This is a genomic window from Streptomyces sp. DSM 110735, from assembly GCF_016482685.1.
Lineage (GTDB): Bacteria > Actinomycetota > Actinomycetes > Streptomycetales > Streptomycetaceae > Streptomyces.
In genome coordinates this window covers 1-56,031 of sequence record NZ_JACYHF010000026.1, presented here as the reverse complement: position 1 = coordinate 56,031, position 56,031 = coordinate 1, and the positions used below count along the sequence as shown (strand labels likewise).

The 56,031-nt window shown below is 72.2% G+C and carries 53 protein-coding genes; 27 read left to right on the top strand and 26 right to left on the bottom strand.

The features are described 5' to 3' along the window. The first annotated feature begins 71 nt into the window (after positions 1–71). Positions 72–470, top strand: coding sequence for a hypothetical protein (locus tag IF655_RS27850; RefSeq protein ID WP_199587897.1), 399 nt, complete (start codon positions 72–74; stop codon positions 468–470). Between the two features lie 18 nt (positions 471–488). Here IF655_RS27850 and IF655_RS27845 read toward each other — a convergent pair whose 3' ends face one another. Further along, positions 489–1,643, bottom strand: coding sequence for a hypothetical protein (locus IF655_RS27845; protein ID WP_199587896.1), 1,155 nt, complete (start codon positions 1,641–1,643; stop codon positions 489–491). Between the two features lie 693 nt (positions 1,644–2,336). Here IF655_RS27845 and IF655_RS27840 point away from each other — a divergent pair. Both IF655_RS27840 and IF655_RS27835 read left to right on the top strand, forming a co-directional pair. After that, entirely contained in the window at positions 2,337–2,999 is a 663-nt protein-coding gene (locus tag IF655_RS27840) for an RNA polymerase sigma factor (protein WP_199587895.1), read from the top strand. Further along, positions 2,999–4,138 carry a hypothetical protein gene (locus tag IF655_RS27835; RefSeq protein ID WP_199587894.1) on the top strand — a complete coding sequence of 380 codons (1,140 nt, stop codon included), beginning with the start codon at positions 2,999–3,001 and terminating at the stop codon, positions 4,136–4,138. The genes IF655_RS27840 and IF655_RS27835 overlap by 1 nt, the downstream gene beginning before the upstream one ends. 195 nt (positions 4,139–4,333) lie before the next feature. Here IF655_RS27835 and IF655_RS27830 read toward each other — a convergent pair whose 3' ends face one another. After that, positions 4,334–5,158 (bottom strand): L,D-transpeptidase family protein, encoded by an 825-nt coding sequence (locus IF655_RS27830; RefSeq protein WP_199587893.1) that lies wholly within the window; start codon positions 5,156–5,158, stop codon positions 4,334–4,336. Positions 5,159–5,235: 77 nt separating this feature from the next. On the opposite strand from IF655_RS27830, the gene IF655_RS27825 reads away from it, so the two are divergent. Then, complete coding sequence (locus tag IF655_RS27825; protein ID WP_199587892.1) at positions 5,236–6,834, top strand: methylmalonyl-CoA mutase; 1,599 nt, start codon at positions 5,236–5,238, stop codon at positions 6,832–6,834. 115 nt (positions 6,835–6,949) lie between these two features. Continuing rightward, positions 6,950–7,603 carry a leucine efflux protein LeuE gene (gene leuE / locus IF655_RS27820; protein ID WP_199587891.1) on the top strand — a complete coding sequence of 218 codons (654 nt, stop codon included), beginning with the start codon at positions 6,950–6,952 and terminating at the stop codon, positions 7,601–7,603. Between the two features lie 21 nt (positions 7,604–7,624). Here leuE and IF655_RS27815 read toward each other — a convergent pair whose 3' ends face one another. After that, positions 7,625–9,016 carry an FAD-dependent monooxygenase gene (locus IF655_RS27815; protein WP_199587890.1) on the bottom strand — a complete coding sequence of 464 codons (1,392 nt, stop codon included), beginning with the start codon at positions 9,014–9,016 and terminating at the stop codon, positions 7,625–7,627. A gap of 79 nt (positions 9,017–9,095) precedes the next feature. Between IF655_RS27815 and IF655_RS27810 the strand changes: the two genes are divergently transcribed. Further along, positions 9,096–9,746, top strand: coding sequence for a TetR/AcrR family transcriptional regulator C-terminal domain-containing protein (locus IF655_RS27810; RefSeq protein ID WP_199587889.1), 651 nt, complete (start codon positions 9,096–9,098; stop codon positions 9,744–9,746). Between the two features lie 2 nt (positions 9,747–9,748). Here IF655_RS27810 and IF655_RS27805 read toward each other — a convergent pair whose 3' ends face one another. The 3 genes from IF655_RS27805 to IF655_RS27795 form a co-directional block, all read right to left on the bottom strand. Continuing rightward, positions 9,749–10,861 carry an acyltransferase gene (locus IF655_RS27805; protein ID WP_242488964.1) on the bottom strand — a complete coding sequence of 371 codons (1,113 nt, stop codon included), beginning with the start codon at positions 10,859–10,861 and terminating at the stop codon, positions 9,749–9,751. 68 nt (positions 10,862–10,929) lie between these two features. Then, positions 10,930–12,264, bottom strand: a complete 1,335-nt coding sequence (locus IF655_RS27800) for an alpha-2,8-polysialyltransferase family protein (protein ID WP_199587888.1) — start codon at positions 12,262–12,264, stop codon at positions 10,930–10,932. After that, positions 12,261–13,238: a glycosyltransferase family 2 protein gene (locus tag IF655_RS27795; RefSeq protein WP_199587887.1), complete on the bottom strand. Its 978-nt coding sequence runs from the start codon at positions 13,236–13,238 to the stop codon at positions 12,261–12,263. The genes IF655_RS27800 and IF655_RS27795 overlap by 4 nt, the downstream gene beginning before the upstream one ends. A 198-nt stretch (positions 13,239–13,436) precedes the next feature. Between IF655_RS27795 and IF655_RS27790 the strand changes: the two genes are divergently transcribed. The 5 genes from IF655_RS27790 to IF655_RS27770 are packed head-to-tail and all read left to right on the top strand — an operon-like array spanning position 13,437 to position 18,711. Further along, a complete protein-coding gene (locus tag IF655_RS27790) occupies positions 13,437–14,750 on the top strand; it encodes a DUF6716 putative glycosyltransferase (RefSeq protein ID WP_199587886.1) in 1,314 nt (437 codons plus the stop codon). Positions 14,751–14,788: 38 nt separating this feature from the next. Then, positions 14,789–16,075, top strand: a complete 1,287-nt coding sequence (locus IF655_RS27785) for an acylneuraminate cytidylyltransferase (RefSeq protein ID WP_199587885.1) — start codon at positions 14,789–14,791, stop codon at positions 16,073–16,075. Between the two features lie 14 nt (positions 16,076–16,089). Then, positions 16,090–17,028: an N-acetylneuraminate synthase family protein gene (locus IF655_RS27780; protein ID WP_199587884.1), complete on the top strand. Its 939-nt coding sequence runs from the start codon at positions 16,090–16,092 to the stop codon at positions 17,026–17,028. 40 nt (positions 17,029–17,068) lie between these two features. Continuing rightward, positions 17,069–18,268 (top strand): hypothetical protein, encoded by a 1,200-nt coding sequence (locus IF655_RS27775; RefSeq protein WP_199587883.1) that lies wholly within the window; start codon positions 17,069–17,071, stop codon positions 18,266–18,268. 44 nt (positions 18,269–18,312) lie between these two features. Continuing rightward, the gene (locus IF655_RS27770) at positions 18,313–18,711 is read left to right on the top strand and encodes a hypothetical protein (RefSeq protein WP_199587882.1); all 399 of its coding nucleotides are present in this window, start codon (positions 18,313–18,315) and stop codon (positions 18,709–18,711) included. Positions 18,712–18,724: 13 nt separating this feature from the next. Here IF655_RS27770 and IF655_RS27765 read toward each other — a convergent pair whose 3' ends face one another. Beyond that, positions 18,725–19,375: a class I SAM-dependent methyltransferase gene (locus IF655_RS27765; RefSeq protein ID WP_199587881.1), complete on the bottom strand. Its 651-nt coding sequence runs from the start codon at positions 19,373–19,375 to the stop codon at positions 18,725–18,727. Between the two features lie 253 nt (positions 19,376–19,628). Between IF655_RS27765 and IF655_RS27760 the strand changes: the two genes are divergently transcribed. The 9 genes from IF655_RS27760 (at position 19,629) to IF655_RS27720 (ending at position 30,537) form a co-directional block, all read left to right on the top strand. Then, complete coding sequence (locus IF655_RS27760) at positions 19,629–20,882, top strand: M20 family metallopeptidase (protein ID WP_199587880.1); 1,254 nt, start codon at positions 19,629–19,631, stop codon at positions 20,880–20,882. A gap of 1,130 nt (positions 20,883–22,012) precedes the next feature. Further along, positions 22,013–23,068: a BMP family protein gene (locus IF655_RS27755; RefSeq protein ID WP_199587879.1), complete on the top strand. Its 1,056-nt coding sequence runs from the start codon at positions 22,013–22,015 to the stop codon at positions 23,066–23,068. 207 nt (positions 23,069–23,275) lie between these two features. Continuing rightward, a complete protein-coding gene (locus IF655_RS27750; protein WP_242488966.1) occupies positions 23,276–24,802 on the top strand; it encodes an ABC transporter ATP-binding protein in 1,527 nt (508 codons plus the stop codon). Further along, on the top strand, positions 24,799–25,926 hold the full coding sequence (locus tag IF655_RS27745; RefSeq protein WP_199587878.1) for an ABC transporter permease: 1,128 nt from the start codon (positions 24,799–24,801) through the stop codon (positions 25,924–25,926). The genes IF655_RS27750 and IF655_RS27745 overlap by 4 nt, the downstream gene beginning before the upstream one ends. Further along, on the top strand, positions 25,926–27,215 hold the full coding sequence (locus IF655_RS27740; RefSeq protein WP_199587877.1) for an ABC transporter permease: 1,290 nt from the start codon (positions 25,926–25,928) through the stop codon (positions 27,213–27,215). The genes IF655_RS27745 and IF655_RS27740 overlap by 1 nt, the downstream gene beginning before the upstream one ends. Continuing rightward, complete coding sequence (locus IF655_RS27735; protein ID WP_161178717.1) at positions 27,212–27,613, top strand: cytidine deaminase; 402 nt, start codon at positions 27,212–27,214, stop codon at positions 27,611–27,613. The genes IF655_RS27740 and IF655_RS27735 overlap by 4 nt, the downstream gene beginning before the upstream one ends. A 70-nt stretch (positions 27,614–27,683) precedes the next feature. Then, a complete protein-coding gene (locus tag IF655_RS27730) occupies positions 27,684–28,967 on the top strand; it encodes a thymidine phosphorylase (protein ID WP_199587925.1) in 1,284 nt (427 codons plus the stop codon). Positions 28,968–29,063: 96 nt separating this feature from the next. Continuing rightward, positions 29,064–29,648, top strand: coding sequence for a Uma2 family endonuclease (locus IF655_RS27725; RefSeq protein ID WP_199587876.1), 585 nt, complete (start codon positions 29,064–29,066; stop codon positions 29,646–29,648). Positions 29,649–29,697: 49 nt separating this feature from the next. Then, positions 29,698–30,537, top strand: coding sequence for a GNAT family N-acetyltransferase (locus tag IF655_RS27720; protein ID WP_206776526.1), 840 nt, complete (start codon positions 29,698–29,700; stop codon positions 30,535–30,537). Between the two features lie 4 nt (positions 30,538–30,541). Here the strand turns inward: IF655_RS27720 and IF655_RS27715 are convergent, their stop codons facing one another. Next, complete coding sequence (locus IF655_RS27715; RefSeq protein ID WP_199587875.1) at positions 30,542–31,462, bottom strand: AEC family transporter; 921 nt, start codon at positions 31,460–31,462, stop codon at positions 30,542–30,544. A gap of 92 nt (positions 31,463–31,554) precedes the next feature. Between IF655_RS27715 and IF655_RS27710 the strand changes: the two genes are divergently transcribed. Further along, positions 31,555–31,953, top strand: a complete 399-nt coding sequence (locus IF655_RS27710) for an STAS domain-containing protein (RefSeq protein ID WP_199587874.1) — start codon at positions 31,555–31,557, stop codon at positions 31,951–31,953. Here the strand turns inward: IF655_RS27710 and IF655_RS27705 are convergent. Together IF655_RS27705 and IF655_RS27700 are read right to left on the bottom strand one after the other, a co-directional pair. Further along, complete coding sequence (locus tag IF655_RS27705) at positions 31,837–32,850, bottom strand: sigma-70 family RNA polymerase sigma factor (protein ID WP_199587873.1); 1,014 nt, start codon at positions 32,848–32,850, stop codon at positions 31,837–31,839. The genes IF655_RS27710 and IF655_RS27705 overlap by 117 nt on opposite strands. A gap of 157 nt (positions 32,851–33,007) precedes the next feature. Further along, positions 33,008–34,354 carry an MFS transporter gene (locus IF655_RS27700; RefSeq protein WP_199587872.1) on the bottom strand — a complete coding sequence of 449 codons (1,347 nt, stop codon included), beginning with the start codon at positions 34,352–34,354 and terminating at the stop codon, positions 33,008–33,010. Between the two features lie 63 nt (positions 34,355–34,417). Between IF655_RS27700 and IF655_RS27695 the strand changes: the two genes are divergently transcribed. Continuing rightward, positions 34,418–35,371, top strand: a complete 954-nt coding sequence (locus tag IF655_RS27695) for a LysR family transcriptional regulator (protein ID WP_199587871.1) — start codon at positions 34,418–34,420, stop codon at positions 35,369–35,371. A gap of 13 nt (positions 35,372–35,384) precedes the next feature. On the opposite strand, the gene IF655_RS27690 is transcribed toward IF655_RS27695, so the two are convergent. Continuing rightward, the gene (locus tag IF655_RS27690; protein WP_199587870.1) at positions 35,385–36,143 is read right to left on the bottom strand and encodes an alpha/beta hydrolase; all 759 of its coding nucleotides are present in this window, start codon (positions 36,141–36,143) and stop codon (positions 35,385–35,387) included. 455 nt (positions 36,144–36,598) lie between these two features. Between IF655_RS27690 and IF655_RS27685 the strand changes: the two genes are divergently transcribed. Beyond that, on the top strand, positions 36,599–36,916 hold the full coding sequence (locus IF655_RS27685; protein ID WP_199587869.1) for an ATP-binding protein: 318 nt from the start codon (positions 36,599–36,601) through the stop codon (positions 36,914–36,916). Between the two features lie 70 nt (positions 36,917–36,986). Here the strand turns inward: IF655_RS27685 and IF655_RS27680 are convergent, their stop codons facing one another. The 4 genes from IF655_RS27680 to IF655_RS27665 all read right to left on the bottom strand — a co-directional run bounded on the left by IF655_RS27680 (position 36,987) and on the right by IF655_RS27665 (position 40,071). Further along, positions 36,987–37,190: a PspC domain-containing protein gene (locus IF655_RS27680; protein WP_199587868.1), complete on the bottom strand. Its 204-nt coding sequence runs from the start codon at positions 37,188–37,190 to the stop codon at positions 36,987–36,989. Between the two features lie 187 nt (positions 37,191–37,377). Beyond that, positions 37,378–38,595: a PP2C family protein-serine/threonine phosphatase gene (locus tag IF655_RS27675; RefSeq protein ID WP_199587867.1), complete on the bottom strand. Its 1,218-nt coding sequence runs from the start codon at positions 38,593–38,595 to the stop codon at positions 37,378–37,380. A gap of 46 nt (positions 38,596–38,641) precedes the next feature. Then, positions 38,642–39,469, bottom strand: a complete 828-nt coding sequence (locus IF655_RS27670; RefSeq protein ID WP_199587866.1) for an SDR family oxidoreductase — start codon at positions 39,467–39,469, stop codon at positions 38,642–38,644. A gap of 167 nt (positions 39,470–39,636) precedes the next feature. Continuing rightward, positions 39,637–40,071 carry a nuclear transport factor 2 family protein gene (locus IF655_RS27665; protein ID WP_199587865.1) on the bottom strand — a complete coding sequence of 145 codons (435 nt, stop codon included), beginning with the start codon at positions 40,069–40,071 and terminating at the stop codon, positions 39,637–39,639. A gap of 136 nt (positions 40,072–40,207) precedes the next feature. Here IF655_RS27665 and IF655_RS27660 point away from each other — a divergent pair, with 136 nt between their 5' ends. Next, on the top strand, positions 40,208–41,107 hold the full coding sequence (locus IF655_RS27660) for a helix-turn-helix domain-containing protein (protein WP_199587864.1): 900 nt from the start codon (positions 40,208–40,210) through the stop codon (positions 41,105–41,107). Between the two features lie 12 nt (positions 41,108–41,119). On the opposite strand, the gene IF655_RS27655 is transcribed toward IF655_RS27660, so the two are convergent. The 4 genes from IF655_RS27655 to afsQ1 form a co-directional block, all read right to left on the bottom strand. Continuing rightward, the gene (locus IF655_RS27655; protein ID WP_199587863.1) at positions 41,120–41,674 is read right to left on the bottom strand and encodes a VanZ family protein; all 555 of its coding nucleotides are present in this window, start codon (positions 41,672–41,674) and stop codon (positions 41,120–41,122) included. 171 nt (positions 41,675–41,845) lie between these two features. Beyond that, positions 41,846–42,457 (bottom strand): hypothetical protein, encoded by a 612-nt coding sequence (locus IF655_RS27650; protein WP_199587862.1) that lies wholly within the window; start codon positions 42,455–42,457, stop codon positions 41,846–41,848. Then, on the bottom strand, positions 42,454–44,085 hold the full coding sequence (locus IF655_RS27645; protein ID WP_199587861.1) for a HAMP domain-containing sensor histidine kinase: 1,632 nt from the start codon (positions 44,083–44,085) through the stop codon (positions 42,454–42,456). The genes IF655_RS27650 and IF655_RS27645 overlap by 4 nt, the downstream gene beginning before the upstream one ends. Then, a complete protein-coding gene (gene afsQ1 / locus IF655_RS27640; protein WP_026248263.1) occupies positions 44,082–44,759 on the bottom strand; it encodes a two-component system response regulator AfsQ1 in 678 nt (225 codons plus the stop codon). The genes IF655_RS27645 and afsQ1 overlap by 4 nt, the downstream gene beginning before the upstream one ends. A 270-nt stretch (positions 44,760–45,029) precedes the next feature. On the opposite strand from afsQ1, the gene IF655_RS27635 reads away from it, so the two are divergent. After that, positions 45,030–45,806, top strand: coding sequence for a SigE family RNA polymerase sigma factor (locus IF655_RS27635; protein ID WP_199587860.1), 777 nt, complete (start codon positions 45,030–45,032; stop codon positions 45,804–45,806). A gap of 479 nt (positions 45,807–46,285) precedes the next feature. Here IF655_RS27635 and IF655_RS27630 read toward each other — a convergent pair whose 3' ends face one another. Next, complete coding sequence (locus IF655_RS27630) at positions 46,286–46,888, bottom strand: uridine kinase (RefSeq protein ID WP_199587923.1); 603 nt, start codon at positions 46,886–46,888, stop codon at positions 46,286–46,288. 160 nt (positions 46,889–47,048) lie between these two features. On the opposite strand from IF655_RS27630, the gene IF655_RS27625 reads away from it, so the two are divergent. Continuing rightward, the gene (locus IF655_RS27625; RefSeq protein ID WP_199587859.1) at positions 47,049–47,474 is read left to right on the top strand and encodes a hypothetical protein; all 426 of its coding nucleotides are present in this window, start codon (positions 47,049–47,051) and stop codon (positions 47,472–47,474) included. Between the two features lie 103 nt (positions 47,475–47,577). On the opposite strand, the gene IF655_RS27620 is transcribed toward IF655_RS27625, so the two are convergent. Genes IF655_RS27620 through deoC form a run of 3 tightly spaced genes read right to left on the bottom strand, consistent with a single transcriptional unit; the run spans position 47,578 to position 50,877 of the window. Beyond that, positions 47,578–48,483 carry an aldehyde dehydrogenase family protein gene (locus IF655_RS27620; RefSeq protein ID WP_199587858.1) on the bottom strand — a complete coding sequence of 302 codons (906 nt, stop codon included), beginning with the start codon at positions 48,481–48,483 and terminating at the stop codon, positions 47,578–47,580. Then, entirely contained in the window at positions 48,476–49,912 is a 1,437-nt protein-coding gene (locus IF655_RS27615) for an aldehyde dehydrogenase family protein (protein ID WP_199587857.1), read from the bottom strand. The genes IF655_RS27620 and IF655_RS27615 overlap by 8 nt, the downstream gene beginning before the upstream one ends. A 5-nt stretch (positions 49,913–49,917) precedes the next feature. After that, entirely contained in the window at positions 49,918–50,877 is a 960-nt protein-coding gene (gene deoC / locus IF655_RS27610; protein WP_206776523.1) for a deoxyribose-phosphate aldolase, read from the bottom strand. A 142-nt stretch (positions 50,878–51,019) separates the two neighbouring features. On the opposite strand from deoC, the gene IF655_RS27605 reads away from it, so the two are divergent. Further along, positions 51,020–51,691: a PH domain-containing protein gene (locus tag IF655_RS27605; protein ID WP_199587855.1), complete on the top strand. Its 672-nt coding sequence runs from the start codon at positions 51,020–51,022 to the stop codon at positions 51,689–51,691. Between the two features lie 149 nt (positions 51,692–51,840). Here the strand turns inward: IF655_RS27605 and IF655_RS27600 are convergent, their stop codons facing one another. From IF655_RS27600 to IF655_RS27590, 3 genes are all read right to left on the bottom strand, one after another. Beyond that, positions 51,841–52,980 carry a hypothetical protein gene (locus IF655_RS27600; protein WP_199587854.1) on the bottom strand — a complete coding sequence of 380 codons (1,140 nt, stop codon included), beginning with the start codon at positions 52,978–52,980 and terminating at the stop codon, positions 51,841–51,843. 159 nt (positions 52,981–53,139) lie between these two features. After that, a complete protein-coding gene (locus IF655_RS27595; protein ID WP_199587922.1) occupies positions 53,140–54,783 on the bottom strand; it encodes a phospho-sugar mutase in 1,644 nt (547 codons plus the stop codon). A 63-nt stretch (positions 54,784–54,846) separates the two neighbouring features. Continuing rightward, complete coding sequence (locus tag IF655_RS27590; RefSeq protein ID WP_199587853.1) at positions 54,847–55,659, bottom strand: purine-nucleoside phosphorylase; 813 nt, start codon at positions 55,657–55,659, stop codon at positions 54,847–54,849. Between the last annotated feature and the right edge of the window lie 372 nt (positions 55,660–56,031).

Below are 56,031 nucleotides of genomic sequence, written 5' to 3'. Positions count from 1 at the left end.
GGTCCTGCGCCGGTTCCCGGAACGGCCCGGATTCCTGTTACGGCGGGGGCTCCGGGACCGCTGTCCCCTGTGTGACAGCCCCGTACCCCACCCCCGCGTACCCGCCCGCCCCCCTGGACACCCGTCCCGCCCGCTGGGCCGCCGACACCGTCGCCGCGCTCCGCGAGGGCGCCCGGCTCCGGCTCGACTACACCGCGCGCAGCATGTGGCGCGTCGACCGCGTGATCGACGAGATACGCCGCGACGGCCCGCCCTACGAAGCCGTGCGCCGCGTGCTGCGCGGCTTCGGCGCCTACGCGGGCGAGGTCATCGCCCGCCAGACCGGCGCCGAATGGTGGGCCACCGACGGCGACCCCTGCCTGCGCACCCCCGACGGCCGCCTCTGGACCCCGATGGACGAAGCCCGCCGCGCCTACGAGGGCGACGGCTCGCTCGGACTGCTGTGCCGGGAGGCGATCACGGGGCGGTGAGCCGCTGACGAATGTGCCCTAGCGGGCGGCGCCGACCGGGCGGAGGTGGTTCCCGGCGAGGTCGCGCAGTTCCTCGCGGGTGCGGGCGGGGTCGGCGGTGGCTTCGGTGGCGCGGGCGGCGGGGAGGTAGCGGACGCCGTCTATCTCGCAGACGAGCGGTCCCGCGCCGGTGTCGCGCACCAGCGCCTCGCCGACCGGGGCGGGACCGCCGACGGTACGGCGACCGGTGCCCCGGGACCGGGAGAGCGGCTGGAGGAACCGGGGCGCCGTCACGTCCCCGCCCTCCGGCCGGAACAGGACCAGCACCATCTCGCCGGGCTCGCGGCACAGACGGACGTACCGCATGGGCTGCCAGGCGTCCTTGCCGCCACCCTGCCGCGCCGCCCGCAGCACCGGTCCGCACAGCGGGACGCGGTCGGTCACGACCCAGCCGATCCGGGCGAGGCACACGATGCCGACCGTGCCGAACAGCGGGAAGCGCCAGTGCCCCAGGTGGAAGTGGTCGTCGAGGACGGCGCCGCCGGAGAACGCCAGCGGGTACCAGGCGGCGGTGCCGAGGACGGTGACCGCCACCCACGCCCACGGCGACAGGGACGTACGACCGGGGCCACGGCGCGGCGGCGTCACCCGGGGTTCCGGCCGATGGCGATCGGCGTGCCGTGCCGCGGCGGCGAGGCTCGCGTACCGCAGGTCGTCCCCGAGAGCGGGCCACTCCTCCTCGTCCGCCCCACTGTCCGCGACCGCTTGAGGCAGGGCAACCGTCCCCGCCCGGCGCACCAGCCGGACGCGCCGGGCGTACAGCAGCGGGTTGACCACCAGCGCCCCGCCCAGACCGAGCAGTCCGGGCACCCCGCCGAGCACGGCGACCACCCGCGGAGTGACCCCCGTGTCCACGGCATCACCCAGCAACGGCCAGGGAAGCGCGACGACCGGTATGCGCTCACCCGCGCGCACGGTCGCCGCGTCGCAGTCCACACTCGCCCGCTCCACCCCGCCGTCCCAGGCGACGGTGCAGTCCTCCTCGTCCCGGTCCACCCGCACGACCTCGGCAGCCGTGTGCTTCCCGAACACCGCGACGTCCGCGGCGACCAGCCCCACGAACAGCCCCACGGCAAGCGCGAACACGGCCCACGCGGGCGCAGCGGGCAGCAACGTCCGCCGCGTGACGGGCACAGTCCGTGGCTCTTCCCCCAGCCATTCACCCAGGGTCCGCGCGTCATGCGTGGCCAACCCCAGCCGCACCACCGCCCCTTGAGGGGTCCGGTACCGCAGGCTGACCTTCTCCAGAGCGGACCGTCCGACGGCGGAGACCGTCGCCCCCAGCGCCTCGCCCCCGCGCGGCAGCGCAACGGCGCTCCCGTCCCGACCCAGAAAAACGGGCCCGTCGAGCCGCGGATCGACCAGCAACCACCCCGTGCGCCCCTCCATCCGCCCCCGGAAGTGCACAGCCCGCCCCACCCCCAACGCCCGCCGCCTCCGCCCCGCCGCCCACCGAGCCAGCCCGGCGACAACCAGGGGCAACACCACGAGCCCCACAAAGGTGCCCACCATCGAATCCCGTCGTCTCTGTCGTTGTTACGTGAACGGAGAAGCGTACGGGGGCTGCCGGACAGGGCATCGCCGCGGGAGGGAGGGGGGAGAAGTCGAAGCGACGGCCGGGGCCGCCACCCCCCACAGGAGAGGCCCCGGCCGTCGCGGGTGGCGGGTCTGGGTGCGGCCCGCATCTCGTACAGCGTCGGGAGTGCGGCTTGTGTCACACCCAATGGATCACGAGTCAGTTGCATCTTCTACAGACATGGACGGGGCACTGTTTCAGGCCGTAACGTGCCTTTCGCGCCGACCACCAGACAGGCGTAAGGGAGTGCGGTGCAGGGGGACGACGCGGAGCTGACCGCCGCGGTGCGCGCGGCCCAGGGCGGTGACGAGGAAGCCTTCCGCACGGTGTACCGCGCGGTGCATCCACGGCTGCTCGGCTATGTGCGCACGCTGGTGGGGGAGCCGGACGCCGAGGACGTCACGTCCGAGGCATGGCTCCAGATCGCCCGCGACCTCGACCGGTTCAGCGGAGACGCCGACCGGTTCCGGGGGTGGGCGGCGCGGATAGCCCGCAACCGCGCCCTGGACCACATACGGATGCGCGGACGCCGCCCGCTGATAGGCGGCGACGAGACCGAACTGACCGGCCGCGCCGCCGAGTCGGACACCGCCGGTGAGGCGATGGAGGCACTGGCCACCGACGGCACCCTCTCGCTCATCGCGCGTCTGCCGCAGGACCAGGCCGAGGCGGTGGTGCTGCGCGTGGTGGTCGGTCTGGACGCCAAGTCCGCCGCCGAGACGCTCGGCAAGCGCGCGGGAGCGGTCCGCACCGCCGCGCACCGGGGTCTGAAGCGCCTCGCCGAACTCCTCGGTCCCGACCCGGAGTCGACCGGTGGACTCGACGCCCTGCCGCCCCAGCGAGGACCCCGCGCCCGTACCGTCGCGCCCGCGAGTGTGACGCCTGCGCGTGCGCGGACGCAGAGGGACATGTGATGGCCGACGAGCACGACGAGTGGCTGGACCTCGAGACGTCGGAACGTCTGCTGAACGGCGAGCCGCCGCGATCCTCCGACGACCGGGTCCCCGACGAGGGTGCCCGGTTGGCGTCCCTGCTGGCGGTCCTTGCCGACTCCGCGGTTCCGGCCAAGGACGAACTCCCGGGCGAGGAAGCGGCGTTGGCCGCGTTCCGGACGGCGAGGGCGGGGCGTGGGGTCGACGTTCCCCTGGTGGCCGAGGTGTCGGTGGGCGCCGTTCGTGACGTCTCCGTTTCTCAACCCGACTCCTCCGTGGGCGAGTTCCACCGTCTCGACCTCGACGCCGGCGTCGTCCACATCGGTGCCCAGCCGCGGCGCCCCGTGCGTGCGCGCCGCGTGCGGTGGGGTCGGCCCGTGCGGATGGCGCTGGCCGCCGCCGTGGCTGTCGGGACGCTCGGCGGGGTGGCCGTGGCGGCCGGGAGCGGGGTGCTGCCCGGACCGTTCCGGCAGGAGCGGCCCGACCCCGGCGCGTCCGTGTCCGCCGCCGTGACGCCGGGGCGCTCCCGGCTGCCGTCGTCGCCGGGACCGTCCGGCGACACCGGACCCACCCCCAGCGCGAGCGGGTCCGCCGACCCCGGTGACGCCCCGCCCGAGGCGGCGGGCGGTGCCGACCAGGACACCGGCAGGGCGACAGAGCCCGGCACCGGTTCCCGCAGGCCCGGCACCCGGTGGCGGGCAGCCGTCGCCGCTTGCCGTGATCTGCGCGCCGGGCGGGAGCCCGAGGCGGGGCGCCGCCGTGCGCTGGAGGGCGTCGCGGGCGGCTCGGCGCGGGTGAAGACGTACTGCGCGGCCGTGCTGTCGAGCCGCCGGGACGGTCTGCCGGTCGTGCCCGTGCCCGGTGGCGTCGACACCGAGGGTCCCCTCGGCCGCTTCGGCGACGGCCACCGGTCCGACAGCCCGGGCGGATCGGACGACGGTGACGGCGACTCCGGCTCCGGCTCCGGTGACGGCCACCCCCGCAAGGACCGCGACCGCACCCTCCACCACCACCGCAACGGTCTCGCCACCCCCGTCCCCTCCGCCTACGTCCTCCCCGTCGCCCCCAGCCCGGCGGACCTCCCGACCGGCACCCCCAGCCCCACCTTCAGCACCCTCTGACCTGCGGTTTTACCCGGCGCGGAAATTTCTTCGGCAAAGGTGTGACGTTTCTGGAGCCGGTGACGCAGTACAGAGTGAGCCGACTGGTCATCGGCCGTCGCACTGAGCCGGGGTTCCCCCCGTACCCACGGCTCGTGCACCCCGGCGCGGGCGGGACATGTTCCCCCGGTCCCGCCCGCGCCCCGCTTCACCGCTTCACCAGGAGACGACAACCTTGTCGCCCACCCTCACCTGCGCGAACAGCGAGGCGATCGCCTGCTCGTCCCGCACGTTGACACAGCCGTGCGAGCCGCCCGCGTAACCCCGCGCCGCGAAGTCGTACGAGTAGTGCACAGCCTGTCCGCCGCTGAAGAACAGGGCGTACGGCATCGGGGAGTCGTAGAGCGTCGACACATGGTGCCGGGATTTCCAGTAGACGTGGAACACACCTTCGCGGGTGGGGGAGTACTGCGAGCCGAAGCGGACGGACATCGTGGAGAGGGTCCGCCCGTTCGTCATCCAGCGCAGCGTCCGGCTGGTCTTGTCGATGCACAGCACCCGGCCGGTCAGACAGCGCGGATCGGGCGCGGCGGCGGGCTGACCGCCCATCAGGTACAGCTCCCACGTGCCCGGTCGGTGCGTCATCGCCACCAGCCGCTGCCAGGTGACCGTGTCCGTGCGGCCCGTCCTCGGCAGCCCGCGCTTGCCCTGGAAACCGCTGACCGCCTTCTCGGTCAGATCGTCGTAACTCCCCGTCGGCCCGTCGAAGAGCCAGTCGAGCTGCCGCAGCCGCGCCTGCAGCTCGCGCACCCCCGAACCGCTGTCGCCGCGCGACCACAGCACCCGGGCACCGGCGACGGGCGTCGAGGTGCCGGGCGCGGCGGACGTGCCCGTACGCGGCGCGCCCGACGGCAGCTCCACGCGCAGCGGCGAGCGGTGCTTGCCGTCGGCGCCGTCCGGAGGCGTCACCGTGCAGCCGCAGAGCGCGGCGAGAGCGGCGACCGAGGCGAGCACGACGGCGGTTCTCCCCGGATTCCTCATGCCCGGGATGCTTCCCCGCGCGCCCCGCGTTGAACTACACGACGGGGGGAACGCGCGCGCACCTCCCGGAGGCGGCCATGGCACGGCACACGGAGTCCGCACGGCACACGGAGTCGGGGCAGCCCATCGAGCCGGTGTACGGTCCCGGCGACCTCGCGGACTGGGACCCGGCGGAGCGGCTGGGCGAGCCCGGCGCGTACCCGTACACCCGGGGCGTGTACCCGACCATGTACACCGGTCGCCCCTGGACGATGCGCCAGTACGCCGGTTTCGGCACCGCCGCCGAGTCCAACGCCCGCTACCGCGAGCTGATCGCCCACGGCACCACCGGTCTGTCCGTCGCCTTCGACCTGCCCACCCAGATGGGCTACGACTCCGACGCGCCCCTCGCGCACGGCGAGGTCGGCCGGGTCGGCGTGGCGGTGGACTCGGTCGAGGACATGCGGGAGCTGTTCGACGGCATCCCGCTGGACCGCGTCTCCACGTCCATGACGATCAACGCCCCGGCGGCGGCGCTGCTCCTCCTCTACCAACTGGTGGGCGAGGAGCGGGGCATCCCCGGCGACCGGCTGACCGGCACGGTCCAGAACGACGTGCTGAAGGAGTACATCGCGCGCGGCACCTACATCTTCCCGCCCCGCCCCTCGCTCCGGCTGACCGCCGAGCTGTTCGCGTACTGCGCCGCCGGACTCCCGCGCTGGAACACCATCTCCATCTCCGGCTACCACATGGCGGAGGCGGGTGCCTCGCCCGCGCAGGAGGTCGCGTTCACGCTGGCGGACGGCATCGCGTACGTCCGCACCGCGCTCGCGGCGGGCATGGACGTGGACGCGTTCGCGCCCCGGCTGTCCTTCTTCTTCGTGGCGCGCTCCACGCTCCTGGAGGAGGTCGCCAAGTTCCGTGCGGCGCGGCGCATTTGGGCGCGGGTGATGCGCGAGGAGTTCGGCGCGCGCGATCCGAAGTCGTGGATGCTGCGCTTCCACACCCAGACCGCCGGGGTCCAACTGACCGCGCAGCAGCCGGAGGTGAACCTCGTCCGGGTCGCCGTACAGGCGCTCGCGGCGGTGCTCGGCGGCACCCAGTCGCTGCACACCAACGCCTTCGACGAAGCGATCGCCCTGCCCACCGACAAGAGCGCCCGCCTCGCCCTGCGCACCCAGCAGGTCCTGGCGTACGAGACGGATGTGCCCGCGACGGTCGACCCCTTCGCCGGCTCCTACGCCGTCGAGTCGCTGACCGACGACGTGGAGGCGGCCGCGCTGGAGCTGATGGACCGCGTGGCGGAACGGGGCGGCGCGGTCGCCGCCGTCGAACAGGGCTTCCAGAAAGGGGAGATCGAGCGCAACGCCTACCGGATCGCCCGCGAGACGGAGGAGGGCGAGCGCGTGGTCGTCGGCGTCAACCGCTTCCGCCTGGACGAGGAGGAACCGTACGTCCCGCACCGCCTCGACCCCGGCATCGAGACCCGGCAACGGGCGCGCCTTGCCCGGCTGCGGGCGGAGCGGGACACGGGGGCGGTGGAGTCCGCGCTGAGCGCGCTGCGGGAGGCGGCGCGGGGCACGGAGAACGTCCTGCCGCCGATGAAGCGGGCGCTGCGGGAGCGGGCGACGGTGGGGGAGGTGTGCGAGGTGCTGCGGGGGGTGTGGGGGACGTACGTCCCGGCGGACGGTTTCTGAGGACGAGGGGACCTGACCCGGGGGCGGACCGGAGCCGGGGCGGCACCGGGGACCGCCCTGGTCTGCTGAGACCCGCGCCATAGGCACTGTCGGTGCCCCGTGCGACACTCCCTGCATGTTCGGCGTCATCGATCTCCCCACCTACCTGGCAGGGCTCGTCCTGATCGTGCTGCTGCCCGGTCCCAACTCGCTCTACGTGCTGTCCGTGGCCGCCCGCAAGGGTGTGCGCGCGGGCTATACGGCAGCCGCCGGTGTGTGGTGCGGCGACACCGTGCTGATGACGCTGTCGGCGGCGGGTGTGGCCTCGCTGCTCCAGGCGAACGCGGTGCTGTTCGGGATCGTGAAGTACGCCGGTGCCGGGTATCTGACCTGGCTGGCGATCGGCATGATGCGGGCCGCGTGGCAGCTCTGGCGCACCCGGCGCGAGGCTGCCCCGGCGGAGACGGGCGAGCAGCCCGCGGCGGACGAACGGCCGTTCCGGCGGGCGCTGGTGGTGAGCCTGTTCAACCCGAAGGCGATCCTGTTCTTCGTCGCCTTCTTCGTCCAGTTCGTCGACCCCGGCTACGCCTACCCGGCGCTGTCCTTCGTCGTCCTCGGCGCCTTCGCCCAGGCGTTCAGCTTCCTCTACCTCACCGCGCTGATATTCGGCGGCACCCGCCTGTCGGCCGCCTTCCGCCGCCGCAAGCGGCTGTCGGCGACGGCCACTTCGGCGGCGGGGGTGCTGTTCCTCGGCTTCGCGGTGAAGCTGTCGCTGGCGTCCGCCGTCTAGAGCCTGTCCGGCGGACAGGCTCTAGGAAGCGGTCCGTCCGACGCGGGTGAGGTAGCCCCCGATCCCGTCGGCCGAGTCGCCCGCCCAGCCCACGTATCCGTCGGGACGGACGAGGAAGACGCCGGAGCCGTAGGAGGCGGGAGCCGCCGGGAGGGCGCGGATGCCGTCGTGCGGGGCGGGGGCGCCGAGCAGGGTCCAGTGCGGGCCGCGGAAGGCGTCGAAGAGGCGTACGCCGTCCACCGTGCCGTCCGGCGCGCGGTCGCCCGCGCGGATGCCGGAGGGGGTCCGGCGGGTGTCCTCGCTCAGGGCGGAGTCCGGGTAGCCGACGCCGAGCTGCACGGTCGCCTTCCCGCGCCGGACCTCGCCCCGGTGGACGCCGGTGGAGAGGTCGAGCATCGCGGCGGCGTTGGCGCGGCGCTCGGACTCGTAGGTGCCGAGCAGCGCCTCCGGGGCGCCGTCGCGGAGCACCGCGCCCAGCTTCCAGCCGAGGTTGTAGGCGTCCTGGACGCTGGTGTTCAGCCCCTGTCCGCCCGCCGGTGAGTGCACATGGGCGGCGTCCCCGGCGAGGAAGACCCGGCCCGCGCGGAAGCGGTCCGCGAGGGCTGCCCTCGGGCGGAAGTCGGACGCCCAGCGCAGCTCGGTGACGTCCTCGGGGTCGAGGTGGGTGAAGGCGCCGACCAGTTGGCGGATGCCCTCCAGGGTCAGGTCGGGCGCGGTGTCCTCGGGGAGCCGCGCCGCGAGCTGGAAGTCGTCCGTACCCGCGAGCGGGCAGAGCATCAGACCGGTGCCGCCCTCGCCGGGGAAGGTGTGCCAGTGCTCCCGGCCGAGCCCGCGCACCCGCACGTCGGCGACGAGGAACGGGCTCGGGTCCACGCTCTCGCCGGTCATCCCGATGCCGACCGCGCGCCGTACCGCCGAGCGACCGCCGTCCGCCGCGACCAGATAGCGCGCGCGGATCTGCGTACCGTCCGCGAAGGACGCCGTGACGCCCTCCGCGTCCTGCGCGAGGTCCGTCAGCTCGCGTCCGAAGGCGACCGTGCCGCCCAGCTCGGTCAGGCGCGCGGCGAGGATCTCCTGCGTGCGCCACTGGGGCACCATCCAGGGCTCGGAGTAGGGCGCGCCCTCGTCCGGCTCCACGGGGTCGAACATGGGCGCCGCGCCGACCTGTTCGCCGTTCTTCCAGATCACGCGCGCCGGGTACGGACCGCCGCTCGCGCGGATCGCGTCCAGCACGCCGAGGTCGTCGAAGACCTCCATGGTGCGCGGCTGGAGTCCTTTGCCGCGCGAGCCGGGGAAGAGCGTCTCCGCCCGCTCCACGACCAGCGCGTCCACCCCGCGCCGGGCCAGGTCGGCGCCGAGGGTGAGCCCGGTCGGACCCGCCCCCACGATCAGTACGTCCACCAGGGCATTCATGGCATATCTCCTTAACGCTGTTAAGTGCCGCCGCTCACGAGGATGCCCTTAACGGCGTTAAGGTGTCAAGCTGTTCCCCGTGAGTACGGAACGACGCGCCCCCCTCGACCGCCGACGGGTCGCGGACACGGCACTCAGGCTCCTGAACGAGACCGGTCTGGACGGTCTGACCCTGCGCGCCATCGCCCGGGAGCTGGACGTCAAGGCGCCCGCGCTCTACTGGCACTTCAAGGACAAACAGGCGCTGCTCGACGAGATGGCGACCGAGATGTACCGCCGCATGATGGCAGGCGTGTCACTCGACCCCGCCGACACCTGGCAGGAGCGCCTGTACCGGACCAACCGCGGACTGCGCGCCGCCCTGCTCACCTACCGCGACGGCGCCAAGGTCTTCAGCGGCACCCGCTTCACCGGCACCGAGCACGGCAGCGCGATGGAGTCCCACCTGCGCGTCTTCACCGCCGCCGGTTTCACCCTCGCCCAGGCGGTCAATGCCGCCCGCACCGCGAACATGTACACGATCGGTTTCGTCACCGAGGAACAGGGCGTACGCCCCCTGTCCGGCGAACTCCGCGAGGGCTACGACCTCGCCGAACGCACCCGCCGCCTGGCGGAGTTCCCCCTCGCCGCCGAGGCGGGACCGTTCCTCTTCGAGAATTACGACGAGCAGTTCGAGGAGGGGCTGGCGCTGATCGTGGCCGGGATCGGGGCGCGGTACAAGATCGGCTGAGGTCAGCCCTTGAGAGCCCGGCGCAGGCGCGGACCGAACGGCTTCTCCACGAAGCGGTGCAGCAGCCACGCCAGCGCCAGCATCGCCGTCACCGTCAGAGCGAGCGTCGGCCAGGGCGCGAGCCCGAGACCGCGGTGCAGTATCCGTACGGCGAACCAGCCCAGGTGCTCGTGCACCAGATAGAACGGGTACGTCAGCGCGCCCGCCGTGACCAGCCAGGGCCAGGACGCCCACCGGGTCCAGCCCAGCGCGACGACCGCCACCGAGGCGAAGGCGAGCGTGACCACCAGGACGATCACCACCGGGTGCCGGGTGAAGTCACCGTGCGCGCCCGGATGCCACAGGTCGCGCACGGCAGCGCTCTGCCCGAGCAGCCAGGACATCACGACGATGCCCCAGGGCAGCGGGCTGCTCCCGAAGCGGTGGATCAGATAGAGCGCGAGACCGCCGATGAAGAACGGCGCGTACTCCGGCATGACCACCGCGTCGGTGAGGGCGTTGCCGGAGGTGGTGGAGATCGCGGCGGCCAGCGTCCACACGCAGGCGAACAGCACCACCCGCCGGTAGGTCGCCCCGCGCACGACCACGAACAGGGCGAACAGCACGTAGAAGCGCACCTCCGCCCACAGGGTCCAGCACACCCCGAGGATCCGGGTGGCGCCCATCGGCTGCTGGAGCATCGTCAGGTTCACCAGGAACTCGTCGGCGCGCACCGGCTTCACCACGACCGGCAGCACGAACGCCGCCGCGGTGACCAGCACCAGCGCCACCCAGTACGCCGGGTAGAGCCGGGCCACCCGTGAGCGGAAGAAGTCGCCGAGGCTGCGACCCCACCCGCTCATGCAGATCACGAAACCGCTGATCACGAAGAAGAACTGCACCCCCAGGCAGCCGTAGGGAGCCACCTGGGAGAGCCGGGGGAAGACCTCGGACGGGCTCTGGTGCCAGGACTCGGAGATCGTGCCGCCGCGCCCGGTGTAGTGGTACAGGCACACCATCAGCGCCGCCACCAGCCGCAGCCCGTCCAGGGCGAGCAGCCGCGTCCGCGGACGGGAGACGGCGGACTCCGGCGGACTGACGAGGGGAGCCGTGTCGAGCTGCGGTGTGGCGGTCATGAGCCGGGTCCTAGGGGGTTGTCGTGCGGATCGGGGCGGCGGAGCGCCGGTGCCGGGCGGGGTCCGCGTCAGCGGCGCACCACCCGGCGCAGCACACGCGCCCGGCGTGCCACCCGGCGGACGGTGGCGTTGCGCGGGATGAACGCCAGTTGGGCGGGCACCCCGCCGGGCAGCGCCAGCGTGGCGAGCCGACGGCGCTTGAAGTAGCGCAGCGTCCCGGCGTCCTGGTGCGCGGCGAGGAAGCGCTCGGCGTCGGGGCGCGACCGCGGCAGGATCTTCGGCTGCATGGCGAAGGCCACCGCGCCCACCAGCTCCGCCAGTTCCCCGACCGTCGTGCCTCGCCGTCCCTCGATCACGGCCGCCCGGTCGGCGAGGTCCGGCAGCAGCGCGTCGACCACGGTGACCGGCACCCGGTTGCTGTTCTCGTACGGCACCAGCCGCTCCAGCAGGGTCCCGGTGCCGGTCCGCGCCACCGGCAGTCCGTAGAGCGTGGCGGCGGTCAGCAGGGCGGTGGAGAAGCAGCCGACGACAAGCGCGGGACGTATCCGCTGGTAGAGCACCTCCGCCAGCACCGGGGTGTCCAGCACCGTGAGGTCAGCGCCGAGTTCCTCCGCCTCCCGCTCCAGGGTGCGGGCGTAGCGGGCCGGGGCGGTGGGGTGCGGCTTGAACACCACGCTGGTGTGCCCGAGCCCGACCACGCCGCGCAACATGCGGACGTGCAGCTCCTCCTCCTCGTCCGGGGTGAGGATGTCCAGCGCGGACAGGTACTGCCCGAGCAGCAGCGCGGGTTCGTCCGGCGCGGGCAACTCGTCGTCGGTGGCGGCGAGTTCGGCCAGCACCTTGGTGAAGGCTGCCGACGGCACCAGCTCGGCGGGGACGCCGAACTCGGTGAGCAGCAGCGGCTTCAGACCCGGCACCAGGTCGAGGTGGAGCAGCCGGTCCACCCGGGTGCCGACCAGCGGGTCGATCTTGTTGCGGGTGGGACCGTAACTCATCAGACCGTCCGCGTACACGGTGACCGGGGCGCCGGTGAAGATCTGGGCGAGCGCGAGCGAGGGGTTGACCTGGATCGACTCGACCGCCAGCTCCACCTGCTCGTCGCCGAGCCGCCACTCGTGGCGCACGTACCGCTCCCACAGGGGCATGTCGTCCACGCGGGGCGCCCAGCCGCCGGGGTGGAACGGGGCGATCGTCTCGTTGTACGACAGCACGTCGTCGAAGCGGTCGCGCAGCCGCTCGAAGCCCGGCATCCGGTCCAGGGCGGGCGTGGTCTCCGGGGTCGCCGCGTTGTTGCAGACGAGCAGGACGCGCCGGTCGGCCGGGGCGAAGCAGCCGGAGTCCAGGGCGGCGGCCAGCGTGGCCACGCCGTACAGCGTGGACGCCTGGAAGATCTGAGTGGTCATGCGGCGGTCCCCGCGGGTGCCGGGCGACGGCGCAGCCGACGCAGCTTGGTGGCGCGTTCCAGATCCATCGAATCCAGCGCCTCGGTCAGCACGTCCTGCGGCATACGCCGAAGGGCGGCTCCGCTCAGGGATTTCAGTTTCCTCGCCACCGGGGGCTCGAACCTTTCGATGCTTCCCAGATGGTGGGAAATGATCGCGCAATACGTGCGCACGGCTTTGGGCAGCAGTTCCGCGGCATCACGGTCGGCGGCGGTTTCCGCTATGACCTGGTCGAATGCGCGCAGGAAATCGAGCTGGCGCACATCGCCGATCTGGGTGAGCGAGGAGGCGACCCCGCGCCGGTAGAAGACCCCCAGCAGCCCGGTCACGGCGAACGACTCCGCCTCCCGGTGCAGCCGCCAGATCCACGGGCGGTCCTCCGCCGTGCGCAGCCCGTCCGTGAAGTGCAGCAGACCCCGCTCGGCCAGCCGCCGGTGGTAGATGCCCGCCCAGGCGTACGCGTAGTCCACCGACGTCGACCGGTCCGCGGGCAGGATCGCCGCCCTCGGGTCGAGCACCACGTCGCGCCGCCCGTGCGGCACCCGGTGCACCGCCCGCGCCCGCCCGGTGCACTGCACATGGTCGGTCCGCAGGAAGTCGCAGCCCAGCCCCTCGATGGCGGCCACCAGCCGCTCGTAGTAGCCGGGGGCGAGCCAGTCGTCGCCGTCGAGGAACGTCAGATACTCGCCGCGCGCCCGGTCGATACCGGTGTTGCGGGCGGTGGCGAGTCCGCCGTTCTTCTCGTGCCGCACCAGGACGGCACCGGGCAACTCGCGCTCGGCACGCCGGAGCACCTCCGGCGTCCCGTCGCGGGAACAGTCGTCCACGAGAATGAACTCGAAATCGTCACGCGCGTTCGCACCGAGGCTCCTCAGGGTGTCCGGCGCGTATTGCTGCACGTTGTAGAACGGCACGATGACCGAGAGCTTGACCACGCCGAGGACATTAGGGCGGAGCCCGGCATTCGTTCTGACGCTCGCCTTGATGACGGGTGAACGACGCGTGGCGAAGCCGTGAACCGGGTTTTCCCAAGCCCCGATCCGGCGCCGAATCCCCATTCGTCGATGTGCTGTTAACCCTTTGTTGCGTTCAGGTTGGGCGGAACCTCCGAATGCCTTCCTAGCGTCTGCGGCGTGCCAGCAACCACCACCGAACCCCTGAGGATCGCCGTCCTCGCGGATTCCGACACCCGATGGAAATGGGGCGCGCTCACCGCGCGACGCCTCGCTCCCGAGGGCGCGGAGATCCGGCTCGACGGCTTCCTCCTGCGCGGACGGTCCACACCGACCGCCCGTCAGCTCCAGGAGACCGGCGCCCGCGCGGACAGCCTGCGCGAGGTGACGGCCGTGGAGTTCGTGCGGGCGATGGGCGAGGAGCCCTGCGACGTGCTCGTGCTCGCGCTGGTCGGCGGCGGGGTGCAGGCGATGCTGCACGGGCTGCGGCACGCGTGGGGGAGCGGACCCCGTCCCGTGGTCGTCACCGGGTACGTCGGAGTCGTCTACGAGAAGCTCGCCGACGGGCTGCTGCTGCGGCACGGCGCCGATCTGGTGCTGGCCAACTCGGCGCACGACGCGCAGCGGTTCCGGGACGTGTACGAGGGGGTCGGCGCGGACGCCGGCGCGGTGACCGAGGTCGCGCTGCCCTTCCTCGGCGGGGCGCCGTACACCGGTCAACACGAGCCGTTCACCGTGGTGTTCGCGGTCCAGCCGTCCGTGCCCGACAGCCGCGAGGACCGCGCCTATCTGCTCGGGCGGCTCATCGGGCACGCCCGCCGCCACCCCGACCGCGAGGTGCTGCTCAAGCTGCGCTCCAAGCCCGGCGAACACACCACGCACATCGAGGAACTGCCGTACCAGAAGCTGGTCCGGGGACTGAACCCGCCCGCCAACTTCCGTCTGGTGTACGGGCACATGGGCGAGGTGCTCGACCGCACCGACCTGCTGGTCACGGTCAGCTCCACCGCCGCCCTGGAGTCCCTGCACCGGCGCATCCCGACCGCCGTCCTGACCGACCTCGGGGTGCGCGAGGCGCTCGGCAACCACCACTTCCTCGGGTCCGGGTGCCTGACCTCCTGGGACCGGCTCGACGCGGGGGAGCTGCCGACGGCGGACCCCGCCTGGGTGGCGCGGCAGGGGGTTGCCTCTGGGGGAGGCTCCTACGAGGGCGCCTTCGACGCCGCCCGCGCGCGCATCGCCGCCCTGCTGGCCAGTTCCGGCGGACTGCCGCCGCTGGACCCGTACTACACGGCGGAGACCGCCCCCGGCTATCTGCCCGGCATCCTCGCCCGCCACCACCTCGGACCCGACGGCGCCCCGCTGCCCGGCGCGCCCGCCGCCGACCAGGCGCCCGGACCGGTGCGCCAGATCGTCCGCCGTGCGGCGCGCGGCGCGTACCGGCACGGCGTCCAGCGCGTCGCCCCGGTGATCCGCCGGATGGGGGAGCTGTGACGGACCCGGCACCCACGACCACTTCCCAAGGAGACTCCATGTCCGACCCGGAAGCACAGGACGGCACGTCGCCGCGCCGGGTGCTCGCGGTGATCCCCGCGCGCGGCGGCTCCAAGGGGGTGCCCGCGAAGAACCTCGCGCCCGTCGGCGGGGTGCCCCTGGTGGCCCGCGCCGTCCGGGAATGCCTCGCGGCGGCGCACGTCACCGACGTGGTCGTCTCCACCGACGACCCCGCCATCGCCGCCGCCGCCCGCGCCGCCGGTGCCGACGTGGTGCTCCGCCCCGCCGCCATCGCGGGCGACACGGCCACCTCCGAAGCCGCCGTGCTGCACGCCCTGGACGCGCACGAGGAACGGCACGGCACGACCGTGGACGTGGTGCTGCTCGTGCAGTGCACCAGCCCGTTCGTCGCCCGCGAGGACGTCGACGGGGTGGCCGCGGCGGTCGCGTCCGGCGCCGCCGACACGGCCGTCACCGTCGCCTCCTTCCACGGGTTCATCTGGCGCGACGGCGACGAGACCGGCGACGGCGGCGAGGTGGCGTCCGGCGGCGACGAGACGGCGGGCGACGAGGCGGCGGGCGACGGCGGGTTCGGCGTCAACCACGACAAGTCCGTCCGCCCCCGCCGCCAGGACCGCCCCCAGGACCTCCTGGAGACCGGCGCCGCCTACGCGATGGACGTGACCGGCTTCCGCACCCACCGCCACCGCTTCTTCGGCAGGACCGAACTCGTCCGCACCGACCCGGCCCGCGTCCTGGAGATCGACGACCCGCACGATCTCGCCCGCGCCCGCGCCCTCGCGCCGCTCCTCGACGCCGAGCGGCCCGGCGCCCTGCCCACCCACCACGACATCGACGCCGTGGTCCTCGACTTCGACGGCACCCAGACCGACGACCGGGTGCTGATCGACTCCGACGGACGGGAGTTCGTCTCCGTGCACCGCGGGGACGGACTCGGCATCGCGGCCCTGCGCGACAGCGGCCTGAAGATGCTGATCCTGTCCACGGAACGCAATCCGGTGGTCGCCGCCCGCGCCCGCAAGCTCCGGCTTCCCGTGCTGCACGGCATCGACCGCAAGGACCTCGCCCTCAAGCAGTGGTGCGAGGAACAGGGCATCGCGCCCGAGCGCGTGCTCTACGTCGGCAACGACGTCAACGACCTCCCGTGCTTCGCCCTCGTCGGCTGGCCCGTGGCGGTCGCGGGCGCCCATGACGCCGTACGCGGCGCCGCGCGCGCCGTCACCACCGTGCGCGGCGGCGACGGCGCGATCCGGGAGGTCGCCGGCTGGCTTCTCGGACCCTCGCTCGAATCCCTCCCCAGGTAAGGAAACACCCTCACATGAGCATCAACTCCCGTATCCGCCGGCTCGGTTCGCGCGAGGTCGGTCCCGGCCGCCCGGTCTACGTCACCGGTGAGATCGGCATCAACCACAACGGCGACCTGCAGAACGCGTTCAAGCTCATCGACGCCGCCGCCGAGGCGGGCTGCGACGCCGTCAAGTTCCAGAAGCGCACGCCGGAGATCTGCACCCCGCGCGACCAGTGGGACATCGAGCGCGACACGCCCTGGGGGCGGATGACCTACATCGACTACCGCCACCGCGTGGAGTTCGGCGAGGACGAGTACCGGCAGATCGACGCGTACTGCACCGAGAAGGGCATCGACTGGTTCGCCTCCCCGTGGGACACCGAGGCCGTCGCCTTCCTGGAGAAGTTCGACGTGCCCGCCCACAAGGTGGCCTCCGCCTCCCTCACCGACGACGAGCTGCTGCGCTCGCTGCGCGCCACCGGCCGCACGGTCATCCTCTCCACCGGCATGTCCACCCCCAAGCAGATCCGCCACGCGGTCGAGGTGCTCGGCAGCGACAACATCCTGATGTGCCACGCCACCTCGACCTATCCCGCGCAGTCCGAGGAGCTGAACCTCCGCGTGATCAACACGCTGGAGAAGGAGTACCCGAACGTCCCGATCGGCTACTCCGGCCACGAGACCGGTCTGCAGACCACGCTGGCCGCCGTCGCCCTCGGCGCCGTCTTCGTCGAGCGCCACATCACCCTCGACCGCGCGATGTGGGGCTCCGACCAGGCCGCCTCCGTCGAGCCGCAGGGTCTCACGCGCCTGGTCCGCGACATCCGCGCCGTCGAGGCGTCCCTCGGCGACGGCGTCAAGAAGGTCTACGACTCCGAGCTGGGCCCCATGAAGAAGCTGCGCCGCGTCACCGGCGTCGTCGCCGAGGCGGACATCGCCGCGGCGGCGGGCGAGCCGGTCACGGTCTGATCCCTCAGCCCGACACCCCTCCCGGGACGGTCCTCCACCGATGAGCCCCCAACACGCCCACACCCTCGCGTTCGTCGAGAGCCCCGTGCAACTGCTGAACGTACTGGAGTGGGCCCACGTACAGGGCCTACGACCGGCGGAGGACCGCGCCCCGGGCTCCCGCCCGGACCCGTCACCCACCGCCGGGACCCCCGAGACCGGCCGTCCGCCTCTGTCCACGCCGTTCCAGCCGTCCCCGGCCGGGCGGAGGCGGCGGTCTTCGGGGGACGAGGAGGTCATGGTCGGTATGACGCTCGTCGTGCTCGCGCCCACCGACCCCATGACCCGGGGGCAGTTGCGCCGGATGGCGGATCTGGCGCGGGACGAGGGGTACCAGGTGCGCTGGGAGGAGGCGCGCGGCGGGGCGAGCGCGCCGTTGCAGACGGTCGGGGCGCTGGCGGGACCGCTGAGACGGGCGGAGCGGATCGTCATGGGCGACCCGTTCTCCCGGTACGTGCAGCTCCTGCTGACCATCACCCGCGCCCGCGACCTGGTCGTGGTGGACGACGGTACGGCGACGATGGAGTTCGTCGCCCAACTCGCCCGGGGCGAACGGCTGGTGCGCTGGCACCGCAAGGGCGGTCGCCCCGGTCCCCGCGACCTCCTCTTCGCCCCCGTGTCCGCCACCGCCCGGCGCCGCCTCATGCCCGTACCGGGCCGTCGCGTCGAGGTCTTCTCCGCCATGCCGGTGACCGAGACCCCCGAGGGCGTGACGGTCACCGCGAACGACTTCGCCTGGACCCGCGCCCGCTTCGGCCCGCCCCGCATCACCAAGGGCGCCGACCTGGTGGGCACGTCCCTGGTGGAGACCGGGGTGGTGGACGTCGACCGCTATGTGGAAGCCGTACACACCCTGGCCAAGACCCATGGCGCCACCCGCTACTTCGCGCACCGCCGCGAAAGCACCGCCAAGCTGCACCGCCTGGCCGGTGAGACCGGTCTGGAGATCGTCCGCCCCGACCTGCCCCTGGAGCTGATCGCCCGCCGGGGTCCCATCGGCCGGACGATCCTCAGCTTCCCCTCCACCGTCGTCCACACCCTCCCCCTCGCCCTCAAGGGCACCGGCGTGCGCGTCGCCGTCTGCGACGTGGACCCCGACTGGCTCACCGAGAACGCCTCACCACGCGCCCAGGGCTTCCTGTCCGGCGTGACGGGTACGGCCCGGGACGTGCACCGGCTGGCGTCGGTACGGCTGGCGTAGGGCAGTCCCGCCCGGCTGTCAGTGAGTACTGCGATGCTGCCGGGATGACTCCCTGGAACCTGCTGGACCTCGACCGCGCGCTGCGGGCGAGCTGGGCCGTTGACACCTGCTCGCCCGACGACCTGCCCGACTGGCGCCCCGCCAACCCGGCGTGGGGACACTGCGACATCACCGCGCTGCTCGTCCACGACCTCCTCGGCGGCGAACTCGTGGTCGGCGAGGTGCACCTCGACGGCGTCCAGCACGGCTACCACTGGTGGAACCGGCTCGCGAGCGGCGTCGAACTCGACCTGACACGGGAGCAGTTCCAGCGCGGGCAGACCATCACCACGCTCCGTGTCGTCCAGCGCCCGCCGGGTCCCACGCTGCGCCGCCGGGCGGAGTACCTGCTGCTGCGCGAGCGGGTCGCGGCGCGCCTCGGTCCGCTGCCGGAGCCGAGCTGAGGCGCGCGCCCGCCTACTTCCGCGCCAGCACGAACGCCCGCGCCCGCTTCTCGTCCTCCTGCGGCTGCCGCAGCGTCGTCGCCACCGGGGTCAGCCCCGCCCCCGCCAGCAGGTCCGCCATCCGCTCCGGGGTGCGCCAGTAGTAGTCGAGGTCGATGTCGTGGCCGAAGCGCTCGTCCAGATGGAGGTGCTCGGTGTCCGTACGTGCCTGGAAGGCGAGCAGGACGTGTCCGCCGGGTACGAGGGTGCGGCGGAAACCGGCGAAGACGGCGGGCAGGTGCGCGTCGGGCACGTGGATCGTGGAGTAGAGGGCGAGGATGCCGCCCAGGGTGGCGTCCGGCAGGTCCAGGGACGTCATCGAACCGACGTGGAAGCGCAGCCGGGGGTGCGCCGCTCTGGCCAGCTCGACCATCGCGGGGGAGACGTCCACCCCGAAGGCAGGTACCCCCAGCTCGTGCAGACGCGCCGTGACGAACCCCGGCCCGCTCCCCAGGTCCGCCACCGGCTCCGGCCCGTTCGCCACCACCAGCCGGACGAACGCCTCCACCAGCGCCTGGTCCAGCGGATACGTCAGCGAGGACGGGTATGCGGAGGAGTAGTCCTTGGCGATCGCGTCGTAGGAGGAACGAGTGGCGCGCAGAAAGTCGTCATGCGAGTCGGTCACGCCGCCGCACCCTACTCCGCCCCCGTCCGCACCTTGCCCCACCACTGCGCCGCGCGGGTCCGGTCTGTGGACAAAGTGAGCGGGGGCGCGTCAGGCGTGGTATCCGTGGAAGAAGAAAGAAAGGTTTTACCCACCTCAGCCCACCGCCATGCGTCCGCCGGTCACATTTTCTTCCCCTGACGGACTGAACTTTTGTTGATCGAGGGTCAGTTGACCGGCCGGGCGTCCTACCCTTCAGAGGGTGAACCGATTGATGCTCCGAGAGACCGAGGCCGACCTGCCCGGGGATGTGCTCCCCGGCGCGCTCAGCGCGTCCCTGCACGCCGAACTCGTCGAGTTCCGCCGCGACTTGCACATGCACCCCGAACTGGGCAACCAGGAGTTCCGTACGACCGCCGCGATCAAGGAGCGGCTGGAGCGGGCCGGGCTCACCCCCCGCGTCCTGTCCACCGGAACGGGTCTCATCTGCGACATCGGGCTCACCGAGGGCCACGGCAGCCGCATCGCCGACGACGGACGCCCCGCCGCCCCCCTGCTGGCCCTGCGGGCCGACATCGACGCGCTGCCCATCCCGGACACCAAGTCCGACTGCGGCTATCGGTCCACGGTCCCCGGTCGCGCCCACGCCTGCGGACACGACGTGCACACCACCGTCGTCCTCGGCACCGGTCTGGTCCTGGCGGACCTGCACGCCAAGGGTCTGCTCTCCCGCCCCGTACGGCTGATCTTCCAGCCCGCCGAGGAGCAGCTCCCCGGCGGCGCGCTCACCGCCATCGCGGACGGCGCGCTGGAGGGCGTCGGCCGCATCCTCGCGCTGCACTGCGACCCCAAGGTCGAGACCGGCCGGATCGGGCTGCGGCACGGTCCCATCACCAGCGCCTGCGACAAGCTGGACGTCACGCTGGACGGTCCCGGCGGCCACACCGCCCGCCCCCACCTGACCACCGACCTGGTCACCGCCGCCGCCCGCGTCGTCACCGACGTGCCCGCGGTGATCAGCCGCCGCGTCGACACCCGCAGCGGTCTCGCCCTGACCTGGGGGCGCATCGAGTCGGGTCACGCCCCGAACGTCATCCCGCAGCACGCCGAACTCTCCGGCACCGTCCGCTGCCTGGACCTCGACGCCTGGCGGGACGCGCCCGACATCGTGCACGCCGCCATCGACGAGGTCGCCACCCTGCACGGCGCCAAGTCCGAGATCACCTACGTGCGCGGGGTGCCCCCCGTCGTCAACGACCGGGAATCCGCCGAGCTGTTGCGCCGCGCGATGGTCGCCCGCCGGGGACTGGACTCCGTGGAGAGCACCGAACAGAGCCTGGGTGGCGAGGACTTCTCCTGGTACCTGGAGCACGTCCCCGGCGCCATGGCCCGCCTCGGCGTCCGCCGCCCCGGCGAGCGCACCGTACGCGACCTGCACCAGGGCGACTTCGACGCCGACGAGAACGCGATCACGGTCGGAGTGGAACTCTTCACCGCCGCCGCCCTCATGGGAACACCGGAACTCTGACGCGCGCCGCAGGGCGGCTCGCAGCACGAGCCGCCGCGCGGGCACGTCGCGTGGGCACACCGCGCGGGCTGCCGTGCGAGCCACCGCACGACCGCCGTGCGGGCCGTCACGCCGACCGTCGTGCGAGGTGCCCGGAGGTCCGTCACCCGGGCCGTCGCGCCAGCCGTCCCGCACGTCGGTCGTGCGGGCTGACGCAGACCGCCGGGGGAGCCACCGCACGACCGCCGTACGGGCCGTCACGCCGACCGTCGTGCGAGGTGCCCGGAGGTCCGTCACCCGGGCCGTCCCGCCAGCCGCCCCGCACGCCGGTCGAGCGGGCTCAGGCGGACCGCCGTGGGGGCGCCACCGCACGGGCTGCCGTGCGAGCCGCCCGGAGGTCCGTCACCCGGGCCGTCCCGCCAGCCGCCCCGCACGCGGGTCGAGCGGGCTCACACGAACCGTCGGCGGAGCCGCCACACGGCCGACGTGCGGACCGGTACTCGGGCCGTCGCGCCAGCCGTCCCGCACGCGGTCGAGCGGGCTCACACGAACCGTCGGCGGAGCCGCCACACGGCCGACGTGCGGACTGGTCACTCGGGCCGTCACGCCCACCGTCGTGCGAGCCACCGAGCGGGCTGTCGTGCGAGCCGCCCGGCGGTCCGTCACCCGGGCCGTCCCGCCAGCCGCCCCGCAGGCCGGTCGTGCGGGCTCACGCGAACCGTCGGCGGAGGCGCCATACGGCCGACGTGCGGACCGGTTGCTCGGGCCGCCGCGCACGCCGGTCGTGCGGGCTCACGCGGACCGTCGCGCGAGCCACCGCACGACCGCCGCGCGGGCCGTCAGGCCGACCGTCGTAGGAGCCGTCGCAGACCTCCCCGCACCCGCCCCCACGCACACCCCATCCGCCCGCGCAACACACCCGCAAGCCATTTGTTCCGCCCCGGAAACAAAGGCATGACACACCTGCCAGGCCGAGTTCAGACCCCGTTTGCCTCGGTTCGATAACGGCTGCCCGAGAGGTGTTTTTCTGACATCTACGCGCGTTACGATGCCGCGAGCCGACGCCGCCGGGGCGCTCGGCCGGAGCACCGCTCCTCGGTGCTCACATCAAGCGCCATCGTGGCGCTCAGGTCAGGTGAAGGAGCCTTCCCGTGCGCCGGGTAGCCAAGCTTTCCGCTGCGTGTATAGCGACCGCAGCCCTCGCCCTCTCTGCCACCGCCTGTGGCAGCACCTCCTCCGAGAACGACAAGTCCTCCGGCTCGTCGGGTGACGGCAAGGGTGTCAAGATCGGTCTCGCCTTCGACGTCGGCGGCCGTGGTGACCACTCCTTCAACGACTCCGCCGCGCGCGGCACCGACAAGGCGTCGAAGGAGTTCGACGGCTCGGTCAAGGAGCTGACCGCCAAGTCCAGCGACACCGAGGCGGACCGCGAGCAGCGCCTGTCCGACCTGGCCGACGCGGGCTACAACCCGATCGTCGCCGTCGGTTACGCCTACGCCACCTCCGTGGACAAGGTCGCCGCCAAGTACCCGAAGACCAGCTTCGGCATCGTCGACTCGGTCGTGAAGGCCAAGAACGCCGACAGCATCACCTTCACCGAGGAGCAGGGCTCGTACCTGGCCGGTGTCGCCGCGGCGCTGAAGACCAAGACCAAGCACGTCGGCTTCATCGGCGGCGTCGACGTCCCGCTGATCAAGAAGTTCCAGGCGGGCTACGTCCAGGGCGTCAAGGACACCAACCCGAAGATCAAGGTCGACGTCCAGTACCTGAGCCACGGTTCGGACACCTCCGGCTTCGCCAGCCCCGACAAGGGCAAGGAAGCCGCGCAGGGCATGCTGGACAACGGCGCCGACATCGTCTACTCGGCGGCCGGCTCCTCCGGCAACGGTGCCATCGAGGCCGTCAACGGCAAGAAGGGCGCCTGGGCGATCGGCGTCGACTCGGACCAGTACAACATCCCGGGTCTGGCCAAGTACAAGAGCTCGATCCTGACCTCGGTCGTCAAGAACGTCGACGTCGGCGTCTACGACTTCATCAAGTCCGTCCACGACGGCAAGCCGCTGACCGGCAACAACGTCTACTCGCTGGCCAAGAACGGCGTTTCGCTGGCCACGAGCGGCGGCTTCATCGACGACATCCAGCCCAAGCTGGACGCCGCCAAGAAGAAGATCGTCGACGGCTCCGTCAAGGTCAAGACCACCCCGTGATCTGACCGGTCCACCCAGGACCAAGGCTCGGCGTGGGGGCGCCTCCAAAGCGCCTCCCGCCGAGCCATAACAATGTGTCAACTCTACGCGTGTAGTACCGAGTTGCCGCGCTAGCGTCGCCGACGCCTGCCCTCCCTCCCCCAACGCAGCCCCTTTCCCCGAGGAGAGTGCGCCATCAACGCGTCCAGCCCTCCCGCTGCCGTCGAACTGCGCGGCATCACCAAGCGTTTCCCCGGCGTCGTCGCCAACCGCGACATCGACATCACGGTCCGCACCGGCACGGTTCATGCCCTGTGCGGCGAGAACGGCGCCGGCAAGTCCACTCTGATGAAGATCCTCTACGGCATGCAGCAGCCGGACGAGGGCACCATCACCGTGGCCGGCGAACAGGTCGTCCTGAACAACCCCGGTGACGCCATCGCGCGCGGCATCGGCATGGTGCACCAGCACTTCATGCTCGCCGACAACCTCACCGTCCTGGAGAACGTCGTCCTCGGCGCCGAGAAGCTGTACGGCATCGGAGGCAAGGCGCGCGCCAAGATCAAGGAGATCTCCGACGCGTACGGCCTGAACGTCCGCCCCGACGTCCTCGTCGAAGCGCTGGGTGTCGCCGACCGCCAGCGCGTGGAGATCCTCAAGGTCCTCTACCGGGGCGCCAGGACCCTGATCCTGGACGAGCCCACCGCCGTCCTCGTGCCCCAGGAGGTCGACGCCCTCTTCGACAACCTGCGCGAGCTGAAGGCCGAGGGTCTGACCGTCATCTTCATCTCCCACAAGCTGGGCGAGGTGCTGTCGGTCGCCGACGAGATCACCGTCATCCGGCGCGGCACCACCGTCGGCACCGCCGAGCCGAGCACCACCACGCCCAAGCAGCTCGCGGAGCTGATGGTCGGCAGCGAACTGCCCACGCCCCAGACCGAGGAGTCCACGGTCACGGACGTGCCCATGCTGGAGGTCTCCGGGCTGCACCTGGCCCAGAAGGACCTGGACGGCGTGGAGCGGATCATCCTCGGCGAGGTCTCCCTCACCATCCACAAGGGTGAAGTCCTCGGCATCGCGGGCGTGGAGGGCAACGGCCAGTCCGAACTGGTCGAGGCGATCATGGGCATGCGCACCCCGGACGCGGGCGTCGTCGTGCTCGACGGCGAGGACATCTCCGCCGCGCCCACCCGCCGCCGCCGCGAGGCGGGCATCGGCTACGTCCCCGAGGACCGCCACCGCCACGGTCTGCTCCTCGAAGCGCCGCTGTGGGAGAACCGCATCCTCGGCCACGTCACCGAGCGCCCCAACTCTCGCCGCGGACTGCTCGACCTCAAGGCCGCCCGCGCGGACACCGAGCGGATCGTCGCCGACTACGACGTGCGCACGCCTGGCATCGACGTGACCGCGGCGTCGCTGTCCGGCGGCAACCAGCAGAAGCTGATCGTCGGCCGCGAGATGAGCCACGACCCCAAGCTGCTCATCGCCGCCCACCCCACCCGCGGTGTCGACGTCGGCGCGCAGGCGGCCATCTGGGACTACATCCGCGAGGCACGCCGCGCGGGTCTCGCGGTGCTGCTGATCTCCGCCGACCTGGACGAGCTGATCGGTCTCTCCGACACCCTGCGGGTGATGTTCCGCGGCCGCCTGGTCGCCGACGCCGACCCCGCCACGATCACCCCCGAGGAGCTGGGCTCCGCCATGACCGGTGCCGCCTCCGGCCACCTGGAGCACACAGAGGACGCCGACCGATGAACAAGCTGACCTCACGGATCGACAAGGAGCGGCTGTTCCTCGGCATAGCCGCGCCGCTGCTCGCGGTCGTCGCCGCGCTCGTGGTCACCGCCCTGGTGATCCTCGCGACCGGCAAGAACCCGGGCGACGCGTTCAGCGACATGGTGACCTACGGCTTCGCCAGCGACAGCCAGGTCTACATCCTGAACAAGGCGACGACGTACTACCTCGCGGGCGTCGCGGTGGCCATCGGCTTCCGGATGAACCTGTTCAACATCGGTGTCGACGGCCAGTACCGCCTCGCCGCGTTCGTGGCCGCCGCCGTCGGCGGCGCGCTCACCGTGCCGGGCTGGCTCGCCGTCCCGCTGATCCTCCTGTGCGCCATGGGCACCGGCGCCCTGTGGGCGGCCATCGCGGGCGTCCTCAAGGTGACCCGGGGCGTCAGCGAGGTCATCGCGACGATCATGCTGAACTCGATCGCGACCGCGATCATCGGCTACCTCCTCCAGCCGGGCAAGCTCGGCCAGCTCGACGACGGCGGCACCCTGGTCTCCACCAAGCCGCTGCCCTCCTCGTCCTTCCTGCCGAACATCGACACGGGTCCGGCCGGCGTCCTCGACAGCCTCATCGTGCTCGCCGTGGTCGTCGGGGTGGCGTACTGGTTCATCCTGGGCCGCACCCGCTTCGGCTACGACCTGCGCACGGTCGGCCAGTCCGAGTCGGCCGCCGCCGCGAGCGGTGTCAGCGTCAAGAAGATGATCGCCACCAGCATGATCATCTCCGGTGCGGTGGCCGGTCTCATCGGCATGCCGACGCTGCTGAACGAGGGCCACCAGTACGACAACAGCTTCCCGGCGGGCATCGGCTTCACCGGCATCGCCATCGCGCTGCTCGGCCGCAACCACCCGATCGGCATCGCGCTCGGCGCCCTCCTGTGGGGCTTCCTGGAGCGCACCACCAACCACCTGGAGTTCCAGGGCTACGACAAGGAGATCCTCGGCGTGATCCAGGGCGTCATCGTCCTGTGCGTCGTGATCGCCTACGAGGTCGTCCGCCGCTACGGCCTCAAGCGCCAGCAGCAGCGGGTCGGCGCCGAACTCGCCGCCCAGGCCGCCAAGCCGACCGAGATGCAGGAGGTGGCGTGATGACCGCCACGATGACGGACGCGCCGCCGCCCGCGGCGCCCAAGGCACCGGGCAGCGCGGACAAGCGCCCGGGCCGTTCCACCACCCGGCTCTTCCTGGTCATCGCCGGTGCCCTGCTGCTCGTCGCCGTCGTGCGCCTGATCACCGGAGCGAACCAGCTCACCTCCGAGGGCCAGGTCAACGCCGCCCTCGGGCTCGCGGTGCCGATCGGTCTCGCCGGTCTCGCGGGTCTGTGGTCCGAGCGGGCCGGTGTGGTCAACATCGGTCTCGAAGGCATGATGATCCTCGGCACCTTCGGCGCGGGCTGGATCGGCTGGCAGTCCAGCCCCTGGCTCGGACTGCTGTGCGGCATCGGCTTCGGTGTCCTCGGCGGTCTCGTGCACGCGGTCGCCACGGTCACCTTCGGCGTCGACCACATCGTCTCCGGTGTCGCGGTCAACCTGCTCGCGCTCGGTGCCACGCAGTACCTCGCCAAGCTCTTCTTCGCCGGTGGCAAGGCGGCCGAGGCGGGCGGCAACCCCAAGCAGTCCCCGCCGGTCGACTCCCTCACCGACATCACCGTGCCCGGTCTGTCCGACGCGCTGCACTCGGTCGAGCAACACCACTGGTTCCTCATCTCCGACATCGCGGGCATTCTCGGCGGTATCGTCACCGACGTGTCCGTGGTGACGATCCTGGCCGCGCTGCTGTTCGCCGGAAGCTGGTGGGTGCTGTGGCGCACCCCCTTCGGCCTGCGGCTGCGCTCCTGCGGCGAGAACCCGGTCGCGGCGGAGTCCCTCGGCGTCAACGTCTACCGCTACAAGTACGCCGCCGTCGCCATCTCCGGCGGTCTCGCCGGACTCGGCGGCGCCTTCCTCGCGCTGGTCACCTCGCACACCTACCTGGAGGGCCAGACCGGCGGCCGCGGCTACATCGGTCTCGCCGCGATGATCTTCGGCAACTGGCGCCCCGGCGGACTGGCCATGGGCGCCGCCCTGTTCGGCTACTCCGACGCGCTCCAGTTGCGCAACGGCGGCGTCACCGTGCACGCCCTGCTGCTCCTGCTGGTCGTCCTGCTCGCCGCCCTCGCGGGCTGGAAGCTGTACCGCAAGGCGCTGTGGCAGGGCGTGATCAGCGCGGTCATGGCCGTCCTGGTCCTGGCCTGGTACCTGTTCACCGACGAGGTCCCGAGCGACTTCGTGGGCGCCACGCCGTACGTCGTCACGCTGCTCGTGCTCTCGCTGTCCGCCCAGCGGCTGCGGATGCCGAAGGCGGACGGCATGCGGTACCGGAAGGGACAGGGCAAGTGACCACCGCGACCGCGTTCGACTGGGAAGCGCTGCGCGCCGAGGCCCGCGAGGCCATGGCCCACGCCTACGCCCCCTACTCCGGCTACCCGGTCGGCGTGGCGGCCCAGGTCGACGACGGCCGCACGGTCACCGGCTGCAACGTGGAGAACGCCTCCTACGGGCTCGGTCTGTGCGCCGAGTGCGGGCTCGTCTCCCAGCTCCAGCGCACCGGCGGCGGGCGTTTGACACACTTCACCTGTGTGGACGGCACCGGCGCCCTCCTCGTGCCGTGCGGCCGCTGCCGTCAGTTGCTGTACGAGTTCGGTGGCCCCGGACTCCTGCTCGACACCCCCGAGGGCGTCCTCCCGCTCTCCGAGATGCTGCCCCAGGCTTTCGGCCCGGACCATCTCACCAAGTAAGTCCGTACGGCCCCTCTGCTCGCTTTCCGGGCAGGGGGGCCGTACACCTGCACCTCCCGGAAGGAACACCCTGGCCATGGACGCCATCTCCGTCATCCGCAGCAAGCGGGACCGCGCCGCACTGACCGACGAGCAGATCGACTGGGTCATCGACGCGTACACCCGCGGCGAGGTCGCCGACTACCAGATGGCCGCCCTCAACATGGCCATCCTGCTCAACGGCATGGACCGCCGGGAGATCGCCCGCTGGACCGCCGCGATGATCGCCTCCGGCGAGCGCATGGACTTCTCCTCGCTGTCCCGCCCGACCGCCGACAAGCACTCCACGGGCGGCGTCGGCGACAAGATCACCCTCCCGCTGGCGCCCCTCGTGGCCGCCTGCGGCGCGGCGGTCCCGCAGCTCTCCGGCCGCGGTCTCGGCCACACCGGCGGCACCCTCGACAAGCTGGAGTCCATCCCCGGCTGGCGCGCGCTGCTCTCCAACGAGGAGATGCTCTCCGTGCTGGACGGCACCGGCGCGGTGATCTGCGCGGCGGGCGACGGTCTGGCTCCCGCCGACAAGAAGCTGTACGCCCTGCGCGACGTGACCGGCACGGTGGAGGCGATCCCCCTGATCGCCTCGTCCATCATGTCCAAGAAGATCGCCGAGGGCACCGGCTCCCTGGTCCTGGACGTGAAGGTCGGCTCCGGCGCCTTCATGAAGACCCTGGACGACGCCCGCGAGCTTGCCTCCACCATGGTCGGTCTCGGCACCGACCACGGCGTCAAGACGGTCGCCCTCCTCACCGACATGTCCACCCCCCTCGGCCTGACGGCGGGCAACGCGCTTGAGGTCCGCGAGTCCGTAGAGGTCCTGGCGGGCGGCGGCCCGGCGGACGTGGTCGAGCTGACCCTCGCCCTCGCCCGCGAAATGCTCGACGCGGCGGGCCTGAAGGACGCCGACCCGGCGAAGGCCCTGGCCGACGGCTCGGCGATGGACGTCTGGCGCCGCATGATCGCCGCCCAGGGCGGCGACCCCGACGCGACCCTCCCCGTGGCCCGCGAACAGCACGTGGTGGCCGCCCCCACCTCCGGCACCCTCACCCGCCTCGACGCCTACGACATCGGCATCGCCGCCTGGCGCCTCGGCGCGGGCCGCGCCCGCAAGGAGGACCCGGTCCAGGCGGGCGCGGGCGTGGAAATGCACGCCAAGCCGGGCGACCAGGTCGTCGCCGGCCAGCCCCTGCTGACCCTCCACACGGACACCCCGGACCGCTTCGCGTACGCGCTGGAGGCGACGGAGGGGGCGTTCGACATCGCGCCCGCCGGTACTGAGTTCACGGCTTCGCCTGTGGTGCTGGGGCGGATCGCCTGATCAGGCGACCTATTCGTTCGGGTGAACGGGATCGGTGGACCCCCACCGGTCCCGTTCGTCATGCTGGGATCGGTGACGCACTGATTGGAGACCGCCATGAGCGCACTCACCGTGAGCCAGGACCCCGACCGGACCTGGGACGACCTCGTCCGGTTCTGGGAGGACATGGCTTGGCCCGAGGGCAGCAAGGTGGAGATCATTGAGGGGATCATCACCGTGTCGCCTTCTCCGGCGTACCGCCACAACGTGATCGCGGAACGCGTCCAGCGTCGCCTCTACTCCGTCATCCCCGAGGACTGGGGCGTCTTTCAGACCCTGTCCGTCGCCGTGCCCTCCCGTCTGGGCATGTTCATCCCCGATCTCGTCGTGACGCCCGTTCAGGATCGCCCCGAGGCGGACTCGCACATCCCGGCCGCCCTTGCCGAACTCGTCGTCGAAGTGACCTCCAAGTCCAACGCCCGGCACGACCGGGTCAGCAAGCCTGCCGCATACGCGACCGCCGGCATCCCGCTGTATCTCCTGGTCGATCGCTGGGCTCCCGGCGGTCCCACCGTCACGCTCTACGGTGAGCCGAAGGGCGATGTCTACCGTGTGCTGAGTGCGGTGAAGTTCGGCGACACCATCAAGCTGCCCGAGCCCTTCGACCTCGAGATCGACACCAGCGAGTTCCCCGTCGACTGATCCCTCACCAGTGACCGTGCGCCTTCGCTGGGACTGGGTTCGGTCTGTGATGCCTGTCCCGTACGTGCCGACGCTCGGTCCGGTCCGGTGGGAGGACCCGATCCCCGCTCTCCTGGAGGCGGTGGTGGAGAACGCTGCCACGGACGGGTTCCTCCCGTATGACAAGGACCGTCGGTGGGGGGAGCGGAAGACGGAGCGGGTCGTGGTCGACGCCATCGAGCATGATGACGGTCGGACCCTTGTTCCGACCCTGGCCGAGCGGGGCGGAGGCGTCGTGAAGGTCCATGTCTACGGGGCGGCGCCCGACAGTCTCACGACCGGTGCGGACCTGGCCCGGAAGCTGATCGCCGTGCACGGTGCGGCGCGGGGCGGAGTGGTGTGGTTCCTCGGTCCGGACCAGCCGGAGGCGTACGCGCAGGGCGTGGGGACGCGTGTTCAGCTCAAGGACTTCGCGGACGGACCGGGAGCGGCGCCCGGCGTGCCGGTGCACGAGGACGGGCGACTGCACGCCGATGCCGGATTCGCGGACTTCGCCGAGGCGATGGCGGGCGACGGGTTCGCCTTCCTGTACGAGCGGATGCGGGGCGGGGGAGTGGGACCCGTCCTCACCATTCTCCACGACGGCCGCGTCGCCGGAGCCATCGGGCCCATGGAGATCTTGGCCGATGCCGCTGGAGCGGCGCGTCTCCTGCCTCAGTACTTCGGCGTGCTGCCCCGGTACCGCGGTCACGGTTACGGGAGGGCGTTGTGGCGCGCGGCGATGCACTGGGGGCATCGGCACGGCGCCGGGTACCAGCTTCTCCAGACCGAGGCGGGCGGCGCCTCGGACCGGCTCTGTGCGGCCGAGGGGCTCACGTCTCTCGGGTTCGTCAACCAGGCGGAGGTGTGACCCCTCACCCCAACACCGCCGCCACCCCCACCAGCACCGGCACGGACACCACCGTCGACAGCAGGATCGACTCGCGGGCCAGGGATTCGGCGGTGCGGTACGTGCTCGCGTACGTGAAGAGGTTCTGGGCGGCGGGGAGGGCGGAGGTGACGACCACGTCGAGGAGGGCGGCTTGGGGGAGGGAGAGGACGTAGTGGGCCAGGGTCCAGGCGATCAAGGGCTGGGCCAGGGATTTCAGGGTTACCGAGAGGAGGACCGGGCGGCGGTCGGGGCCGCGGGCGGGGAGGGCGCTGTGGGGGAGTGACATGCCGAAGGCGAGGAGGGCTGCCGGGACGGACATCGCGCCGATGAGGGTGAGGGGGTTCATCAGGGGGCCGGGGACGGACACGCCCGTTGCCGAGACCACGACGCCGGAGAGGGAACCGAGGGCGATCGGGTTGCGCAGGGGAGTCAGCAGGCGTCGCCACACCGGGCCCTTGTCGCCCGCGCCGGACAGGTCCAGGACGGTCAGGGCGAGCGGGGTCACCAGGACGACCTGGAAGAGCAGGACCGGCGCCACCAGGGAGGCGTCGCCGAGGACGTACGCGGCGATCGGGATGCCGAGGTTGCCCGAGTTGACGTAGCCGGAGCACAGCGCGCCGATCGTCGTACGGCCCACGCCCCAGTGCCGCAGCACGCCCACCGCGACGAAGATCCCCGAGACCGCCGCCGTGCTCAGCGCGGTCACCAGCAGCCGGGCGGAGAAGAGGACCGACAGGTCGGCCGTCGCCAGGGTGGTGAACAGCAGCGCCGGGCCCGCGACCGAAAAGGCGAGCCGGGTCAGCACCTCCCCGCCGCGCTCCCCGAGCGACCCGCGCCGCCCGAGCACGTACCCCACCCCGATGACGACCGCGATCACCGCGAACCCGCTCAGCACCCCCCGCACGGACCTCAGCCTCCGGGGCGGTCCGGGGACCGGTCAATGCGGCGGTCGCGATCTCCACGATCTCCGCGTCCCAGCCGCGACTCCGCGACGCGATGATTTCCGCGCCTCCCGCCGGTCCACCGCAGGTGGACCCCGAGACCCCGGCCGACTTCCCCGCCGTGCCCATACCGCCAGGCCCCGCCGACCCCCGCGCGCTGGCCGGACTGTGCGACCGCGTGCGGGACCTGCTGGCGGACGGTCCCACCAGGACCGTCGTCTGCGACGTGGGCGCGATCCGCGCACCCGGTCTCGGGCACGTCGAGCTGCTCGCCCGTCTCGAACTCGCCGCCCACCGCGGCGGCGGGCGGATACGGCTGCGCGACCCCGCGCCCGCCCTAGCCGCGCTCCTCGCTCTCGTCGGACTCCGCTTCCAGGTGGAGGGGCAGACCGAAGAGGGGGAACCAGCGGGCGGTGTCCAGGAAGCAGTGGAAACCGGTGATCCGGCCGTCTGAGATCTCCAGCGCCTGGACCGCCCAGGGACTGAAGCCGCCCTTCTCCGGGTCGGGCTTGTAGTGCGCGAAGCCCGGAAGACCGTTGACCTCCACCGGCAGCAGGCGCGAGCCCGCGCACGAGGCGCCGATGGTCGACATGAAGCCCGTGATGTCCGCCGGACCGCGCAGCCAGAGGTCGAACGGCGGCATCGTCATCACCGCGTCCTCGTGGAGCAGCGCCGTCAGCGCCGTCATGTCGTACCCCTCGAACGCCTTCACATAGCGCTCCAGGAGCCGCTGCTGCTCCTCGTCCAGCGGGTCGGAGACCGCCGCGTCGTCCCCCGCGTCCGCGCGCTCCGCGAGGGTGGCGCGGGCCCGCTGGAGGGCGCTGTTCACCGAGGCGACCGTCGTGCCGAGCAGCTCTGCGACCTCGCTCGCCCGCCAGGCCAGGACCTCGCGCAGGATCAGCACCGCCCGCTGCTTGGGCGGCAGTTGCTGCAGCGCCGCCATGAACGCCAGCCGGATCGACTCCCGCGCGACCGCCGCCTCCGCCGGGTCCTGCACCGAGGGCAGCACCCGCGCGTCCGGCACCGGCTCCAGCCAGGTGTGGTCCGGACGCGGCGACAGCGCCGCCCGCGCGAGCGGGGTCGCCTCCGTCAGATCCATCGGCCGGGCCCGCTTCCCGCTCGCCGTCAGCATGTCCAGGCACACGTTCGTCGCGATCCGGTACAGCCACGACCTGAGACTGGAGCGGCCCTCGAACTTGTCGTACGCCCGCCAGGCGCGCACCAGGGTGTCCTGCACCGCGTCCTCGGCCTCGAAGGACGAGCCCAGCATCCGGTAGCAGTACCCGGTCAGCTCGGTCCTGTGTTTCTCCAGCGCGGTGTCGAGATCCGCCGTCGCCGTACCCTCGCCCATGGTCCACCCACCCCCGTGGCCGTCCTGATCGCGCCTCGTCGCGCCCCAGCACTCCGGAAGTTACCGCAGCCCACTGACAACGGCCCCCGGAGTACGAAAACGCCCGGTCCGGGACCGCTGGATCGCGGACCGGACCGGGCGTACGACGGATCGGGCCCTAGGCGGGAACCGCCTCCCGTCGCGCCGCCCGCGTGCCCAGCAGCGTGATCGTGACGACGCCCAGCACCGCGAGGAGCCCTACGCCGACCGTGCCCGCCCAGCCGTCGGAGTGGAACGCCAGCGCGCCGACCGTGCTGCCCACGCTGGAGCCGATGTAGTACGCCGACTGGTACAGCGCCGACGCCTGCGCCCGCCCGTGCGTCGCCGTACGCCCGACGGCGGAGGACGCGACCGCGTGGCCCGCGAAGAACCCGGCCGTGATCAGCACCAGACCGAGCAGCACCAGCGGCACCGACGGGGCGAGGGAGAGCAGCAGACCCGCCGCCGTGGTCCCGGCGGCCGTGTAGAGCGCGCCCCGGCGACCGAGGCGGCCCACCAGACGTCCCGAGGTGGACGCGGACACCGTGCCGACCAGGTACACCAGGAAGATCGAGCCGATGATGCCCTGCGGCAGCGAGAACGGCGCCTCCGTCAGGCGGTAGCCGATCACCGTGTAGACCCCGCCGAATACCATCATGAACAGCGCGCCGATCGCGTACAGGCGGCGCAGCAGCGGGTTCGACAGGTGGTCGCGGACCGTACCGGCCAGCACGCGCGGGCGCAGCGAACCCGCCCGGAAGTGCTTCGGCGCGGGCAGCAGCAGCCGGAACGCCACCGCGCACCCGACCGCCACCACGCCGATCACGCCGACGGCGGTCCGCCAGCCCCACTCCTGCGCGACCCAGCCGGTGATCACCCGGCCGCTCATGCCGCCCACGCTGTTGCCCGCCACGAACAGACCGATCGCCGTGACCAGCGCCTTCGGGCGGACCTCCTCGGCCAGATACGCCGTCGCGGAGGCGGGCAGCCCGGCCAGCGCCGCGCCCTGCACCGCGCGCAGCGCGACCAGCGCGCCGATGGACGGCGCGAACGGCACCAGCATGCCGACGCTCACCGCGACCACCAGCGACGCCGTCATGACCGTACGGCGCCCGAAACGCTCGGACAGCGCGCTCATCGGCAGCACGAACAGCGCGAGCCCGCCGGTCGCGGCGGCCACGGTCCAGCTCGCCTCGCCCGCCGCGACCCCGAGGTCGGCGGAGATCAGCGGGAGCAGGGCCTGGGTGGAGTAGAGCAGCGCGAAGGTCGCGACCCCGGCGAGGAAGAGGGCGAGGCTCATACGGCGGTAGCCGGGACCGCCGGGCGTCATGCGCGAGTCGGCAGCCTCCGTGACCTCGACGGCAGCCGCTGGGACCTCTACGGCCCCGGGGACCTGTGTGGTCGCCACGGCGTCGGACGCTTCGGAGGAGGGGACGGGCGGGCCGGCGTCCACACGGATGGACGCCCCGGTACTGGCGGGAGACATGCTTCGACGCTACGTACGCTCCCGCTCATCCGTCCAATGCATGGAATCGCCATAATCGTTCCCATGGAGCATCAGCACAGGTCACAGCCGCGCCTGTCACCGTCCGGTGACACAGAAGACATGGCGATGCTGCTCGCGCCCCGCCTCGCCTACTTCGCCGGGGTGGCCCGCACCGAGCACGTCACCCGGGCGGCGCGCGAGATGAACGTCCCCCAGTCCACCCTGTCCCGCGCGATGGTCCGCCTGGAGCAGGACCTCGGCGTCGACCTGTTCGCCCGGCACGGGCGCACCGTCTCCCTCACCCCCGCCGGACACACCTTCCTCGCCTCCGTCGAGCGCGCCCTCGCCGAGGTCGAACGCGCCGCCGAGGAGGTCCGCGCCGACGCCGACCCCGCCACCGGCAAGGTCGCCTTCGGCTTCCTGCACACCATGGGTCCGGAGACCGTGCCCGGGCTGCTCCAGGCATTCCGCGCCGACCACCCCCGCATCCGCTTCAGCCTGGTGCAGAACTACGGCGAGGCCATGCTGGAGCGGCTGCGCGCGGGCGAGCTGGACCTGTGTCTGACCTCGCCGGTGCCGGACGCCCCGGACCTGGTCGCCCGCCGCCTGGACGAGCAGAAGCTGCGCCTGGTCGTACCGGCCGACCACCACCTCGCCGGGCGCCGCCGCATCCGGCTCGCGGAGGCAGCCGAGGAGACCTTCGTGACCCTGGAACCCGGCTACGGGCTGCGCCGCATCACCGACGACCTGTGCAGCGAGGCGGGATTCCGGCCCAGGGTCGCCTTCGAGGGTGAGGAGACCGAGACCCTGCGCGGTCTGGTCGCGGCCGGACTCGGGGTCGCCCTGCTGCCACCGCCCACCGTGCCGCGCCCGGGTGTGGTCGAGCTGACCGTGACGGCTCCGCGCGCGGTCCGTGAGATCGGCGTCGCCTGGCTGGCCGACCGCCCGGACACCCCACCGGTAGCCGCCTTCAAGAGGTTCCTGCTCTCCCGGCGCGGGAGCCTGCTTCCCAACTGACCCTTCGTGAGCCCTACTTGCGCAGCGAGCGGCCGAAGCCGGACGCCAGCGGCATCCGCAGCCCTATCGGCGGCGGTGCCGCGAGGGCGTCCTCCACCGGGCGGGACACCGGGTGCCCGAAGAGGGCGCCCAGGACGAAGTCCTCGGTGAGGGCGATTACTTCGTCCCGGTACTGATGCAAGCCGTGGCCGTCCGAGTGCACTTCGAACCGGCACACGTCCCGGTTCACCTTCTTGGCGCGGGCGGCGAGACGGAAGGACAGCTCCGGGTCGGACCGCTCGTCGTTGGTGCCGTGCGCGATCAGCACCCGGCGCCCCACCAACTGCTTCACCGGCTCGACCGGTATCGCCACGTCCTCCTCGGGCAGCCAAGGTGCCAGCGCCACCACGGAGTTGACCGCCTCGTGCCCTCCGGCACGCAGGGCGGCGCGTCCGCCCATGTGCAGCCCGACCAGGCACACGGGCACATCGCCGTAGAGCCGTACCGCCTCGTCGGCCGCCCATGTGGCATCCGACGCGAGGTGCGCCTCGGTGCCGTTCCATCCCCGGTACCGGTAGTGCACCGGATGCACGGCGAGCCCTTCGGTCCGCCCCGTACGGGCGAGCCGCCGCCCCAGCGCGCGAACCAGCCCCGTGGAGAAGGGAAACGGTCGCTGCTCCGAGACCTCCGTGCCCCCGGCGAGCAGCAGCACCGCCCCACTCACCGCGCCCGGCCCGGAGCCGACCGCCTTCCCCAGCCTGGCCGTTCGGACCGGCGCCGCTTGCTGTCCCATGGCAGAACAGTGTCAGAAGCGGCAGTGAACCAAACCCTTCCCGGCGGTCACCGTTGGGTATCGACCGAACGTGTGCCCGACGTGGGACGGGGGAGGGTGGCGGGTGTGAAGCCCGGCGTCGGGTGGGGAGTCCGGTTTACCGGAGTCGCTTCTCCGTCAATGCGATGAAAACAGGGTTCATTCCTTTCGATGAACGGGGTGGGGTGTGAAATGACGCCCTCGAATGCGGATGCGAGGGAGGGGAGGGCGAATACCTGTTCATGGGTGGGGCGCCCATCAGGGGTTATCTTTCGAACGGGCGGACGGGGGCAGGGGTGTTGGGGGTGGGAATACGGACGCGCATTCACAGGTCGTTCGCATTTCGGTGTTTGCGGCGGACGGTTCGGCGCGTTTACGGTCGGGGACCGCTCATCGAATGAGATCCCCGTTTCTCGCATTCAAGGACGCCATTCACCATGAAGCAGTCTGCCGTCAAGACCCTCGGTGTCGCCGCGCTCGGCGCCGCCTTCGCCGCCGTCGGCGCGGGTGCCGCCAACGCGGCCCCGGCCGCTCCGCAGGGCCTGGACTCCGTCACCAAGACGCTCCCGGGCGCCACCGGGGCCCTCACCCAGGGCCAGGGTGCCGTCGGCAGCGGGCTCGCCGCCGCGCAGCCCGCCGTTCAGAAGGTCGTCGCCCAGGGTCCGGCGGCGCCGGTCGCCGGGCTGCTCGGCGGTCTGCCGCTCAAGGGGCTGCCGACCCACGGTCTGCCGGTCAACGGCATTCCGCTCGGCTGACCCCGAGGCACCCACGAGCCGTCGTCGCGCCCGGATCCGTCCGGGACGCGTCGGCGGCTCGCGCGTGTGCTCACCAGGTCGCCGGGCGCGCCTTGTCCTCGGAGGGGAACAGGATCCACAGGGCTATGTAGAGCAGGAACTGCGGTCCGGGCAGCAGGCAGGACAGCAGGAAGATCACCCGCATCGTCGTCGCCGAGGTGCCGAAGCGGCGCGCCAGCGCTGCGCACACTCCGCCGATCATGCGGCCGTCGGTGGGGCGGGCAAGGGCGGTCATGGCTGTTCCTCCGTCGTCATCGTCGGCCCGTGGGCGAGCCGTTGGCGGTCGGCGGCCGATGCGCCGCCCCCGTTCTGTGATTCCACGGTACGAGGGCAAAGGGGGAGAATTCATCACTCCAAGGAGCGACAACGACCCTGGAATTCGTCGGGGTCCGCCCCCGAGGGGACCCCGGGAAGCGCGTCGGTCAGAGGCGTACGACGACCAGCGCGATGTCGTCGCTCGTGCCCTCGGCGGGGAGCAGATCCCGCAGCACGGCGTCGGCCAGCGCCCCGGGTCCGGCGCTGTGCCGGTTGCCGTCGAGGGAGCGGACGAGCTGGTCGAGCCCGGTGTCGATGTCCTGGTGGCGGCGTTCGATGAGCCCGTCGGTGTACAGCAGCAGGGTGTCGCCCTCGGTGAAGGCGATGGTGGCCTCCGGGCGGGGGCGCGGTTCGGGGGCGGCGTCCAGGGGCGGGTCGGTCGCCCGGTCGAGGAGGTCCGCGCCGCCGGTGCCGCGCAGCAGGACGGGCGGCGGGTGCCCGGCGCTGGAGTAGGTGATGGTGTGGCGGTCCCAGTCGATGACGGCGGTCACCGCGGTGGTGGACTGGGCGCCGTCGAGCGAGTGGGCGTACCTGCCGAGGACCTCCAGCGCCTGGGCGGGTCCCCGGGCGACCCGCGAGGTGGCGGACAGGGCGCTGCGGAGCTGCCCCATGACCCCGGCGGCTTCGAGACCGTGACCGACGACGTCACCGACCGCGACGGCGATCCGGTCCCCGTCCTCCAGCTCGACCAGGTCGTACCAGTCCCCGCACACGTTGAGCGAGTCGACGGCGGGGCGGTAGCGGACGGCGACGCGGTGGCGGTCGACCGGCGTGGGGGCGGGGAGCATCGCGCGCTGCAGGCTGAGGGCGACCTCGCGCTCGCGGGCGTGCGCCCTGCGCAGGCGCTCGTTGACCTGGTGCAGCTCCCGCATCCTGCTGTACAGCTCCGCCTCCAGACCGCGCTCGCCGCCCGGACGGCCGCTGACGCGCAGCAGCTCGGTGACCTCCTCGACCCGGTGGATCAGTACGGCGATGTGCCCGTCCGGCGCGAAGACCGGCGCGTTGACGGGGCTCCAGTACCGCTCCACCCACCGCCCGCCCTGCTCGGCGGACTCGACGTCGTAGCGCTGCAGTGCCATGGTGTCGATCTCGCGGGTGCGTACGACGCGGCGCAGGGACGCCTCCAGGTTCCGCGCGCCGGAGGCACCGGGGTTCCCCGGGTTGTCGGGGAAGGCGTCGAAAAGATACCGCCCGACCACCTGTGCGCGGCTGCGGCCCGCCTGCCGCAGGAACGCGAGGTTGGCATCGACGAACACCAGATCGGGACTGAGCAGCGCGACCGCGCCCGGCAGGGCCTGGAACACGGCCGCGTAGTCGATGGCCATCGCACCAGAATAGTCGGGAAAGACCCTTATTGGATCATTCGTCCGCTCACCCCGCCGCCACCGAGTACGCCACCTCCCGGTGCGCCTCGTGCTCGGCGAGCCGGTCCGCGAGCGCCGCGTGCACGTCGTCGTACGTGTCCGGACCGAGCGGCAGCCGGAGCGGGGTCGCGTCGGAGTCCACGAGGTCGATCATCGCGTCCGCGATCTTCTCGGCGCTGTTGGGCAGCGGGAAGCGCCCCTCGGCGACCGCCTGCCGGGTCGCGCCCGCCGGGGTGTCCGCGTAGGCGTCCAGCGGCGGCGCGGTGTCGATCGAGGTGGCGAAGTTGGTCGGGGTCGCGCCCGGCTCGACGATGGTCAGGGCGACACCGAACGGCGCGATCTCCCGCGCGGCGGTCTCGCAGAATCCCTCGATGCCCCACTTGGACGCGTGGTAGTAGCCGAGCCCCGGATAGGTCGTCTGCCCGCCCGCGGTGGACACCTGGAGGACGCGACCGCCGCCCTGGGCGCGCAGATGCGGGAGGACCGCGCGGATCACCTGGACCGAGCCGATCAGATTGGTGTCGACCACGCGGCGGATCTGCTCGTCGGACGCCTCCTCGACGGACGCGAGCACGCCGTACCCGGCGTTGTTCACGACCACGTCGATCCTGCCGAGGTCCTGGAACGCCTCCCCGACGACCCGGCGCACCTCGTCGGTGTCGGTGACGTCCAGGTGAGCCGTCCAGAGCCGGTCGCCGTACTCCGCGCGGAGGTCGTCCAGCGCCTCGGGCCTGCGGAGCGTCGCCGCGACGCGGTCGCCCCGGGCCAGCAGGCGCTCGGTGAGCAGCCGACCGAAGCCCGAGGAGGTGCCGGTGATGAACCAGGTGGTGGTCATGGTGCTTTCCTCGCCGTCTCGTGGGGTGTGTGCCGTACCCGTGTGCCGTACGGCTCCGTGTGCCGTACGGCTCCGTGTGCCGTCGTACGGTTCCGTGTGCCGTACGGCTCCGTGTGCCGTCGTACGGTTCCGTCGCCGGTCGTGCCGTACGTACGAGCCTGTCGCCGTCAGCGGGTTCCCGCCTCCGCGCGCGCGTAGAACGCGGCCAGCCTGCCGGGGTCCTTGAGGTAGACCTCGATCGCGCGCACCGTGCCGTCCTCGACCCGGTGGACCTCGGTCATGGTCAGCGGGAACTCCTCGCCGGTGCTGTGGGCGGTGAGCGTTCCGGTGAGCCTGCCGACGACGCCGGAGGGACCCTCGAAGACCTCGGCGCCGGTGAGGGCGACGGCGGCGTGGCCCGTCATGACGGCCAGGACCGAGCCCACGAACGCCTCGCGTCCCCGGTGGACGCCCCCGTAGGGGAGCTGCTCCGGCTCGTCCACGGTCACCTCGGGGTGGAGCGCGGCCAGGACGCCCGGCACGTCGCCCCGGCCCAGCGCGTCGTACAGCCGCCGTACGACGTCCGCGGGGGTCTCCGTCACTGTCCCGGTCCGGTCGTTCATCTCGGGTGTCCTTTCGGTCGGTCGGGGGAAGCGGTCACCTCCATGCAACGGGAGCCCGGCGTCCCGGGGGAGTCCTTGCCGTGAGGGGTAACGGCAGGGACCCTCACGGCGGGCGCGCGCTGCCTAGGCTGCCCCCATGGACAATCGGGACGCCGTCAGCGCCTTCCTGCGCTCCAGGCGCGACAGGATCACCCCCGGCCAGGCGGGGCTGCCGGTGTACGGACAGCGTCGGGTGCCCGGACTGCGCCGGGGCGAGGTCGCGACGCTCGCCGGGGTGAGCGTCGAGTACTACACACGCCTGGAGCGCGGGAACCTCCAGGGCGTCTCCGACAGCGTGCTGGACGCCCTCGCGCGGGCGCTGCGGCTCGACGCGACCGAGCGGATGTACCTGTACGACCTCGCCCGCGCCGCCGGACCGGCGCCCGCCGCGCGGACCCGGCAGCGGCAGAGCCGACCGACGGTGCGGCCGAGCGTGGCGCGGATCGTCGCGGGGATGCCGGGGCTGCCCGCGTTCGTCATGAACAACCGTCTCGACGCGCTGGTCGCCAACCCCCTGGGCCGGGCGCTGTACGCGGAGTTGTACGCCGACGCGGCCACCGGCGGGAACGTCGCCCGCTTCGCGTTCCTCACCCCCGCCGCCCGGCGGTTCTACACCGACTGGGAACACATGGCCCGCTTCGCCGTGGGCGCGCTGCGCGTGGAGGCGGGGCGCAACCCCCACGACCCGGAGCTGACCCGGCTGATCGGCGAACTGTCCACGCGCAGCGACGAGTTCCGCGTGATGTGGGGCTCCCAGGACGTGCATGTCTTCCGCGACAGCACGAAGCGCTTCCACCATCCGTTCGTCGGCGACCTGGAACTCGACCAGGAGACCATGAACCTGCCCGACGACAGCGGGCTGAGCCTGCTCGTCTACAGCGCGGCTCCGGGAACGCCCGCCGAGGACGCCCTGACGCTGCTGGCCAATGGGTCCGCTACGACGGGACAGGCGGCGCGCGAACAGCGGGTGGAGCGGGACGAACCCCGGCACCCCTGACAGGGGCGTCCCCTACGGAACGATCCCGACCCGGGGAATCGTCGGCGTACGCCCCTGGGACGCCTCACCCGGAACCGCGACCGTCCCCCGCTCCCCGACCCGTGTCCGCCGCCGCAGCCAGGCACGGCCCGCCGGGACGAGCGCCAGATGGACGAGGACCACCCCGGCGGTGTTCAGCAGCAGCGCGTCCACGTCCGCGACCCGCCCCGGCACCCCCGTCTGTACGAGCACGATGCCCAGCGAGATCAGGGCGCCCGCGGCGGCCGTACGGAACAGGGAGCCGAGCAGGGAGACGGTGAGCCTGCCGTCGGCCATCGGCAGCAGGAAGCCCAGCGGGGCGAGCAGCGCCAGACCGGCGCCGATCCGGGCGGTCGCGTCGGGCCAGCCGAGCGCCAGGTCGGCGCGGACCCCGGCGAGGGGGCGCAGATTGGCCGGGCGCACCCAGGGCACGTCCAGCGGGCGCAGCGTCAGCCAGGCGACGAGGGCGAGGTGCGCGACGAGGAGGACGCCCCCTGTCACACGGATGCGGATCACGGCATTGCCGCCGATGGAGCCTTGACGCTGCACGCCTCCCAAGACGCGCCACCCCGCCCGGTCGGTTCCGCACGCACCACCCGCGCCCTCGTGAGGCATACGCCACACCGCCCGTCGGCACGCCGCCGCGCACGCTCGCCGTGCACCGCGGCACCGCGCGCCACCCCAGGGCGGCGCCCCGGCTCAGCCCTGGTTCACCGCGGCTCAGCCCCGGTCCACCGCGCTGGACGGCGGGTCCGTGCGGCCCGGGCGGTCGCGTACGTCGTCGGTGCACTCGTAGCGGCGCAAGCCCCCGGTGCCGGGACCGCCGAGGACCACCGCGCCGTCCTCCTCGGTCGCCGTGGAGTCGGAGAGGGTGCACACGACCTGGGCGAGGGCGTAGGCGGAGAGCCGGGTGGGCGCGGTGCTCAGCCGGAGCGCGTCCTCGGGGTCGTCGTGGCCGGGACCGGACACGCCGAGTCCGCCCGGCACCCGGGTCGCGTACCCCGCCGCGCGTTCCCCGGCGGAGGGCGCGGCGGCGAGCTGGTCGAGCAGCCCCTCGGCGACGATGATCCGGCGCCGCGCGTCCGGGGTGCCCTCCGGCACCCGGACCGTACGGTCCACCGCGACCAGCGACGACTCGCACAGCAGGAACACCTGGACGGGCACGCCGTGCGCGGACTCGTCCGGCAGCCCGGAGCCGGTGAGCGAGCAGGGCACGCGCGAGGGCGCCCGCCCGAAGTCGGTCGGCACCTCGGTGGGCCGGATGCCGCACCCGGCGAGCAGCGCGCCGAGCAGGGGCAGCGCCAGGAGCGGTCGCAGCGTACGCGCCCTCATCCGCGCCCCTCCCCGTCGGAAGCACCGGAACCGCCGGAAGCACCGGAACCGTCGCCCGCCGGGCCGTTCCCGGAAGCGCCGTCGTCCTTGCCGTCCTCGCCCTCCTCCTCGGTCAGGTCCGAGGCGTCCCGGGGCAGGCGCAGCGTGAACACCGCGCCGCCCTCGGGGGAGTTGGCGGCGGTGATCTCGCCGCCGTGGATGTGGGCGTTCTCCAGCGCGATGGACAGACCCAGTCCGCTGCCCTCGGAGCGGGGGCGGGAGGCGCTCGCCTTGTAGAAGCGGTCGAAGACGTGCGGGAGGACGTCCTCGGGGATGCCGGGACCGTGGTCGCGCACCGCGATGACCAGGTCGTCGCCGTCGATGCGCACCGAGACGCGCACCGGGGAGCCGCCGTGCTTGAGGGCGTTGCCGATGAGGTTGGCGAGGATGACGTCGAGGCGGCGCGGGTCGAGCCGGGAGTGGATGCCCCGCTCGGCGTCCAGGTCGACCGCGTCGAGCCAGGCGCGGGCGTCGATGCAGGCGGTGATCTGGTCGGCGAGGTCGACGTCGTCCAGGACCAGCCGGGCGGTGCCCGCGTCGAAGCGGGTGACCTCCATCAGGTTCTCCACGAGGTCGTTCAGGCGCCGGGTCTCGCTGACCACGAGCCGTACCGCGGGCTCGATCATCGGGTCTATGCCTCCGCCCTCGAACTCCAGCTCTTCTTCGAGGACTTCGGTGACGGCGGTGATCGCGGTCAGCGGGGTGCGCAGCTCGTGCGACATGTCGGCCACGAAGCGCCGGGACGCCTCGTCGCGCGCGGCCATGTCCGCGACCCGCTTCTCCAGCGCGGCGGCGGCGTTGTTGAACGTCCGTGACAGGTCCGCGAGTTCGTCCGTGCCGGAGACTCGCAGCCGGGTGTCGAGGCGCCCCTCGCCGAGCCGTCTGGCAGCCACCCCGAGCCGGTGCACCGGCTTCAGCACGGTCGTCGCGGCAGCCTGCGCGAGCAGCGCCGAGCCGATCAGCGCGAGCCCGGTGGCGATACCGAGCGACCAGGCGAGGGAGTTGAGGTCCTTCGCCTCCGGCTCAAGGGACTTGGCCATGTAGCCGGTCGCGCCGCCGCCGATCACCTTCGTGCCCGCGATCAGATACGGCGTGCCGTGCTCGGTGACCCGCTGCCAGTACAGGTGGTACGGCGCCTCGCCCGAACCGCTCGTCTTCTGCCGCTTGTTGACAGCCGCCGACAGCGAAGCGGGCACGTCCTTCAGCGAGAAGCCGTTCAGCCCCTCCGAACTGCCGTACACCGTGCGGCGGTCGGTGTCCTGGGCGACAAGCAGCACGCTGAAGCGCTGGCTGCTGCCCGCCATCTGCCCGGCGGCGATCTGGAGTTCGTCCTGGGTGGGATGCGTGGGCAGCGCGCCCGCGCGGTTCTGCATCTCCAGCCGGAAGTCGCGCAGCACCGCGTCCTGGGCGCGAGTGAGCACCGCCTCGCGGTTGAGCCAGTACGCGATGCCCGACGCGGACACCGCGGCGGTCAGCGCGACCAGCCCGAAGACCAGCACAAGACGCAGTCTGAGGCTCGTGAACCGCAGCCCGGCAGGCTTTCTCCCCCGCTCGGCCAGCCAGCGGCCGAGTCCCCCTCGTTCGTTCACTGAGGCGCGTCCAGGCGGTAGCCGACCCCACGGACCGTGCGGATCAGGGTCGGAGAGGACGGCACGTCCTCCACCTTGGCCCGCAGCCGCTGCACACACGCGTCCACCAGGCGCGAGTCGCCCAGGTAGTCGTGCTCCCACACCAGACGCAGCAACTGCTGCCGGGACAGCGCCTGTCCGGGCCTGCGGCTCAGCTCCAGGAGCAGCCGCAGCTCGGTCGGGGTGAGCTGGAGGTCCTCGCCGTTCTTCGTCACGGTCATCGCCGAACGGTCGATGACCACGTTGCCGAAGGTCGCGGAGTCGCTGGACTCGCGCTCCCCGCGCCGCAGCACGGCACGGATACGGGCGTCCAGGACGCGGCCCTGCACCGGTTTCACCACGTAGTCGTCGGCGCCGGACTCCAGCCCGACCACCACGTCGATGTCGTCGCTGCGCGCGGTCAGCAGAATGATCGGCAACTGGTCGGTGCGGCGGATGCGCCGGCACACCTCGAACCCGTCGATGCCGGGCAGCATCACGTCCAGCACGATCAGGTCCGGCCGCTGTTCTCGCAGCAGCTTCAGACCGTCCTCGCCGCTGGCTGCGGTGGCGACCCGGTGCCCCTGGCGCGTCAGGGAGAGCTCCAGGGCCGTACGGATGGCGTCGTCGTCCTCGATCAGCAACAGGGAAGGCACGGGCTCATTCTGGCCCATGCACCGGCTCCCGTACGACCCGTGCCGCACCGCGCACTACGGCAGGAGGCGGGTCCGGCGAGGTCAGAGGGCATATCGCCCTGCCACCCGGATTGCCCGACAGCCGGGAACGACCCGCCGGGCGGGGTCCCTGTGACAGGTCTGTGACAGTCGGCGGACACGGCCATGAAGGTCGTTCGGCAAGCTTTTCGGCACGGGGGAAACAGCACCGAACAGCCCGAACACCGGAAAGTCCACGACGGGGAGCGCGAGATGAACACGCCGCACGGCATGAGCACCAGCGCAGTGGTCACACGTCTGCACGACGTGCACCGGGGGATCGAGAAGTCCGGTGCCGGCACGGGCACCGCGCTGCTGGAACGCGGCCGGGAGCCCGGGAGCGTACGGGGGTGCGCGCGCGGCACCGGGCGTCAGCACACCGGGTACATGACGGTGGTCGACGCACGCCAGGGGGAGGCGTACGGGACGGGCGCGTACGGGGAGGAGCAGGGGGAGCGACGCTCCCTGACGGAGGCGGAGTTCACCGCCTACGTCCAGGAGCGCCGCGCCTCCCTGTACGCGACCGCCTATCACCTCACCGGTGACCGGTTCGAGGCGGAGGACCTGCTGCAGAGCGCGCTGTTCTCGACCTACCGCGCCTGGGACCGGATCAGCGACAAGGCAGCGGTCGGCGGTTACCTCCGCCGCACCATGACCAACCTGCACATCAGCGCGTGGCGCCGCCGCAAGCTGAACGAGTACCCGACCGAGGAACTGCCGGAGACGCCCGCCGGTACGGACGCGATGCGCGGCACCGAGCTGCGCGCGGTCCTGTGGCAGGCGCTGGCCCGGCTGCCCGAACTCCAGCGCACGATGCTGGTCCTGCGCTACTACGAGGGCCGTACCGACCCCGAGATCGCCGACATACTCGGCATCAGCGTCGGCACGGTGAAGTCCAGCATCTGGCGCTCGCTGCGCCGGCTGCGCGACGACGAGGTGCTCAGCCTCGGCCGCGACGAGGAGAGCGCGTTCGGCGAACTGGTCGCCTGAGAGTTTCCGTGGACCCGCCGGAGCATCGGCGGGCCGACGGGGAAAGCCCCGGGGCGATGGGGGAGAAGCCCTGGGGCGAGGCCCGAGGGGGGCCAACGGGGGAACGGGGGAGGAACCGCGGGACCGCTGGGGGGCGGTCCTGCGGGAAACACAGGGGGATCACGGGGGAACGGGGAAACACGGGGGAGCACGGAACGGAGGGGCGGGACTGGAGGGCCGGGGGGCCACCAGTCCCGCCCCTTCGTCGCGCGGGCCGGTGATGCGTCGAGCGCGCGGGTGCGGCGTCGGGCGGGCGGTGCGCGGAGGCGCGCGGGCTAGGGCCTGTCCGGCGGATCTTCGTGGAGCAGCCCGCGGCGTCTGGTGCGTGCTCTCGGCGTGCGCCCGGATCTCCCTCGTACTGGACGTACTCGGGTGATTCGGGCGTGCGGCGAGAGTGCGTGCCAGACGCCGCGGGCCCACGAAGATCCGCCGGACAGGCCCTAGGCAGCCGCCCCCTGAGCCGTCTCCCGCTCCGCCCCCGCCGCCGCGAGACGGCTCAGCGCCTCGTCACGCCCGCAGGGGTGGGCGCCCAGGGAGACCTGGCGGGTCACGATCGTGCGCTCGGTGCGCATCAGGCGCCAGCCGCGCCGCAGCAGGAACGGCACCGACTTGCGGCCCTCCTTCAGATCGCGCAGGAAACGGCGCCGGAACGTGGTGAGCGGACCCCGGGTCAGACACAGCGCGTCCGCCAGCAGCCCCAGTTCACGGCAGCGCTCCACGATCTCCGCCGCGAAGATCCCCTCGGCGACGAACAGCGGCGTACGGCCGATGTCCAGGGTGTCCTCGCCGGTACGGGCGCTGCGCGAGAGGTCGTACACCGGCACCGGCGTCGAACCCGTCGCGCACAGGCGGGTGATGGCGGCGACGGCCACGTCCGCGTCCCAGGACAGCGGGTGGTCCCAGTCGATGTCCGCACTCCCGTCCACCAGCGGCAGCGTCGGGTCGTCGCCCTCCTTGTAGAAGTCGTCGAGGCGCAGGACGGGCAGCCCGCAGAGGGCGGCGACGAGTGACTTGCCCGAACCCGAAGGGCCGCACAGCAGCACCACACGGGCGGGGAACGGGGGATGGATGCTCACGGAGCACCAGTTTGAGGCATGGCGGCGCCGTTGCCGACCACGCGGGTCGGCTTTGGAACGTGCGTCACACCTCAACTACCCTACGTGTCGACCGCATTACCCCGCGCACCCGAAGGTGGCACCAGCGATGGCCCGACACTCCGCACCCCGGTCCCCCCGGAACCCGGCCCGGCGCGCCCTGATCGCCCTCGCGACGGCCGGAGCCGCCCTCGGTGCGGGCGCGGCGACCGCCCACGCCGACGCGTCCGCGCCCCTCGTGGACCTGCCCTCCCGCCCGACCTCCCTCGGCAAGGTGGACCCCCAGGCGGGGCTGTCCGCCCTCACCACCACCCTCGGCTACGCCACGGGCCCGATCGCCGGGCTCAAGCCCAACCCCCTCGCGGGCACCGGCGTCGACCCCCTGAACAACGGAGTGGGCACCCAGCTCGCCGACTTCAAGCCGCTCACCTCCCAGGCGCTGACCGCGCCCATCGCGGAGGCGCGGTCCTTCGGCCACATGCCGGTCGTCGGCCAGGTCCTCGGTCTCCTCGGCGCGGGCACCCCGCAGAGCTGACCGGACCCCGACCCCGCTACGCGGCGAGCCGCGCCGCTCCCGCCTCGTGGACGGGGGCGACGCGGCTCGCGCGCGTACGGAACGTACGGAGGTCGGGCGGGGGTCAGTACGACGAACCCGCCGCGCCCAGCGCCCCGGTGGGGTGCCAGACCGTCTTCGTCTCCAGGAACGCCGTCATCCGGTCGATACCCGGGGTCGCGGCGAAGTCCACAGGCTGTGGACGCAGGACGCGCTTGAGGTTGTCCGCCGCCGCGATCTCCAGGTCCTTCGCCAGCTCGGCGTCGGCGCCCGCGAGGTCGATGGCGTTGACGTCTTGGTGCGCGGCGAGGGGCGCGGCGATCTCCGCCGTCCTGCCGGACAGGATGTTGACGACACCGCCGGGCACGTCGGAGGTGGCCAGCACCTCACCGAGGGAGAGGGCGGGGAGCGGGGACTTCTCGCTCGCGATCACGACCGCCGTGTTGCCCGTCGCGATCACCGGGGCGATCACCGAGACCAGCCCGAGGAACGAGGAGTCCTGCGGAGCCAGTACGGCGACGACACCGGTCGGCTCGGGGGAGGACAGGTTGAAGTACGGGCCCGCGACCGGGTTGGCGCCGCCGACCACCTGGGCGATCTTGTCGGTCCAGCCCGCGTACCAGACCCAGCGGTCGATCGCCGCGTCCACGACCGCCGCCGCCTTCGCCTTGGACAGCCCCTCGGCCTCCGCGACCTCGCGGACGAACTGGTCCTTGCGTCCCTCCAGCATCTCCGCGACGCGGTAGAGGACCTGACCGCGGTTGTACGCGGTCGCGCCGGACCAGCCGCCGAACGCCTTGCGCGCGGCGACGACCGCGTCACGGGCGTCCTTGCGGGACGACTGCGGTGCGTTCGCGAGCCAGTTGTTCTTGGAGTCGGTCACCTCGTACACCCGGCCGCTCTCGGAACGCGGGAACTTCCCGCCGACGTACAGCTTGTAGGTCTTGAAGACCGACAGCCGCGGCTCGGTCTTTTCCGTCTTCTCAGACATCGAGGTACGCCTCCAGGCCGTGGCGGCCGCCCTCGCGGCCGAAGCCCGACTCCTTGTAACCGCCGAACGGCGAGGTCGGGTCGAACTTGTTGAACGTGTTGGACCAGACGACCCCGGCGCGCAGCTTGTTGGCCACGGCCAGGATGCGGGAGCCCTTCTCGGTCCAGATGCCCGCCGACAGCCCGTACTGCGTGTTGTTCGCCTTGGCGACCGCCTCGTCCGGCGTGCGGAAGGTGAGCACCGACAGGACGGGACCGAAGATCTCGTCGCGGGCGATGGTGTGCGCCTGGGTGACGTTCGTGAAGAGCGTCGGGGCGAACCAGTAGCCGGAGGAGGGGAGTTCGCAGGCAGGGGACCAGCGCTCGGCGCCCTCCGCCTCGCCCTTCTCCGCCAGCGCGGTGATCCGGGCCAACTGCTCGGCGGAGTTGATCGCGCCGATGTCGGTGTTCTTGTCCAGCGGGTCACCGAGGCGCAGCGTGGACAGGCGGCGCTTGAGGGCGTCGAGCAGCTCGTCCTGGATCGACTCCTGGACCAGCAGCCGCGAGCCCGCGCAGCAGACCTGACCCTGGTTGAAGAAGATGCCGGTGACGATGCCCTCGACAGCCTGGTCGATGGGGGCGTCGTCGAAGACGATGTTGGCGCCCTTGCCGCCCAGCTCCAGGGTGAGCTTCTTGTCGGTGCCCGCGACCGTGCGCGCGATCTGCTTGCCGACGGCCGTGGAGCCGGTGAAGGCGACCTTGTTCACGTCGGGGTGCGCGACCAGCGCGGCGCCCGCGTCGCCGTACCCGGGAAGGATGTTGACGACACCCTTGGGCAGCCCCGCCTGGCGGCAGATGTCCGCGAAGAACAGGGCGGACAGCGGAGTGGTCTCGGCGGGCTTGAGGACGACCGTGTTGCCCGCGGCGAGCGCGGGGGCGATCTTCCACGCCAGCATCAGGAGCGGGAAGTTCCAGGGGATGATCTGACCGGCCACGCCGAGGGGGCGCGGTGAAGCGCCGAAGCCCGCGTGCTCCAGCTTGTCCGCCCAGCCCGCGTAGTAGAAGAAGTGCGCGGCGACCAGCGGGAGGTCCGCGTCGCGGGTCTCCTTGATCGGCTTGCCGTTGTCCAGCGTCTCCAGGACGGCCAGCTCGCGGCTGCGCTCCTGCACGATCCGGGCGATGCGGAACAGGTACTTGGCGCGCTCGGATCCGGGGAGCGCCGACCACTTGGCGAACGCCTTGCGGGCAGCCCTGACCGCGCGGTCCACGTCCGCCTCGCCGGCCTGCGCGACCTCGGAGAGGACCTCCTCGGTGGACGGGGAGACGGTCTTGAAGACCTTGCCCTCGGCCGCCTCGGTGAACTCACCGTCGATGAACAGGCCGTAGGAGGGGGCGATGTCGACGACCGAGCGGGACTCGGGCGCCGGTGCGTACTCGAATGCGGATGCCATGGTGATCAGTCCACCGTCACGTAGTCGGGGCCGGAGTAGCGGCCGGTGGCCAGCTTCTGACGCTGCATCAGCAGGTCGTTCAGCAGCGAGGAGGCGCCGAAGCGGAACCAGTGGTTGTCCAGCCAGTCCTCGCCCGCGGTCTCGTTGACCAGGACCAGGAACTTGATCGCGTCCTTGGTGGTGCGGATGCCGCCCGCGGGCTTCACGCCGACCTGGACGCCGGTCTGGGCGCGGAAGTCGCGCACCGCCTCCAGCATCAGCAGGGTGTTGGCGGGGGTGGCGTTGACCGCGACCTTGCCGGTCGAGGTCTTGATGAAGTCCGCGCCCGCCATCATGCCGAGCCAGCTCGCGCGGCGGATGTTGTCGTACGTGGACAGCTCGCCGGTCTCGAAGATGACCTTCAGCCGGGCGCTGGTCCCGCAGGCTTCCTTCACGGCGGTGATCTCGTCGTACACCTTGAGGTAGTCGCCCGCGAGGAACGCGCCCCGGTCGATGACCATGTCGATCTCGTCGGCGCCCGCGGCGACGGCGTCGCGCACGTCGGCCAGCTTCACGGCGAGCGCGGCGCGGCCGGCCGGGAAGGCGGTGGCGACCGAGGCGACCTTGACGCCGGAACCGGCGACGGTCTCCTTGGCGACGGCCACCATGTCGGGATAGACGCAGACGGCGGCGGTCGTCGGGGTCGTCCGGTCCGTCGGGTCCGGATGGACCGCCTTGGCGCCGAGCGCCCGGATCTTGCCGGGCGTGTCCGCGCCTTCCAGCGTCGTCAGGTCGACCATCGAGATGGCGAGGTCGATGGCGTACGCCTTCGCGGTGGTCTTGATGGATCGGGTGCCGAGGGCGGCGGCGCGCGCCTCCAGGCCGACCGCGTCGACGCCGGGCAGCCCGTGGAGGAAGCGGCGCAGCGTGCTGTCGGACGCGGTGACGTCGGCGAAAGCTGTCGCGGGGGAGGATGTGCTGGGCATGGTCACCAGACGAGCATATCTACGCGCGTAGCGGCTGTATACCCCCGGAGCGGGACGTAAAGGGACCGGTGCAGATCACGGTTGGGCGCCGGTTTCGCCGCCGGTCGCGGGCGAGGCGGACATGTCGTGCACAATCGGGGCCATGACGAGCCCGCAGCAGCAGCCGACCGCGCCCCCGGCGCCCGCCCACAAGGACTGGGCGCACCGTTCGACGATGGGCATCGGCGGCGGGCTCCTGCTGTGCGCGATCACCGGCTGGCTGGGCATCGACGCGCTGGTCCACGGCGACGGGCGCACCCCCTGGCTCGCGCTCGCGGGGATGTTCCTGGTGCTGCCGTTCGTGATCGCCTTCACGCTGCGTCCCGCCGTCTTCGTGAACGAGCAGCGGCTGCGGGTCCGCAACCCCTTCCGCGTGATCACCCTGCCCTGGGGGCAGATCTCGGGGCTGCGCTCCGGCTACTCCAACGAGGTCTTCACCAACGACGGCACCAAGTACCAGCTCTGGGCCATCCCGGTCTCCCTGCGCGCCCGCAAGCGCGCCAACCGCCAGCAGGCCCGGCTGCAGATGGAAGCCGCCGGTGTCACCTCTCCCCGCTCCGGCCGCCTCCCCTCCGTCTTCACCGCCCCGCGCGCCGGCGACTCGGACGAGCCGACCCGCGCCGCGACCGACAAGATCATGGACGACCTCCGCGAGCTGCACGAGGGACACGCGGACGTCGCCAAGGGCGAGGTCACGGTCCGCTGGGCGTACGAGATCCTGGCCCCCGCGCTGGCGGGCGCGCTCGCACTCGCGGTCCTGCTGGCGACGGGCTGACACCCCCGGCACCGGTCGAGGGCGTCCGCATCACCGATTCGTCCGCATCGCCGATCCCCCGGCCGGTTCCGCGCGGACGCCCTCACCGGTGACCTCGTCGTACTCCAGTCACCCCCGGATGGACACGTAGACGCCCGCGCGGACTGTCCTCAGACCTTGTAGTACAGGTCGAACTGCCGGTTGCTCCCCGCGTTGTTCGTGATGCCGAAGCTCAGGCGGGGGGAGCCGGAGCCGGTGTAGACGGCCATGCCCTCCGGTTCGCGGGGGTCGGCGGCGGCGTCGGCCTCGGAGTGGGTGCTGGCGATGTAGCCGGTGGCGGGGTCGTTCTGGGTGCCGTTGAGGTCGAAGGACGTGGTGTGGATCGCCCACTTGTCCGTACCGGTCAGGGTGCCGGACGCCGTGCCGGTGCGCGGGTCGCCGTCGAGCATGTAGACGTACTGGCCGTACGAGGTGAAGCCCTGGAAGGTCGCCGCCTTGCTCGTGTCCGGCGTGCCGTCGGCGGTGTACTTGTACAGCGGCGGCTGCTGGATGCGGGCCAGCGGGGCGGGCAGCGTGGCGGTGTTCGCGGTGGCGATGGCCGCGGAGAGGTCGTACGCCGCGAACCAGTGCGCCGAGCCCAGCGCGTAGCGGATCAGCAGGATGTCGTGGTCCACGTCCACCGAGGGGGTCATGGAGGTGGCCGCCGGGTCCGGTGAGCCGAAGCGCTGCACGGCGGGGTGGCTGGTCCACAGCACCGTCTGGCCGGCGAAGGGGAAGCGGACGAACTCCTGCCCGTAGCCGCTCTGTCCCGCCCCCGCCTCGGTCCAGATGTACGCCGGGGAGCCGCTCTTCGCCGGTTCAACACCGAGCGAGACACCGTGGCCGAAGCCCAGCAGGTACATGTAGCCGGTGACCGCGCCCGTGGACAGGTCGTGGCGGGTCAGACAGAGGTCGCCCGACTCCGCGTGGTCGTCGCCGCCGATCGAGGGGGTGATGGCCGCCTGGCTGCCCGAGCGGAGGTAGGCGACCTGGCTCGCGCCCGCGATCTGCAGCGTGTACAGGTGGCCGTTGACCGAGTCGAAGGCGATGCCCTGGAGCGTGGTGGAGCTGTCCTGGTTGCCGACGCCCGCGAGCCAGCGCGTCGACCCGGCGGCGACGTCGATCAGCGCCGTCCCGCCCGGAACGCTCGCGGGGTTCGCGACGGGCTCGGCGGACGCGTCCTGAGCGGGCAGCGTGAGCGCGGCGGCGGCACCCACGGCCAGCCCGGTGCCGCCGCGCATGAGGTTACGGCGGGTCATGTTCATGGTCATGCCGGGACTGTAGCGGGCGGGGCTGACACAACCCGGCGAAGGTTCCCGGCAGTTGACGAGAGCCCGCCTCCCCACGGAGACGGGCCCTCGATGTCGTACGGAGATGTCGTACCGGGATGTCGTACGGAGATGTCGTACCGGGATGTCGTACGGACGGGATCAGATCCCCGCCGCCTCCGACAGGTCCCGCTTGATCGCCGTCAGCAGCTCCGTCGCCTTCGCCCGGGCCGACGGCAGATCGGCGTGGGCGGCTACCGGGAGGACGACCTCCAGGTAGCACTTGAGCTTGGGCTCGGTGCCGCTGGGGCGGACGATGACGCGGGCGCCGTCCAGCGCGTAGCGCAGTCCGTCGGTGGGCGGGAGGGTCGCCGTGCCCCGGGTGAGGTCCTCCGCCGAGGTGACCGCCAGACCCGCGAGCCGCGTCGGCGGCTGCTCGCGCAGGCGGCGCATCGCGTCCGCGATGAGGGAGAGGTCCTCCACACGGACCGAGAGCTGGTCGGTGGCGTGCAGACCGTACGTCACCGCGATGTCGTCCAGCAGGTCGGTCAGGGTCCGCCCCTGCTCCTTCAGCTCCGACGCCAGCTCGGTGATCAGCAGCGCCGCCGTGATGCCGTCCTTGTCGCGCACGCCCTCGGGGTCGACGCAGTAGCCGAGCGCCTCCTCGTACCCGAAGCGCAGACCCTCCACGCGGGCGATCCACTTGAAGCCCGTCAGGGTCTCCTCGTAGGGGACACCCGCCCGCTCCGCGATCCGGCCGAGCAGCGAGGACGAGACGATGGACTCCGCGAACACGCCCCGCGCGCCCCGGCGCACCAGGTGCTCGGCGAGCAGCGCGCCCACCTCGTCACCGCGCAGCATCCGCCAGCCGTCGCCGTCGCCGTCGCCGTCGCGCACCGCCACCGCGCACCGGTCGGCGTCGGGGTCGTTGGCGATCACCAGGTCGGGGTCGGTCGCGCGGGCCGCCGCGAAGGCGAGGTCCATCGCGCCGGGCTCCTCCGGGTTGGGGAAGGCGACGGTCGGGAAGTCCGGGTCGGGCTCGGCCTGTTCGGCCACCAGCACCGGCTCCGGGAAGCCCGCCCGCGCGAACGCCGCGAGCAGCACGTCCTTGCCGACGCCGTGCATCGCCGTGTAGACGGTACGGGCGGTGCGCGCCGAGCCCTTCGCGAGCACCGCGTCCGTACGGGCGAGATACGCGTCCAGCACCTCGTCGCCGAGGATCTCCCAGCCGGACTCCGGGCGCGGTACGTCGGCGAGCGCCGCGACCGCGTCGATCTCCGCCGCGATCTCCGCGTCGGCGGGCGGGACGATCTGGGAGCCGTCGCCGAGGTACACCTTGTAGCCGTTGTCCCGGGGCGGGTTGTGGCTCGCGGTGACCTCCACGCCCGCGACCGCGCCGAGGTGCCGTATGGCGTAGGCGAGGACGGGCGTGGGCAGCGGACGGGGCAGTACGGCCGCGCGCAGCCCGGCGCCGGTGATCACGGCGGCGGTGTCCCGCGCGAAGTCCGCCGACTTGTGCCGGGCGTCGTAGCCGATGACGACCAGACCGTCCGTCTGCCCCTGCGCCTTCAGGTACGCGGCGAGACCGGCGGCGGCGCGGATCACGACCGCGCGGTTCATCCGCATCGGGCCCGCGCCCAGCTCGCCGCGCAGCCCGGCGGTGCCGAACTGGAGCGTGCCGCCGAAGCGGGCGGCCAGCTCGGCGGTGTCCCCGGCGTCGAGCAGCGCGCTCAGCTCCGCGCGGGTCTCGGGGTCGGGGTCCTCGGCCAGCCACGCCTGGGCCCGCGCGATGAGTTCGTCCTGCACGTCGTCCTGCACGTCCTGCACCTCGGGTGAACCTCTCTCTCGATCTGTCCGCTGCCGCCGGTACTACAGCCGGTTCAGCACCTGTCCCAGCAGCTCGCCCATGTGCGCCGCCGAGTCGCGGCCCGCCTGCAGGACCTCCTCGTGGTTCAGCGGCTCGCCGGTCATGCCCGCGGCGAGGTTGGTGACCAGGGAGATGCCGAGCACCTCGGCGCCCGCCTCGCGTGCGGCGATGGCTTCGAGCACCGTGGACATGCCGACCAGGTCGGCGCCGATGGTACGAGCCATGCGGATTTCGGCCGGGGTCTCGTAGTGCGGTCCGGGGAACTGCGCGTAGACGCCCTCCTCCAGGGAGGGGTCGATCTCCTTGCACAGGGCGCGCAGGCGCGGCGAGTACAGGTCCGTGAGGTCGACGAAGTTGGCGCCGACGATCGGGGAGGTGGCCGTCAGGTTCAGGTGGTCGCTGATCAGCACCGGCTGCCCGGGGCGCATGCCCTCGCGCAGACCGCCGCAGCCGTTGGTCAGCACGATGGTCTTGCAGCCCGCGGCGACGGCGGTGCGCACGCCGTGCGCGACGGCGGCGACGCCACGGCCCTCGTAGTAGTGCGTACGGCCCAGGAACACCAGCGCGCGCTTGGCACCGAAGGTGTACGAGCGGATCTTGCCGCCGTGGCCCTCGACGGCGGGCGGCGGGAAGCCGGGCAGCTCGGTCACCGCGAACTCGGCGTCGGGAGCGCCCAGGGCGTCCACGGCCGGGGCCCACCCGGAGCCCATCACGAGGGCGACGTCGTGGGTCTCGGCGCCCGTGAGTTCGCGCAGCCGCGCGGCGGCGGCGTCGGCGGCGGCGTGGGGGTCGTCCGGAAGGAGAGATGCGTTCACGGCACGAGGGTAGCCGGTCTTCGCCTACGCGCGTAGATGACGTAGCCCACGGGAATGCGATCGTTGTCAGGAAGATTCCGGCAAACAGCGGGCAAACCCTTTGCGAAAGGGCGGGGGTGTCTGTTGGCGGGGTGGGTGTCGCACCTTGGTGGGACCGCGTGCGCATCTTTGGCGGGGTGGCTGGTGCGGCTGGGTGGAGCCGTGTGCGCACCTTCAGTGGGGTGGGTCGTGGGGCTCGGCGGAATCGTGCGTGCGCTGCTGGCGGGATGGTTCGGCGGGACGGCGGGTGCCCTCGGGCGGGGTGGGTGTCGCACCTTGGTGGGACCGCGTGCGCATCTTTGGCGGGGTGGCTGGTGCGGCTGGGTGGAGCCG

Excerpts from the sequence above, each read along its gene's own strand:
- IF655_RS27835 (WP_199587894.1), top strand. The coding sequence starts at position 2,999 with ATGGCCGACGAGCACGACGAGTGGCTGGACCTCGAGACGTCGGAACGT.
- IF655_RS27830 (WP_199587893.1), bottom strand. The coding sequence starts at position 5,158 with ATGAGGAATCCGGGGAGAACCGCCGTCGTGCTCGCCTCGGTCGCCGCT.
- IF655_RS27825 (WP_199587892.1), top strand. The coding sequence starts at position 5,236 with ATGGCACGGCACACGGAGTCCGCACGGCACACGGAGTCGGGGCAGCCC.
- leuE (WP_199587891.1), top strand. The coding sequence starts at position 6,950 with ATGTTCGGCGTCATCGATCTCCCCACCTACCTGGCAGGGCTCGTCCTG.
- IF655_RS27815 (WP_199587890.1), bottom strand. The coding sequence starts at position 9,016 with ATGAATGCCCTGGTGGACGTACTGATCGTGGGGGCGGGTCCGACCGGG.
- IF655_RS27805 (WP_242488964.1), bottom strand. The coding sequence starts at position 10,861 with ATGACCGCCACACCGCAGCTCGACACGGCTCCCCTCGTCAGTCCGCCG.
- IF655_RS27800 (WP_199587888.1), bottom strand. The coding sequence starts at position 12,264 with ATGACCACTCAGATCTTCCAGGCGTCCACGCTGTACGGCGTGGCCACG.
- IF655_RS27785 (WP_199587885.1), top strand. The coding sequence starts at position 14,789 with ATGTCCGACCCGGAAGCACAGGACGGCACGTCGCCGCGCCGGGTGCTC.
- IF655_RS27780 (WP_199587884.1), top strand. The coding sequence starts at position 16,090 with ATGAGCATCAACTCCCGTATCCGCCGGCTCGGTTCGCGCGAGGTCGGT.
- IF655_RS27775 (WP_199587883.1), top strand. The coding sequence starts at position 17,069 with ATGAGCCCCCAACACGCCCACACCCTCGCGTTCGTCGAGAGCCCCGTG.
- IF655_RS27770 (WP_199587882.1), top strand. The coding sequence starts at position 18,313 with ATGACTCCCTGGAACCTGCTGGACCTCGACCGCGCGCTGCGGGCGAGC.
- IF655_RS27760 (WP_199587880.1), top strand. The coding sequence starts at position 19,629 with ATGCTCCGAGAGACCGAGGCCGACCTGCCCGGGGATGTGCTCCCCGGC.
- IF655_RS27745 (WP_199587878.1), top strand. The coding sequence starts at position 24,799 with ATGAACAAGCTGACCTCACGGATCGACAAGGAGCGGCTGTTCCTCGGC.
- IF655_RS27740 (WP_199587877.1), top strand. The coding sequence starts at position 25,926 with ATGACCGCCACGATGACGGACGCGCCGCCGCCCGCGGCGCCCAAGGCA.
- IF655_RS27725 (WP_199587876.1), top strand. The coding sequence starts at position 29,064 with ATGAGCGCACTCACCGTGAGCCAGGACCCCGACCGGACCTGGGACGAC.
- IF655_RS27720 (WP_206776526.1), top strand. The coding sequence starts at position 29,698 with ATGCCTGTCCCGTACGTGCCGACGCTCGGTCCGGTCCGGTGGGAGGAC.
- IF655_RS27710 (WP_199587874.1), top strand. The coding sequence starts at position 31,555 with ATGATTTCCGCGCCTCCCGCCGGTCCACCGCAGGTGGACCCCGAGACC.
- IF655_RS27705 (WP_199587873.1), bottom strand. The coding sequence starts at position 32,850 with ATGGGCGAGGGTACGGCGACGGCGGATCTCGACACCGCGCTGGAGAAA.
- IF655_RS27700 (WP_199587872.1), bottom strand. The coding sequence starts at position 34,354 with ATGTCTCCCGCCAGTACCGGGGCGTCCATCCGTGTGGACGCCGGCCCG.
- IF655_RS27695 (WP_199587871.1), top strand. The coding sequence starts at position 34,418 with ATGGAGCATCAGCACAGGTCACAGCCGCGCCTGTCACCGTCCGGTGAC.
- IF655_RS27690 (WP_199587870.1), bottom strand. The coding sequence starts at position 36,143 with ATGGGACAGCAAGCGGCGCCGGTCCGAACGGCCAGGCTGGGGAAGGCG.
- IF655_RS27685 (WP_199587869.1), top strand. The coding sequence starts at position 36,599 with ATGAAGCAGTCTGCCGTCAAGACCCTCGGTGTCGCCGCGCTCGGCGCC.
- IF655_RS27680 (WP_199587868.1), bottom strand. The coding sequence starts at position 37,190 with ATGACCGCCCTTGCCCGCCCCACCGACGGCCGCATGATCGGCGGAGTG.
- IF655_RS27675 (WP_199587867.1), bottom strand. The coding sequence starts at position 38,595 with ATGGCCATCGACTACGCGGCCGTGTTCCAGGCCCTGCCGGGCGCGGTC.
- IF655_RS27670 (WP_199587866.1), bottom strand. The coding sequence starts at position 39,469 with ATGACCACCACCTGGTTCATCACCGGCACCTCCTCGGGCTTCGGTCGG.
- IF655_RS27665 (WP_199587865.1), bottom strand. The coding sequence starts at position 40,071 with ATGAACGACCGGACCGGGACAGTGACGGAGACCCCCGCGGACGTCGTA.
- IF655_RS27660 (WP_199587864.1), top strand. The coding sequence starts at position 40,208 with ATGGACAATCGGGACGCCGTCAGCGCCTTCCTGCGCTCCAGGCGCGAC.
- IF655_RS27650 (WP_199587862.1), bottom strand. The coding sequence starts at position 42,457 with ATGAGGGCGCGTACGCTGCGACCGCTCCTGGCGCTGCCCCTGCTCGGC.
- IF655_RS27635 (WP_199587860.1), top strand. The coding sequence starts at position 45,030 with ATGAACACGCCGCACGGCATGAGCACCAGCGCAGTGGTCACACGTCTG.
- IF655_RS27625 (WP_199587859.1), top strand. The coding sequence starts at position 47,049 with ATGGCCCGACACTCCGCACCCCGGTCCCCCCGGAACCCGGCCCGGCGC.
- IF655_RS27620 (WP_199587858.1), bottom strand. The coding sequence starts at position 48,483 with ATGTCTGAGAAGACGGAAAAGACCGAGCCGCGGCTGTCGGTCTTCAAG.
- IF655_RS27615 (WP_199587857.1), bottom strand. The coding sequence starts at position 49,912 with ATGGCATCCGCATTCGAGTACGCACCGGCGCCCGAGTCCCGCTCGGTC.
- deoC (WP_206776523.1), bottom strand. The coding sequence starts at position 50,877 with ATGCCCAGCACATCCTCCCCCGCGACAGCTTTCGCCGACGTCACCGCG.
- IF655_RS27605 (WP_199587855.1), top strand. The coding sequence starts at position 51,020 with ATGACGAGCCCGCAGCAGCAGCCGACCGCGCCCCCGGCGCCCGCCCAC.
- IF655_RS27600 (WP_199587854.1), bottom strand. The coding sequence starts at position 52,980 with ATGACCATGAACATGACCCGCCGTAACCTCATGCGCGGCGGCACCGGG.